This window comes from Streptomyces bugieae, assembly GCF_036352915.1.
GTDB lineage: Bacteria > Actinomycetota > Actinomycetes > Streptomycetales > Streptomycetaceae > Streptomyces > Streptomyces endophytica.
This window is the reverse complement of sequence record NZ_JAZBJP010000002.1, coordinates 395,326-452,762: the sequence shown is the minus strand read 5'-3', so window position 1 is coordinate 452,762 and position 57,437 is coordinate 395,326. Positions and strand designations below refer to the sequence as shown.

Genomic DNA, 57,437 nt, shown 5'->3' with positions numbered 1-57,437 from the left:
CTACACCCGCGATCAGGCGTAGAAGCGGGACAGGCTCTGCAGTACGGCCGCGGGCTTGGTTCCGTTCTCGATCTCGATCGTGCCGTCGACGGTGATCTGCACTCCGCCGGCCACGTCCTCGACCTCGGCCAGCCTCCCGGCCAGCCGGATGCGGGAGCCGACCTTCACCGGTGCGGGGAAACGCACCTTGTTGAGGCCGTAGTTGACCTTCGTCGTGACGCCCTGGACGTCCAGCAGCTCGGTGAACAGCGGGATGAAGAGGGAGAGGGTGAGGTAGCCGTGGGCGATCGGGGTGCCGAAGGGGCCCGCGGCGGCCTTTTCCGGGTCCACATGGATCCACTGGTGGTCGCCGGTGGCGTCGGCGAAGGTGTTGATCCGCTCCTGGGTGACCTCGATCCACTCGCTGGTGCCGAGGTCGCTGCCCGCGAGCTTCTTCAGTTCGTCGATGCCGTTGACGGTGATGCTCATAAGTGGCCTGTTCCTTGAGGGAGTTGGTCAGTTGCCGTAGTGCTCGCGCACCCGGGACTTCAGGAGCTTCCCGGAGGCGGTGCGCGGGAGTTCGTCCGCGACCACCACCGACTTGGGGATCTTGTATTTGGCGAGCCGCCCGGTCAGCGAGGCCAGCGCCTCGTCCGGGTCCAGTGCGACGCCGTCGGCGGGTACGACGACCGCGCGGGGCACCTCGCCCCACCTGTCGTCCGGAACGCCGATCACTGCGCATTCGGCGATGCCGGGATGAGCGAGCAGCAGGTCCTCGATTTCGGCGGGGTAGATGTTCTCCCCACCGGAGATGATCATGTCCTTGATGCGGTCGACGACGTACACGTACCCGTCCTCGTCGACCCGGGCCGCGTCCCCGCTGCGGAACCAGCCGTCCGCGAAGGAACCCGCCGTCTCCTCGGGCAGCCCCCAGTAGCCGGCCATGACGTGTGGCCCACGGACGACGACCTCACCGGTCTCGCCGACGTCGACCGGCGTGAGGTCCGGACGGACCACCCGTACGTCGCTGAAGAAGTGCGGCACACCGGCCGAACCCGCCTTGTCGACCGCGCGCTCGGCGTCCAGGAACAGCGTCCCGGGCGCCGCCTCGGTCATGCCGTAGCCCTGGAGGAAGGTCAGGCCCCGCTCCTGATAGCGGGCGATCAACGGCGTCGGCACCGGGGAGCCGCCGCAGTTGAGGATTCGCACGCTGGACAGATCCGCGTCCGCCCAACGCGGATGCCGCGCCACCTGGTCGAACATGGTCGGCACCCCGAACATGAAGGTGATCCGGTGCCGTTCGATCAGATCGAAGGTGGCCTCCGGGTCGAAGGCCTCGACGAGCACGCAGGTGCCGCCCTTGAGCAGTACCGGAAGGGTGAGCATGTTCAGGCCGGCGGTGTGGAACAACGGGGCCGAGACCAGGGCCCGTTCGTCGGCGGTCAGATCGGTGTCGACCAGGACGTTGAGCGCGTTCCAGGTCAGATTGGCGTGGGTGAGCATCGCGCCTTTGGGGCGGCCGGTGGTCCCCGAGGTGTACATGATGAGGCAGGTGTCGTCGGCGGTGACCGGCTCGTCGATCGGCACCGCGGGGGCCGCGGCGAGCAACTCCTCGTAATCCGTGCCGACTTCGAGGTGGGTGCGCACATCCGTGACTCCCGACAGATCGCCGACGAGCCCGGCGTGCGCGGGGCCGAAGACGAGGGCCTTGGCGCCGGAGTCGGCGAGCTGGTAGGCGAGTTCGGGCCCGGAGAGACGGGTGTTGAGCGGGACGAAGACCGCGCCGAGGATGCCCGCGGCGAACAAGGTCTCCAGGTAGGAGGGGTGGTTGGGGCCGAGATAGGCGATCCGGTCGCCGCGCCGGATGCCGCGGTCGCGCAGCGCGTGCGCGAGGCGGGTGGTGCGCTCGTGCAGTGCGGCGTACGTGGTCGCGGCGCCGCCGTGGATCAAGGCGGTGCGGTGCGGGGTCTTGCGGGCCCGGCGTGCGGGCCACGACCCCAGTCCCTCGTTGCGCATCGATGGCCCCTTACGGCGTGGTCAGCCCGAGCAGGCGGGCGGCGTTCTCCTTGAGGATCTTCGGCCGCACCTCGTCCTTGACCGACAGCTTCGCGAAGTCGGCGAGCCAGCGATCGGGAGTCAGGACGGGGAAGTCGGAACCGAACAGGACCTTGTCCTTGAGCAGGGTGTTCGCGTACTGCACGAGCTGCGGCGGGAAGTACTTCGGCGACCAGCCGGACAGGTCGATGTGTACGCCCGGCTTGTGGGTGGCGACGGCGAGGGCCTCGTCCTGCCAGGGGAAGGACGGGTGGGCCAGGATGATCTTGAGATGGGGGAAGTCGGCGGCGACGTCGTCCACGTGCAGTGGGTTGGAGTACTTGAGGCGGATGCCACCGCCGCCCGGGACGCCCGCGCCGATGCCGGTCTGGCCGGTGTGGAAGAGGGCGATGGTGCCGGTCTCCTCGATGACGTCGTAAAGTCCGTACGCCATACGGTCGTTGGGGAAGAAGCCCTGGATCGACGGGTGGAACTTGAAGCCCTTCACCCCGAACTCCTCGACCAGGCGGCGGGCCTGGCGCACGCCCGCCCGGCCGCGGAACGGGTCGATGGAGGCGAACGGGATCAGGACGTCCGGATGGGCGGCGGCCGCCTCGGCGACCTCCTCGTTGGGGACGGGCTCGGTGCCGGTCGCGGACTCGGCGTCGACGGTGAAGACCACCGCCGCCATCCTCCGTTCACGGTAGTACGCGGCCATCTCCTCCAGGGTCGGCTTCCGCTTGCCCTCGATCTTGAAGTACGTGGCGGAGGCGTCGTGCAGGTCGTCGTCGAGGGAGGAGTGGCCGTGCGAGGACACCTCCGCGTGCGTGTGGACGTCGATGGCTTCCAGTGCGCTGATGTCCATCACGCCTCCGGGATCCGGGGTGCGGGGATGCCGACCGTCTGGAGCTCGGTCCCGACCGAGGTGGGCCAGGCGTCGGCGAGCGCGTCAGCGGTCCAACCGCCGTCCGCATAGGCCGACGTGATCTCCTGTGGATGCGACCAGAGGGTCAGCCGGTCGCCGCCGATACCGATCGCCTGCCCGCTGATGCCGCGTGCCGCCTCCGAGGCGAGGAACGGGACGAGGGCCGCGCAGTCCGCGGGCGTGCCGAAGCCCTCGCCCTTCCGCAGGAAGTCCGGCAGCGGCTCGCCGTTCTTCATGGCCTCGATGTACGGGGCGAACGCCGGGATGGTCTCGGTCATCGCGGTGGCGGCCACCGGCACGATCGCGTTGACGGTGATGTCCGCCCTGGCCAGCTCCATCGACCAGGTACGGGCCATCGCGGCGATACCGGCCTTGGCGGCGGCGTAGTTCGTCTGCCCGAAGTTGCCGCGCTGGCCGGCCGGAGAACCGACCAGGACCAGCGTGCCGCCCTCGCCCTGCTCGCGCATGCGGACGGCGGCGGCGCGGGCGCAGGTGAAGGTGCCCTTGAGGTGAGTGGTGAGCACCGTGTCGAAGTCCTCGTCGGTCATCTTCCACAGGACCTTGTCGCGCAGGATGCCCGCGTTGGTGACCAGGACGTCCAGCCGTCCGAACTCGCTCACGGCGCGCGCCACCAGACGGTCGGCGGCCTCGGCCGTGCCGACCGACACCACCTCGGCGACGGCCGTGCCACCCGCTTCGGCGATGGACTTCACGGCTGCTTGCGCCACGTCCTCGTCCACGTCGTTGACGACGACGCAGGCGCCGTGGGCGGCCAGTGCCCGGGCGTAGGCGAGTCCGAGGCCCCGGCCGCTGCCGGTGATGACGGCGGCCTTGCCGGTGAGATCGATGGTGGGCACGTACGAGTCCCTTCGTAGGGGCGCCTGCACGGCGCTCGAGGTGCGACGTCGAGATCGAAGGTAGGAACAATGATTGTTGACGTCAATAGTTGTTGCCGACCGACGCGATGCGTCACACTGGGACCAGCACCCTCAACCCGCCCCCTGCCCGGGGCCCTGACCAGGGAGTCCGTCATCGCCCGCCAGTCGCGCACCAAGGCCCCCGTCCCGATCGACGCGCACGAACCATGGATGCGCGGACTGCACGCGGATACGGGCTACCTCCTGTACCGGCTGGGGCTGCGTTCCGGGCAGCTCTTCAACGCCTTCCTCCAGGAGTCGGGCGTGCGCCTGCGGCACTACGCGCTGCTGCGTTTCCTCGCCACGACGGAGGGGGCTCTGCAGCGCGAGCTGAGCGCCCGGCTCGGCTATGACCCCAGCGCGATCGTCGGTCTCGTCGACGATCTGGAGAAGCTCGGCTTCGTCGAGCGCCGGCCCGCCCCCGACGACCGCCGCAGCCGGATCGTCGTGCTGACGGAGGAGGGGCGCGCCTTCCTCCGCGACACCGACGCATCGGGACTGCGGGTGACGAACGAGCTGCTGGATCCGCTCAAGCCGGCCGAGCGGAAGACGCTGCACGAGCTGCTGCTGCGGATCGCGGAGGCGGGGTTGGAGTGATCCCCGACAGGCAGCGGCAGCAGCCGAAGCCCGAGCACGAGCGCGACCGCGCCGTCCGGCCGTGCTCGCGCCCGGTGCCCTGCGGCCGGTACCGCACCCCCGCGGCGGTACCGGCCTGACCGGCAGTGGTCGTGCAGGGCAGGTCCCGATCCTCGCCGAGCCCGGCAGCGGACGTCGTTGGTCTCGGACGCACACTCGTTGGCGCGGAACGCACTGTCGGTCCTCGGCGTCCCCGGCGTCCCTGCACACTGTCGGCCGTCTCGAGGCAGCGCCGTCCAGACCTGGGAGCAGGGAGGCATCCAACCGTCATCGACATGTCGAGTTCCCCGTGCACGATCGACCGGAGGCGCACCTTCATCGTCGAGCGCCTCGGCGATCCCGAACTGGGCCCGGAGGTCATCGCCGCCGCCCATCAGATCTCCCTGCGCTACCTGCACCGCGTCTTCCAGCAGCAGGCCACCACCCCCATGGCCTTCATCCGGCAGCAGCGCCTCGACCGCTGCCGCCGTGACCTGGTCAACGCCGCCCTGTCCCACCTGACCATCCACGCCATCGCCACCCGCTGGGGCTATCCCCAAGCCGGACCGCTTCTCCCGCGCCTTCCGGACGGCGGTGGGGATGTCGCCGAGCGAGTACCGGGTGGCCCTGCGGACGGCTCCGGCGGCGGGTGAGGCGGTGGGTGCTCGATGAGTGCCCCATGGGTCCCCCATGAGCGCCGCGTTCAGAGCTGGGGCCGGGCGGCACCGAACCGGGTGTCCTCACCCAGCGCGATCTCCTGCGCGAACGCGGCGTACGAACTCGGGTTCACCAGGGCGTCGGAGGTCGGGATGGTGCTGTAGCGGGGCATGGTGCGGCCGTTGATCACGGCCCGGTCCTGCGGCGCTCCGGCGATCACCTCGCCCGACCACTCCGGTACGTCGATGCCGGCGTCGAAGCGGAAGTGGCTCGCCTCGTGGATCAGCGCCGCCGCCCGGCCGTTGGGCCCGTGCAGGGTCGAGAACTCGTCCCCGATCTCGGTCAGTGTGCCCGGCGTGGTCGTTGCCGCGAACCCCAGGTTCGCGGTCCACTTGAACTGCTCCGGAAGCGCGGTGAGCCGTTCGCGGATCTGCCGGAGCCGGTCGCGGACGGTGTTGACCACGGTCGTGTCCGGGGATCCGGTCATGAAGTGGTGCCCGAACGCCGTCAGGGTGGCGGGATCGAGCGGCGTCGCGGCGGCCGCCGTCTCGGCCGCGCCGATCCAGTCCAGCGCGAGCTCGATGGCGGGTCCGGCGTCGAGCAGCGGGAAGAGACCGTTCCACTGCCCGACGACGTCGGCCGGGTCGGTGACGGTGTTGTCGACGACCTCGCCGTTGAAGTCGTATCGGCAGTAGACCGGCGCATTCACGACGAAACCACCGCTGGAGGTCCGTCGGCCGTCCCGGTTCACCATGGTGGTGACGGTCCGGAACAGGTACGCCTTGGTGCTGAAGGCCCGCAGGCCGGTGATCTCGCCGTCCAGGTCGCGGGTGAAGTCGCCGCTGGTGTGCCAGTTCGGTCCGATCGGCTTCGGGTAGCCGGTCGAGGCGGCGTTGGCCGGCCAGTCGAAGCGCACGTAGTCCGGGCCGTGGAAGAAGTAGGCGAAGCCGCTCTTGACCCCACCGCCGGGGAAGACGGCGTCAAGCGTGGTCCAGTCGGACGGCAGGAACCAGTTGTCCGCCGTCGAGGCGGGGTCGCCGTCCGGCTGCAGCCCGACCAGCTTGATCCGCTGGTAGTTGCCGCCCTGGAAGACGTACTCGAAGTCACTGAAGGCCTGTTGGCCGAGCAGCGCGCCGTCCAGGTCACGGTCGAACGGTGCGGGGAAGAGCGGTTGAACCGGCGCACCCGCGGTGACCACGTGGTCCGCTGCCCAGTCGTAACCCACCGACCAGCCGCCGGCGAAGACGACGCTCAGGCTCGGGTCGGCGTCCGGCGTGGGCAGCGCGCCGGCGATGCGAACGGTGGAGGACATAGCGATCCGCCTGGGGGAGAGGGGCAGGTGGGGGAGAGGGGCAGGGTGGTGGGCCGGGACGTCGTCCGGGTCAGGGGCGGCACGGCGGCTCCCTTTCCACGCTAGACCCCCGGCCGCGGGCCCGCACTCGGTCGCCGCCGGCTGCGCTCGCCGACAACTCGACGGGATGTCACCGTGGTTGGAGAGGTCGCAGTCGGGCTCGGACGCCGCGGGGGTCCGCCGGCACGTCGACGCGGCGGACAGTCAGGCCGATGCCGTGCAGCAGAACGCCGACGCGGCGGCCGCCGCCCAGCAGACCCTCCAGGGCCTGGCCTCCGGTCTCAACGACGCCTGGAGGGACTACACCGCCCAGCACCCGCCGGACTTCGGTTCGGTGACGCTCGATGACTTCAAGCAGTGGTTCCTGGGCAATTGGGGCGACCCGCCCGACAACCCCGCACAGTCCCCCTCGTCGTCGCTCCAGAGCATGATTGCGGCCGTCACCGGTGCGGCTGACGACGTGTTGTCCCCGTTCGACGTCGGGATGTCGCACCCCATCCTGGAGGCCGACGAGGTCCCGGGCGAGACCTCGTCGCTGATCGGGGACGCGTACCCGGCCGCCCTGGCCGATGCGGCGACGGAGCTGTCCGGCCTGGTCGTCGAGGAGGAGTGACGGCTGTCAGCGCCAGGCACCGCCGCGTCGCCGGCCGCCCTCCCGCTCCCCAGTGGCGGGCCTCCACCACCGGAGTGAGCATGGAAGAGAGGTGAAGGCGCCTCTGCCGCACCTCACCGGTCGCACGACCTCTTCACCACTCTTCACCACTCCCATGAGCTCGGGTGAGGCGTTCCCCATGTCATTCCGTACCCGTCGTCCTGTCTCCCTGAGGCTCGGGGAAGAACTGCGCAACCATCCCGATGAGGGGGAGGGCCGGCACGATGACCACGGCGGCGAGCGCGGCGACCGCGCCGGCGGCGGAGGAGGGTTCGGGGGCGGAGGCTTCGGGGGCGGCTTCGGGGGCGGTGGGTTCGGCGGGGGCGGCGGTGGCCCCGGGGGTGGCGGCTTCGGCGGAGGCCCCGGGGGTGGCGGTTTCGGTGGTGGGGGCCCCGGTGGCGGGTTCGGCCCGCCGCACGGCCCGCATCCCGGCCCGCCGCACGGTCCTGGCCCACATCCGGGCCCTGGCCCTGGCCCCGGTCCGCATCCGGGCCCTGGTCCTGGTCCGCATCCCGGGCCCGATGGGCCCCCGGAGCCCCCTCCACCGCACGAGGTGGACGTCGCGGAGGGGCCGTTCCGAGTAGTGCGGCCGGCCGACATGCTCGTCGTCGACATCGCACTGGTCAACCTGCACTTCGTCAGTCACCACCTGGAGCGGCGGGACCGGAATGAGCCCGCGTTCGTCCTCGTGGGGCTGCCGCCGCAGCATGTGCTGGAGGAGGTCCCCGGGCAACTGCCCGCCAGCGCCCTCGGCCCCATGAAGGCATTCACCGCCGGCTCGACCCGCCTGGCCTTCTCGCTGCCGGCCGATACCCCGAGCCTGGAACTGTCCCTGGACGCGCTGCTCGACTGGGCGAGCCTGGTGCCGATGATGGTGCCGGTGGGTCCGCAGAGCCCGGACCCACCAGGATCGACGATCTTCCAGGGCATCCCAGGAAGCGTCATCGAATTCCCCACCCGTTTGCTGCTCACCTACAACGAACCAGTGGACTGGATCGGCCGCACCCAACCCCAACAGGCCGACGGGCGCACTGCGTTGTGGCACGCCCGATTGCAGTCGCACAGTCGACGGGACGGTGACGTCCAGCTGCGGGCCTTCGCGACGACCGGGGGCCAGGGGGTGCTGCCCGGGAACAGCCCGATCCGTCCCGAGAACCTGGCGGACCTCGTCACCCTCACCAGTCAGATCATGCTGGTCCCACCTGGCGACGTGCCCATCAAAGTCCCCAGCGCGCCGTTGCACGCCGAGCAGTTCATCGTCACGCCTCAGGGTTCCTCGGTCCACCTGCACGGTGCATGGGGGAGTCCGCCCGATACCGAGGTGGAGAAAGAACGGTACAAGAAAGTCGGGCGTCACCTCCCCAGCCTGGTGGCGTACGACCACATCACGGGCCTGGGACGGGACCAATACATCCGCGTCGTCGACCACGGATGCTTGTGCACAGGTCATGAAGCCTTGGACGTGACGGAGACCAGGCGCGTATTCATCGCTCGGCCGGACGACGGGATCGTCGCCTACCTGCAGCAGGACGAGTACATCGTCGTCAAGCAGCCGGAGGTCCAGTACGGAGCCGAAACCGGCTTCCCGCACGCAGGACGCGAAATGCCCTTCCGCTCGCTGCGCATCACCGATCGCGTCACCCCTCTGATCGCACCGCACGACGAAAACCCCGACGTCTTCTGGATCCGTCTCCGTGACTCCCTCAAGGACTTCGAGTTCACCCTGATCGGCACAGACAGCGAGGGCCGTAAGGTCAGTTTCACGATGCCGCTGGTGTTCGTGAAGGACGGAACGCTCGACGAACAGAAGCGCTTGGCGGAGGCGTACGACACGCACAAAGAACCCACACTGGGCGACCGGCTGCAACGCTCGATGAACGGCCAAGTGATGGCCATGGCACAGCCGCCCGTCGACGCCCCCGGCAGCACCAGCCACGCGGTCGGGACCCTCACCTTCGGACTCGGCAGCTTCGCGCTCGGCCCCCAGGGTGGCAGTGGCACCCCCGTTGTGGGCCAGCCTTGTGTGCGCGAGGCGGCGGTACGCGTCCCCGCCGTCGAGCAGTTCACCCCGAAGGGCGGTGATCTCCAGGTCGTTTTCAACCCCACGTATCTCCAGCAGACCATGGAGGGACATCCGGCAGGCGCGTACCTGGATCTGCAGACGGCGCTCAACCTCACCTTCGGGGCCGAGCAGGCCGGCGGACTCTCCAGCCCCAACTCCGCGGTGAAGACGATCACCAGCCGGGCGGGCGTCGTCCCGGACGTCTTCGCCACGGACGGCACCGGGGCGGTCGTCGGCGCGAAAGACATCGACACCATCAAGAAGGCCTTCGGCGGGGCCCAAATTCTCGGCATCGACCTCAGTACGTACCTGAAGGGCCTGGTCAAGGACAACTTCGACACATTGCGTCAGCTCGGCGACGAGGAGATCGCGGCCATACTCAAGGACGCGAAGGGCCAGCTGCCGGCCCCCGTGCTGCGCATCCGCGACCTGATCGACGGCCAGGGCAAGGAACTGCGGTATGTGTGGAAGCCTCCGTTGGATCCGCCGAGGGTTCCGCCCGACAACAAGCCGGACCCGGACGCCCTCCTCGATGTGTCCAAGGCCTCACTGGTCCTGGACGCCCGCACCGTCCGCTCCAAGGACGCCGTCGACCAGGCCACCGTGGACGGCAAACTGACCAACTTCGCGATGAACTTCTTCGGTATGGCCCGAGTGGAGTTCGCCGAACTGAAGTTCAGCACCGGCCCGGGTAAGAAACCCGAGGTGTCGGCCTCCGGTGTGGAGCTGAAGTTCAGCAACGAGCTGGAGTTCATCAACACCCTGCGCACCGCCTTGCCCGCCGACGTCTTCGGTCCCGGCGCTTTCCTGGACGTCCAGCCCAGCGGTATCCGCGCGGGCTACACACTCGCCGTGCCCGCCATCCCGCTCGGCGGCTTCATGCTGTCCAACCTCGCGCTGGCGGCGGCGGTGGAGATTCCCTTCGACCGCAGGCCGGTCTCTTTCCGCTTCTCGGTCTCCGAGCAGAAGCACCCCTTCAACGTCACGGTCTCCTTGTTCGGGGGTGGCGGCTACTTCTCCATGCTGGTCGACACCGGCGGCGTGCGGGAGGTCGAGGGTGCCCTTGAGTTCGGCGGCAGCGCAGCACTGGACCTGGGGGTCGCGAGCGGCGGCGTGTCGGTCATGGCGGGCATCCACTTCCTGTTCGCCGACGGTGACGTCACGCTGGGCGGATATCTGCGGTGCAACGGATTCCTGACCGTGCTGGGCATTGTCACGGTGTCCGTGGAGTTCTATCTGGAGCTCAGCTACGAAAAGCACGACGGTCAGTCGGTGGTCCGCGGCCGGGGCACCCTCACGGTCAGCGTGCGGATCGCCTTCTTCAGCAAGTCCGTCAAGCTCGAACTGGAGCGGAGTTTCTCGGGCGCGCCGGGTGACCCGACCTTCGCCCAGTGCATCTCGAAAGAACATGACTGGCGCGAGTACTGCGCGGCGTTCGCCGCGTGAGCCACGGGAGACGACCATGGGCTTCGAACAGCACAGCAGCTGGACCGTTCTCCCCGACGGTCTTTCGAAGGACGGCACTCAGGCCACCGTGTCGGTGTTCATCGCCCCACGATTGGTGACCACCGACGCGACGACGACGCGCACCACGCTGGGACCGCACTTCCCCGATTTCCTTACCTGGACGGAGAGGGTCGCGGCGGCCACCTTCGATTTCGGCACCGGGGAACGTACTTCCGCAACCTCGGCGCCCTTCGTCACCGGTCTGAAGCCGTTGGGCCCGCCTCCCGACACCGACCTGTGGAAGAGCCTCTTCGGCACGAACACGCCGGTGGACCCCTACGTCTTCGAAAGCCACACCGACCCGGACAAATTCCACACCTACTCGGCGAACGAAGTGCGCACGTTCACCAAGGAAAGGTACGTGGCGGCAGCCAAGATGTCGCCCGAGACAGCGCCCTCCACCAGGGCGCTGCTGCGCGCAGAGAGTGACGCCTCAACCGGCATCAGGGACGTGGCCACGGGGACCGGCGACCCCGCCGCGGACGACGAGCCGCCCATGCCTCCGCAGCTGATCGCGCTGCACGACTTCCACACGCTCGACATGCCCCCCGTCGCCACGCTCGCCAATGGAGAGCCGATCCGGCGGCCGCGTCCGCCCAAGCAGGATCCCGACTTCCATCAGATGCTCACCTCGCTCGGTGACCATCCGAAATTGCTCCGGGCCCTCGGCCTCGTCCTTGACTTCGTCCTGCCGACCAGTCTGCTTCCCGTCTCCTCGGGCGAGCGGATCCTGACCGTCACCCCGCACTGGAAGCCCGCACTGGGGGATCGTTCGCACGATGTGGCCCCTCGCACTCGTTACGTCTTCCTCCCGGACCGCCGTGCCTTCGTGGCCGGGGCGAAGGCCCTCACGGACGAGGAGCCGCTGCCGCCGCCGTCCGGCGGCCTGGTGGCGGTGGCAGAGAAGTTTGCGCTCGAGCAGGCCGACATCGACGGCGCCGCGCGCAAGATGCTCTCGCCCGCCAAGGACGCCACCGGACTGTCCCCGGTGCGTACCCACGGGATCTCGTTGGTCAGGGGTGGGCGTCTGGACAGCCTCACGGAGGATTTCACGCGGGCGGTCGAGCATGACGGTGCCTTCGCCCGCGTGGTCGAGCAGCAGAAGAACGGGCAGGGTTCGCCGGGTCCGCAATCTCCGGGGGGCGCCGTCCCACACGAAGGTCAGGAGCCCGAGGCGCCGCCCGAACTGGTCGCCGAGGACCTGATCCGCGGCCACCGGATGGACATCTGGGACGACGAACGACAGAGGTGGTTCTCCCTGCACGAGCGCGTCGTGGAGTACCGGCAGCCACACGGCGGGCCGGTCCTGCTCACGGCTTCGGACGAAGGTTTCTTCCAGGCCCATCTGGCCTCACCGCCGAGCGACGCCAACAACTCCGACCACCTCTACGTGCCCGAGCAGTTGGTCACCTGGGATGGATGGTCGCTGTCCGCGCCCCGGCCGGGCCTGGTACTGGACATCGACGAGGGGTCCGTCAAGGACCACCGCCCTCCCAACCAGCCGAAGCCGCTCAACAACACGGCGCAGACGCAACTGCCGCTGGAGATCACGCCCAAGCCACAGCCGGGCTCGCTGCCCATGCTGCGGATCGGCCACCACTATCGCGTACGGCTGCGCACGGTCGACCTGGCGGGCAACGGCCTGACCAGGGAGGAGGCCGACGCCGTCCTGAAGGCGGAAACCGCCGCCGCACCGAAGGACGCAGCGGCCCTGATGCTCCCCGGCGGGGCCGGACTCCAGCCCTTCCAGAGGTTCGAGCCCGTCCTGGCGCCGGCCATAGTGCCCAGATTTGCCTTCGAGGAAGGCGCCTCGGCCTTCCGGATGGTGATCCGGAGCAGCCCGGGGGCCGACCCGCCCCCGGCCGGCGCCGGAACGGGAGTCACGGTCCACCTGGCCAATGTCCAGTTCGGTAAGAAAAACGACGAGGTGCGCATCGTCCAGCAGGCCCTCGTGGACAACGGACGCTCCCTTCCGCACGGCGCGGACGGAGTCTTCGGCAACGAGACCAAGGCCGCGTACGCCGAAGAACAGCGCGCCCAGGGCTTCACGGGTAGCGACGCCGACGGCGATCCCGGCTGCAAGTCCCTCACCGAACTCGGCCGCAACAGGGGCTTCGCCGTCGACTGTGGCACTGGCGGCACCGGAACCAGCGCTGCGGCCGGCACCGGAGCCGGCAGGACAGCGGAGCAGTATGCCGCGGACTTCAACCGGTCGTCACTGGTCACCGCGGAAGGACACGGTCCATACCGGGGGACCGACGAACGCCATGTGGTGGCGCCGAAGGCGTCGCTGCAGTGCATCGAGCGGCATGGGATGCTGGACGGGGCCATCGGGTCCACGGATCAGAACGCGCAGGACGCGGCCTACGATCTGGCCACACGGGAGAGCGGCTCGTTGAGCGACAGCTCCTCGACCCAGCAGGACGTGCGAGCGGAGCCGATCAAGTCGCCGGCGGCGGACCCCGACAACCCGGTGAACACCGTTCTGCACACGGGTGAGCAGGTCGAACTGCCCTACCTTCCCGACCCGCTGTACAGGGGCGCCGTCTTCCTGGATCTGCCGGGTATGCCCGACGGGGAGCCCTTCCCGGTCCCCTCGGACGGCGAGGTCTGGCACCGCCCCCGATCCCTGCGGCTGCGGCTGGCCGAAGGCACCGCCCCGCCCCGCTTCGACGAGGCGTCCCGGGTGCTGACCGTATCGCTGCCGAAGGGGGTCGTGGCGACCGTCCGGGTGTGCTCCAGGATCGACTTCGACGAGAAGATCATGGGCATGGCCGGGTGGTGCCGGGAGCAGGAGTCGGTACCGAGGCTCGCGTCCGAGACGGAAGGGGACGTGGCGGCGAGGAGAGCGGCGGAGTCACGGAGAACCGATGACACGCTGGCCCTGGCCGCAGCCAGCCGGCACTGGATGTTCACCCCCTGGCACGAACTCACACTGGTCCATGCGGTCCAACAGCCCCTGAAATCACCAGTGTTGACCCTTATGCAGTCGGCGATCCCCCGTGCCTCCGGAGCGACGGCCGAGCACCTCGCCGGCTCCGTCGCGCTGGACGAGGGCACTACGGACCGGATCGACCTGATCGCCGAGTGGACCGAGGTGACGGACGCCGGCGCCGGGGGCCGCAGCGAACGCGAGATGGCCGCCCCGGTGTTCGATCTGCTGACGGCGAGGGCGAGTCGAAACGGCGTCCCCGGTGCCGAACCTTCCCTCCTCCAGAACGGGGTCCTGACCTTCAGCACCCAGGCGGCGGAGGACAAGGCGAAGGCGGACGCCGCAGCCGCCGCCGCGGCCGCGCAACCGGGAAAGCCCCCCGACCCGACCGCCCCGCCCCAACCCGCGAAGCATGAATTCGGCGACACCAAACACCGGACGGTGCGCTACCACCCGGTGGCCGGAAGCAAGTTCGCGGACTACTTCCCACCGCAGTTCGCCACGCCCGGCCAGAACGTGCTGACCGTAGAGGGGAAGGCGCAGGAGCACTCGGTGCCGAGCAGCAAGCCCCCCATGGCGCCACGGCTGCTGTACTGCGTGCCCACGCTCACCCTGGAGCACGTCGGCGGGCCGCCCGGTCCCATCGTCCACCAACGGCGCGGTCGCGGAATCCGGGTGTACCTGGACCGCTCCTGGTTCTCGTCCGGAGACGGCGAACTGCTCGGCGTCGTTATCGGCGAACCGCCGGGAGGCGACCCCGCGTCCGCACGGGACTCCCGGGTGACCCTGATGGGCCGCGACCCCATCCACCGTTCCGCTCCGGTCTTCGCACCGACCCCGGAGATGTTCACCAACGCGGAGCGGCAGTCCGGCCCACTCTCCCTTCCCACGCCGTCGGGCCCCCTCCCGGTCACGGTCGTCGGCTTCACCCCGCAGTTCGAAGCTGCCACTCCCAAGCCCGGCGAGGACGAGAACAAGGTCGGCCGCTGGTTCTGCGACCTGGACCTGGACACCGGGGACGCCTGCTTGCCCTTCGTGCGGCTCGCCCTGGTCCGCTACCAGCCGGAATCGATCCTCGGAGCCGAGATCTCCAAGGTCGTCCTCGCCGACCTGGTGCGCACCCTGCCCGACCGCGAACTGAGGGTCACGCCCGGCGATCCGCTGTCGATCAGCCTCACCGGCCCCTCCTGGGACCCCACCGGCTCCCTGCCGCCGAGTGTCACCGCCACGCTGCAACGCCGGAACAGCCTGGTCGACGACGAGGACCTCGGCTGGGTCACCCTCGAAGACACCACCACCCAGCTCACCTCGATCGACGCGGAGTCCTCCCGAACGCCCTTCTACACGGGTCAGATCCCGATACCGCCCGTACGCCGCGGAGTGCCGCTGCGCCTGATGGTCCTCGAAACCGAGGGCATCCGCCCCGACGGCTCCACCCCGCCCACGACCCCCGGCCCGGTGATCTACTGCGACACCGTCACCCTCCCACGCAGACCGGGCGGCCCGGGCGGCGACCACGACGGGCACGACCATGACGGGCACGACGGGCACGACGGGCACGACGGGCACGACGGGCACGACCATGACGGCCACGACGGGCCGGGCGAACACGGCGGTGGGCCCGGCGGTGGGTTCGGTGGCGGGTTCGGCGGGTTCCCTCACCGCTGACCTGCGGCGAAACCCGCTTGGTGGATCCGGGGCCGGCGGTGATGCTCCCGGGCATGAGCAGAATCGCTGAAGTGATCGTGCTGGCGCAGGACGCGGACGAGGTCATGGAGCCGCTGACGCGGTACGACGACTCACGTAGCTGGAAGGGCATCTTCTACGCGATGTCGCCCGGCGGCAATTACGGGTTCGGCTGGGGTGCCGAGTTCGTGCGGGTGGGCAGTAGAACCGGGTTGCTGAGACATCTGGAGTCCTTGCCGTGGCCCCGGCCGGAGACCGTGCAGGTGCTGATACACGACGAGGAGGACGACTGCTTCGGGTTGTGGATGATCCACGACGGGAAGCTGGTCGAGATCCCCCTGCCGCGTACCCGGCGGGCCTACTGGAGCGGGCCGTACGACGATCCGGGGGACCCGCCGGACCCGGGAGTCCTCTGCCGGACGGACAGCCGCCCCATCGAGTGGCCGGAGGAGAACGAGGGCGGCGACCGGTCCAGGCCGCCTGCCTGGTGAGGACAAGGAGCGCGGGGTACCGGCCGACGGGGCCCCGAGCCGGGGCCGTCCTCAGCCCGCCCAGCGTCCGGTGAGGAAGGTCAGCGCGAAGACCGTGGTCAGCGGGGTGGCGAGGGCGAGATAGAGGGAGTGGAACCGTGGGGTGCGCAGGCTGCGGGCGGCCAGTGCGATCCACAGCGGCCACCACAGGAGGGTGGCGCGGGGGATGGACATGTACCAGTACGAGGTTCCCAGCGCGCACAGGCTGAGGGCGAGGTAGAGGGCCTCGGGCCAACGATGCTGACGGAGCATCAGGCCGAGCAGGAGCAGACCGATGAGCATGGCGGCGATTTCCGCCTGGAACATGAAGCCGTAGCCGGTTGTCTGGGCGTGGCCGAACGCGTGGTGCCAGGTGTGGGACCAGGCTTCCCACGGGGTGTGGAAGACGCGGTACCAGCCGCGTTCTTCGGCGTGCTTCCAGGCCATCCAGTCGCCGGTGTGGGAGTGCAGGTACCAGCTGTAGAGGACGGCCGGCAGGGCGGGCAGGGCGAGCCACGGCAGCGGGCGCAGGTCCCGGCGGGTGCGGACGCACAGGAAGAACTGCAGGGCGAGCGCGGCGGCCAGGAAGAGGCCGCTGATGCGCACCGTCGTGGCCAGCGCGGCCAGTGTGGTGGCGAGCGGCCAACGGCCCTGCCGGGCCGCGAGCCAGGCGGGCAGCGCGAAGGCGAGGAAGAGCGACTCCGTGTAGCCGACGGCCAGGAAGATCGCGCAGGGGGAGACCAGGAGGAACAGTACGGCGCGCCGGCCGGCGTCGGGATCGGGCAGGTGGAGCCGGGTGATGCGGGCCAGGGCCAGCACGGCGACGGCCCCGGAGACCAACGAGATCAGCAGTCCGGCCGCCGTCCAGTCCGGTACGACGACATGGACGGCGCGGACCAGCATCGGGAACCCGGGGAAGAACGCCTCCCGGTTGTCCCACCCGTTCTGCCACGGCCCGCCGCCGTACGGGAAGTAGCCGTCGCGGGCGATATGGAGGAAGTGGTTCCAGTCCCAGCGCTCGAAGGGGGCGAGGACGGGGCCGGGGTCATGGGCGTCGGGGGTGGACGGGAACAGCCAGCGCGCGCAGTAGGCAGTGATCCAGACGGCTATTCGGGACAGCGCGTACAGCCAGAGGATCTCCCGGTCGGCGCCGCTGAGACGCAGTGCCGGTTGTCCGAGGAGACGCCGCCGCACACGGTCCGGCGCCGTGGCCGCGCGCCGACGCCGCGGGTGCGGGGACAGCGGCGCGGGCCGCTTGGGGACGGCGGGCGCGCGCGCAATCCGGGCGGCACAGCGGGCATTTCGGGCTCCTTGGGGTGTGTGGGGGCGCGCGGGATCGCCCGGTGGCGATCCGCCGGGTCACGGGGAATGCGGTGGCTCGGGTCAGGGCGGCGTGGTGGCGGATCCGGTCGCGCTGCCCGTCGCGGTCGCGCTGCTCGTGCTGGACGGCGGAGCCGTACGCTCCGGGTAGGTGTGCTGCCGGGCGGGCGGACCGCCCGTCGGCCCGGTGCTGGGCGTGCCGTTCCGCGTCCCCCGGCCGGGGGTCGGCACGGTCGGAGGCTGGGAGGTGGGCGCAGGCTTCGGCCCGTTCGGCGACGGACTGGTCGCCGGTACGTGCGGCGCCGGCCGGCCGGGCAGCAGCGCGACGGCGCCGGCCGCCCCGCCACCGATCACCAGGCAGACCACCGCGGCCAGTCCGGCGATCCGCCGCTGCCGGCCCCGCCTGGCGCGTTCGGCGATGTGGGCGACCGGTGCCGCGGAGCTGTGGTCCTGCCCGGCCCGGGCCGCTTGCTGGAACAGGGACCGCAACGGGTCCTGGGGCTCAGTCACCGGGGACCTCCTCGATGCGCGGATCCTGCAGGCGGTGAGCGAGGGCCGACCGTCCGCGGGTCAGATGGGTCTTTACGGTGCTCGCGGACAGCCCCGTCTCACCGGCGACCTGCTCGACCGTGAGATCGCACAGGTAGTGCAGCGTCAGGATCCGGCGCTGCTGCGCCGGCAGCTCACGCAGCGACTCCACCAGCGCCACCTGTTCCGGCCCGGGCCCCTCGACGTGCGGTGGGGAACCCCTGCGTTTCCAGGCATCGGCGGACCGACGCCGGAACCGCCACCGGCTGACCGCCAGCCGCCAGGCAACGGTGCGGATCCACGCCTCGGGCTGGCCGTCCCGGTCGAGCTGCCGACGCCGGCTCCAGCCCTTCACGAACGCCTCCTGCACCACGTCCTGCGCCTCGTGCAGGTCGCCGAGCATCACGTACAACTGCCCCGTGAGCCGCGCGACCGTCTGGGCGTAGAACGTTCGAACTCCTCGACGGTCAACAGCCACTCCCGGATCTCTCGCTTCACCGGGCATACGCCCGGCAGCGGGCTCCCGGTCGACACCGAGCCGAAGAAACAAGTGTGAGCGTCCCCACGGCGGTGGACGGAACCGGACGGTGCGCAACTCCCGTCTTCCTATGAATGCGCGGAGGGCTGCGCGAACTGCGCGAAGTAGCCGCGCGACGTAGTGGAGAAGCTCCAATCCAAGATCGTAATCGCTGTGCCCGCCGATGTGACGGTCCGTGTCCGTGCCGGTGGAGACTTGCCCAGGTCCGCAAGGTGCGCCGGCCACAAGGTGGCCCGGTCAGGCCCGGCGCCGCACCTTCACGTCCGAATGACCTAAGGACTGACTCATCGTGACCGAACGCGTCATCACCCCACGTCATCGCGGCTTCCTCTTCCTCGACTCCCACCCGGCCGGCTGCCGGCGCCTGGTCGAGGACATGTGGCAGGCCACGCTCGGCCCCGCGGCGCCGCCGACGGGGGACGGCCCGGTGGCGCTGGTCATCGGTTCATCCGCCGGATACGGGCTCGCCGCCACCCTCGCCGGCCTCCGGCGGGCCGGGATCCGCGGCATCGGCGTCTGCTTCGAGAAGGGCCCGAGCGAACGGCGTACCGCGACGGCCGGCTGGTACCGCACCGCCGCGACCGCCGAACTCGCCGCCCAGGCGGGGCGGGACATGGTCTTCCTGAACGGCGACGCCTTCGCCGACGAGATGAAGGAACAGGTCGCGGACCTCCTCAAGCAGCGGTTCGGCGGCCGGCTGGACCACCTGATCTACTCCGTCGCCGCGCCCCGCCGCACCGACCCCGACACCGGGACCCTCTACGCCTCCGTGCTCAAGCCGATCGGGCAGGCCCACCGCACCAAGACGCTGGTCTTCGACGACCAGGGCGCGGGCGAGGTCAAGGAGGTCGAGACCCAGCCGGCCGCGGGCGACGACATCGAGCAGACCGTGGCGGTGATGGGCGGCGCCGACTGGGAGCGGTGGATCGACCACCTCGCCGACCGCGGCCTGCTCGCGGACGGGTTCACCACCGCGGCCCTGTCCTACATCGGGTCCCCCCTGACGGCCGCGATCTACCGGCACGGCACCATCGGCGCCGCCAAGGCCCATCTGGAAGCCACCGCCCGCACCCTGACCGAGCGCCTGGAAAAGCTCGTCGGCGGTCGTGCGATCACCTCCGTCAACGGCGCCGCCGTCACCCAGTCCTCCACCGCCATCCCCGGCATCGCCCTGTACGTCGGGCTGCTGCGCGGCGTCCTCGGCGAGGGACTGGTGCCGCCGCTCGCCCAGCTGACCGACCTGTGGGACCGGCTCACCGGCGCCCGTCCGCTCGACCTGGACGACGACGGCCGGGTACGCCTCGACACCTGGGAGCTGGCCCCCGACGTCCAGACCGCCGTCGCCGAACGCTGGCAGGCCGCCACCACCGACACCATCGCCCAACTCGCCGACCTCGACTGGTTCCACGGCGAGGTCCAGCGCCTCTACGGCTTCGCCGTGCCGGGCGTCGACTACACCGCGCCCGTCGCCACCGATGTTCCGTGGCCCCGCCACACGCCCTGAACCCCGACCGGCGGCCGGTGGGCCGGGGCACGCGATCACCGATAGGCCGGTGGGGGTGAGGCGGCGGCGATCAGGTGGTCGACGACATCCGGCAAGCTGCGCCGGCGCTGATGGGCGAGGCGTTGACGGTCGGCGCCATTGCCCACGGCCCGCAGCCGTGACCACCCGAACCGCACCAACCCGAGATCGCCGTACGCGCGCAGGGCGGGCCGGATCCACGTCAGGAGCCGGTCCACCCGAGCCCCGGCCGGGACGAGGTGGCTGGTGGGCAGGTCGACGCTCTGCCCGGACAGGCCGTCGCGGGCGGCTCGCCAGCAGGCCGCGCGCAGCAGCTCCGGCCGCGGACGCGGTGCCGGTTCTCCTGCGTCGACGGCCTTCAGTGCGGTCGCGACCATGGCCCTGACGATGGCGGAGAACAGTACGGTCTCGTCAGCGGTGGCAGCCGCGTCGGCCACCCGGACCTCCAGGGTCGGCACATGGCTGGACGGCCGGATGTCCCAGTACAGGCCGCCCCGGTCCATGACCGCTCCCACCTCGATGGCGCGGCCGACGAGGTCGTCGAAATGGGCCGGGGACTCGAAGTACGGCGGAGGACCGGAGATCGGCCAGCGGGCCAGGGTCATCACGCGCCAACTGGCGTAGCCGGTGTCCCTGCCGCTCCAGTACGGCGAGTTGGCCATCAGGGAGATGAGGGTGGGGACCCAGGGCCGCAGGTGGTTGCTGACCTGGAGCGCCCGGCCCAGGTCCGCGATTCCCACGTGGATGTGGCACGCGCAGGCGGTCTGCTCGTCGTCCAGGGCGCGGAACGTCGCGACGCTCTGGGCGTACCGGGGCCCCTCCGTGATGGGTGGCGGAACCGATTGCCCGAGGACGGGCGCACCGCTGGAGACCAGGCGCAGTCCCTGACGTCCGGCGGCATCGGCGACCACGGCCCGCATCGACCGGATCTGCTCCCCGAGTTCCCGTACGACGGTGTGCGGTTCGGTGCGCGCCTCCACCTGATAACACGTCAACTCCGTGCCCACCCGGTCCCCGAGCCCGGCGGAGGACGCCTGCGCCACCACCTTCTGCGCCTGCGGGCTCACTTCCCGGGTCACCGGATCGACCAGTAGGTATTCCTCCTCCACCCCCAGGGTCAGCGGGCTTGCGGCCGCTGCCGCGGTAGGGGGCCGGCCGCGGCCGACGGGGACGGGAAGGTGGCGGTTCGCTTTCGCAGGGCGGTCAGCTTCGCTCTCCACGCGCCCATAGTGCACGAGAAGGGACGGCAACTCCGCCTGGACGGACGCGAGTTAGCCACCCGCCGATATCAAGTGCCGGGTCATGGCGAGGGCTTGTCCGGCTCGTCGACGTCGAGTGCCGCCCTGCGGAGAGCGTTCGCCACGTGGGTGACCTGTTCGGTGGGTGGCTGCGGCAGGCGGGCCAGCAGCAGGCGGCGTTGTTCCTGGGGCCCGCCGCGGACCGGCAGGATGCGTACACCGGGCGGTGCGGCGGGGGCGAGGGAGGCGGGCACGGTGGTGAGCCCGCAACCGGCCGCCACCAGGCCGAGCTTGGCCAGCCAGTCACGTGCGGTGTGGACGATCTCGGGGCGCTCGTCCAGCCCCGGCCACACCCCCATCAGCCGGTCCTCCCCGGAGGAGGAGCTGGCGATCCAGCGCTGCCCGCGCAGGTCGGTGACATCGACGAAGTCGCCGCGGGCGAGTGGATGGGTGGCCGGCACGGCCAGACGCAGTGGGCGTTCGGTGAGGGTCTGCAGTTCCAGCGGGGGAGACTCGGCATCCGGCGGGCGGAACGGCGGCGCCGCCGCCAGCAGGGCCAGGTCCAGGCTGCCGGCGCGCAGGGCGCGCACCAGGGACGGGGTGGTGCCCTCCCGGCTGACGAGGTGGATGCCGGGGGCCGTGCGGCGCAGTGCGGTGAGGGCCCGGGGCAGCAGGACGGCTCCGGCGCTGGGGTACCAGCCGAGCCGGACCGTGCCGGCCTGCCCGGGCAGGCCCGACAACTCGCGCGCGGTCGCGTCGATCTCGTCGAGCACGACCGTCGCCCGACGCATGACGACGCGGCCGGCCGCGGTCAGCCGTACGCCGTCACGCCTCCGCTCCAGCAGCTCCGCGCCCGCCACCCGCTCGATCGCCGCGATCTGCCGGGACACCGCCGACTGGGTGTAGCCCAGCGACGCCGCGGCCGCGGTGAACGTCCCCTGCTCGGCCACCGCGCGAAAGACGCGCAGCGCCGTCAGTGACACATCGGTGAAGTCCATGATGACTACGCATACTAGCCATGCCTAACTTTCGTTGGACTCATGGAGCGGCGGTTCCTACCGTGGCATGCATGAACGCTTCTCGCATCGCCCTCGTCACGGGCGCCAACCAGGGACTCGGCCGCGCCCTCGCCGAAGGGCTGGCGGCCCGCATGAGCCCCGACGACCTGGTTCTGCTCACCGGCCGCAACCGGCAGCGCGTCGCCGATGCCGCCGCCGAGGTGGCCCACCTGCCCGGCACCCGCAGCCGGGTCCAGGGCCGGGTCCTGGACGTCACCGAAACCGACGCCGTCGAAGCCCTGGCCGGCGAGCTCCGCAGGCAGTACGGCGGCGTCGACGTCGTGCTCTCCAATGCGGTGGCGCGGGTGCTGCCCGAGGAATCACAGGCCGCTCGCGCCGATGAGTTCATCGACGTCTCCAACACGGCCACGCATGCGATCCTGCGTTCCTTCGGCCCCGTCCTACGCCCGGGCGGCCGGCTGCTGGTCGTGGCGAGCAGCCTCGGCACCCTCGGCCACCTCGATGCGCGACTGCATCACCTCTTCGACGGCGCGAGCCTGGAGCAGGTCGAGTACGCCGTCGAGTCCTGGCGCAGCGCCGTCCACCACCGGACGGCGGAGGAGGCGGGCTGGCCGCGCTGGCTGAACGTGCCGTCCAAGGTGGCTCAGGTCGCCGCCGTCCGCGCGGTCGCCGCCGAACGCCGCGCAGGCGACCTCGCCGACGGAACCCTGATCGCTTCCGTGTGCCCCGGCATGGTCGACACCGCGACCTCCCGCCCCTGGTTCGGCGACTACAGCCAGGCCCAGTCACCCTCCGAAGCCGCCCGCGCCGTCCTGGACCTGGTGTTCGCCGAGGACGTCGATCCCGCCCTCTACGGCGAGTTGGTCCGCTTCGGCAAGGCCCTGCCCTGGTACGACGGAACGCCCCCGGTGGAGCAGGACCGGATCCTCACACCCTGAGGCGGAGCGAGGATGATGGGCCAGGCGGCAACCCGTGATCCGACTCTCCCGTACCGGAAGGTGGCCCGTTGATGTCCGTACCGAGCCTGCTAGGGGTCTTCGCCCATCCTGACGACGAGTCGTTGTCCGCGGGCGGAGTGCTCGCCCGGCATGCGGCGGCCGGAGCGCGTACCGGAGTCGTCACGGCGACCTGGGCCGCGGGCACGCAGCGTGCCGCGGAGTTGGCCGAGGCGTTGCGGATCCTGGGCGCCGGCGAGCCGCGGATGCTCGGCTTCGCCGATGCGCGCGTCCCGCAGTCGGCGCCGGGCAGCGCGTCTTTCCTTGCGGCACCGCTCGACGACGCCGTGCGGCGGTTGGTGGCGCACCTCCGGGACTTCCGCCCGGAGGTCGTCGTCACGCACGACGCCTACGGTGGGCTGCCCGGCCACCCGGACCATGTGCACACCCACCGGGTGACCGTGCTCGCGGTCCAGGCAGCCGGGCTGGACCAGCTCTACCCGGAGGCCGGTGAACCCTGGCAGCCGAGCGCGCTCTACCTGGCCACCCACCCGCGCTCGGTGGTGCCGGCGTTCAGGGAGGTGGTGGGTGTGCGCAAGGCGGCGTACAGCGTTCCGGACGAACAGATCACCGCGGCCATCGACGTCGGCCCCTGGCTGGAGCAGAAGGTCGCGGCCGTACTGGCCCATCGCAGCGAGGTGGAGCGGGGAGCCATGCCGGGAGTGATCGCCGGGCTCTCGTCGGCCGGCAGGGAGCGGCTGTTGTCCACCGAGTGGTACATCCGCCACAGCCCCGCGTCTGCGGTGGCAGCTCAGGAACAAGGCAGCCCGGGCCCCGCGCAGTGGACGTTCTTGACCACCCACACGGGCCCGCGACACCGCGGTGAGGGTGGGCGTCAGTAGTAACGCCGCATGATGTCGGTGGCCCAGCCAGGTTGGCTCGTCGTGCCCTGGGGGCCGAACTCGGCCATATACGGCTTGATGTCGAGGACGGGCGTGCCGTCGACCGCGTCCAGGCCCTGGACGTGCAGGTCGAGGCCGTCGACGCTGAGGAGCCGGCAGCGGGAGACGCCCAGGCGGTTGGGGCGGTTCTTGCCGCGCTGGGCGAAGATGCCGACCTGGGGCCAGTCCGTGTTGCCGCGGGGGTGGCGGGCTCCGGTCTCGATCTTTTCGACCGGGACCCGATCGAAGTGGTAGACGACTTCCAGATGCGAGAAGGCGTCCAAACCGGCCAGCGCATCCGGGCCGAACTGCGCCTCGTCCAGGCGGACAACGGCGCGGACCCCGCCCCAGTCATCGTCAACGACGGTGTCCCGTCCCCCGATTACCCGCCCTATGGGCCGCGATACCACCTCGGCGAGTGTGCTGTCCTCAAGCATGTGCTGCGCCTTTCGTAGCAAAAAGCAGGTGAAGTAGCCACATGCCACTGGCTACCGTTGGCCGCCGTGCCGTCCCGGTCGGACACGACACCCGAGAAGACACCCGGGAAGACAATAGAGAAGGCTTGAGGCGATGAGGACGCGCACCCTGAGGTTCGGCTTGTACGCGGATGAGCAGGGGCTGGCATGGGTCAGGGGACTCATCGACGAGGCCGTGGGTTCCCGCAGCGCCAGGATCCTCGGCGAGGCCGTCCTCCACACGCTTCCCGGGAGCGGCCTCACGACCGCCGAGACGTACGACCTGCTGGCGGACCAGTGGGCCTGGGAACACCCCGGTCAGAACAGCGGAACGCGGGAAGCGGTCGAGCTGCGCGTCCAGGTGGCGTGCTCCCTGCGGACCTGGCGCGCGATCCGCAAGACGGTACTCACGACCATGTGCCCGGAAGGCACCGAACCGCACGCCTGCCGTGTGCCCTGGTTCGCCGCCTGAGCCGTCCCAGGCGTCTCCGAGGGGTCTCCGAGTCGTGTCCGAGACGTGTCCGAGGCGTGGGTCGGCCTCAATGTCTCGGCGAGTTGCCCGACATCTGACATCGCCCAACTGTGGAAGTAAGCGAAACGCTCACTGCCGAGCCATTCTCACGTCGACTGACTCTGCATCCGTGGGCCGGGGGGCGGTGCCGGCCCGCTGCTGTCCGAATGTTGCCCGAACTCCGTCAGCCTGCCGGAATTTCCTCCACCCAGGCGACCGGCTCGGCCGCTTCAGGACGGTCGATATCGCCGAAGCGGACTTCCACACGGTGTTCCGAATTCGGCATGGTGAACAGCACAGCGCGCCAGTCGGAAGGCACCTCTGGACCGCTGTGGGGGATGCTCTGGACGGCCGCCGTGGCCGGCACGTACAGGAAGTAAGTTCCCTCCCCGGTGCGTGCCGTGGCCGAGGTCAGGCGGAACAGCGCACGCCCGTCCCACGTGTCGGAGAAATTGCGCTCGGCGTTGCACAGCACGAATGGGCCGGCCGTCGACAATGAGCAGGAGAGCGGCTGACGAGCCGGGGCGGCGGCCACGGCGGGTTCGACAGTTGCTGACACGGTCAGCAGGACGGCAAAACCAGCCACTAACAGGGACGCGCTACGGCGAAATGCACTCATGGACGTCTCCTCCCTCAGGATGCGGAACCAAGCATGCGGGCCTCACCCTAGGCGAGCCCCTTTACGCGTCGGCTCATTCGGGCCACCGTTTCCTTCTGCGCCGGGGCAAGAATGGCCGACGCTTTATCACGATCGTGCCGAGCCGTTGATGTCCCGTTCAATTCTCCGGCATAGAGTCGTCGTGCGTGCGTAGGGCACGCAAGGGACTGGTGGGTCCCGCAAGCCGTTCTGGGTGGGGCCCGTGCCCCCGCCCAGAACGGTTCCGGCGCGGGGCAGGGTGCACACCCGCGTCCCAGCGCCGCGCCTCGCGCCTGTCAGGGCCGCTCACCGGCATGCCGGAAGCGATTGCGGTACTCCGTCGGTGTCGTGTTGAGCTTGCGCCGGAATGCGCGGATCAGGGTGTCGGTCGTGTGGAAGCCGCAGGCGGATGCGATGCGTTCGAGGGTGTCATCCGTGGACTCGAGTCGGTTTCGGGCCACTTCGATGCGGGCCGATTCGAGGTAGGCAGCCGGTGTCATGCCGAGTTCGGTTTTGAAGATTCGGGTCAGCTGCCGTTCGCTCACGTGGGCGTGGTCGGCGAGAACGCCGACGGTGAGGGGCTCGGCGAGGTGGCGCGTGACGTAGTGGCGGAGATCGTCCATGCGTCGCGTGGTGGAGACGGGTTCGATCGGGACGCTGAACTGGCTCTGTCCGCTGGGGCGTTTCAGATACATCACGAGCTGGCGGGCGACGCGAAGCGCGATGGCCTCGCCGAAATCCTCGGCGACGAGGGCGAGTGAGAGATCCAGGCAGGCGGTGATGCCGGCGCCGGTCCACACATTCTGCTCGCGGATGAAGATCGGGTCGGCGTCGACCTCGATCGACGGGTGGTCGGCGGCGAGTTGCCGTGCGGTCGACCAATGGGTCGTGGCGCGCTTTCCGTCGAGCAGTCCGGCGGCCGCGAGGATATGCGCTCCCACACAAACAGAGGCGATACGCCGCGTCCGGCCGGCGAGCGCTTTCACCCACTGGACCACTGTGGGGTCGGCGAGGGCCTGAACGCGGCCCTGGTCGTCGACCTCGACCGAACCGGGAACCATCAGGGTGTCGATGCTCCTCGCCGACGCCTCCTGGAAGGTGAGGTCCGGGAGCACGCGCACCCCGGCTGAGGTGGTGACGGGGTCCATGGTTTCCGCGGCCAGCACGACGTGGTACCCCGTCGCGTCGCCCGTCTCCCGTTGCAGCAGCGCGAAGACCTCCGGGGGACCGGTGACGTCCAGCAGGTCAACGCCGTCGAAGAGGAGGACGACGATGAGTCGTTTGATGCTGCTGCTGTCGCTCAAGCTGTTCGAGCTGCTCAAGGGGTCTCCGCCGGGTCGGCAACGGTCAGGTGAGGCGAGGCAATGCGAACGAGGTGAGGTGGTGTCTGTCGATGGGGGATGTCTGAATCTGCAAGTTACATGACATTGCCGCCATGCAGGGCGGATTCGTAGCGTGGACTGTGCCCTCGCGCGGCGGCCCCAATCTTCGACACCCACCCCGAGAAAGTGCGGCAATGTCTACGACAACTCTGCGGGAACTCAACGGATTCGATCAGACACCGGCATCGCTGTCCGGCGCGACGCTGATCCTCATCGACTACCAGAACACCTACACCCGTGGGGTGATGGAGCTGGCCGGATGGCAGGACGCCCTCGACGCCGGGGCCGCACTGCTGGCCCGAGCCCGGAATGCCGGCGCGAAGATCATCCACGTCATCAACGACGGTGGCGAGGGAACTCCGTACGACATTCGGGCTGACATCGGCCAGATCCACCCCCGTGTGGCGCCCGTCGAGGGCGAGCCCGTCGTCGTCAAGCCCACGCCCAACGCGTTCCACGACACCGACCTGGGTGACCATGTGGACGCCGCCGGGAACAAGGACGTCATCATCGCCGGGTTCATGACCCACATGTGCGTGGTCTTCACGGCCGCCGGCGCGTTCCTGCGCGGCAACCGGCCCACCGTCATCGCCGACGCCTGCGCGACGCGGCCCCTGCGGACGGCGGTGGCCGACGTTTCCGCCGAACAGCTCCACAACGGCGCGCTCGCAACGATCGCCGACCTGTACGGCGTCGTCGTCCCGTCCGGCTCGTCGCTGAGCTGAGGACGGACCTGAGCCGAGGAAGGGTCTGAGCTGAGGACGGACCTGAGCCGAGGAAGGACCTGAGCTGAGGGAGAAGGGGCGAGGGCCGGCGTCGCCCCCGTCGGTGGCCCGTCGCCTTCATGGCGGCGGGCCTCTCCACGTCCGCACACATACGGTCAGCGGTGGCAGGTGCGGGGTGAGGGTGAGGGGGCGGATCTATAGGCGCCAGATGATCGCCGGAGCGTGGCGCATGGAGCCGGAACCGGCCGGGCGAGGCGGGTGCGCCGCTCACGGGGAGCAGTGCAACGGGGCATCGCCTCAGGTGAGTTCACCCCCACCGACGTGGACGAGCTCAGCACGCTCGTACTCGCCCTGGGCGACGGCTCATGAGGAGGGGCGTCAGAGGGTGTCCAGCCAGGCGAGCAAGCGGTCGCCTTCCTTCACCATGATCTGCGGGTCCCGCAGTGCGTTGGTCAGCAGGGACATCCCTTGGTACCCGCCCACCAGGGTCAGGGCGAGGCCGTCGGGATCGGGCAGGCCCATCTCCCGGAACTGGCCCGCCACCCAGTCGAGCAGCAGCCGGATGACCTTGCCCGCCTCCCTGTCCAGCCCGCCCTCCGCACGCTTGTCCAGCTCGGTGGCGAGCGTCCCGGTGGGGCACCCGTAGCGTGCCGCGAGGTCACGCTGTCCGACCCAGCCCCGTACGAGGGCCTTGAGCCGCTCGCGCGGATCGGGCAACCGGTCCAGCTCGCCGGTGATGGTCTCCAGCTGACGTGTGTGTTCGGAGAGCGCCGCGGCGACCAGTTCGTCCTTGGTCTTGAAGTAGTAGTAGACGTTGCCCACTTGGACGTCGGCGGCGCGCGCGATGTCGGCGATGGTGGTGCGTTCGGCGCCCTGCTGGTGCACCACTTGGGCGGCGGCAGCCATCAGACGCTGCCGCTTGGCGCCGGCGTTCTTCGCTCTCGCACTCTGTGAGTTGGTCACCCGACTAACTATAGGCCGGGAGGTGTGCTACGTTCTCACCAGTGAGTCAGTCAACTAACTAACTAACGAGCTCGCCGTCGGGCTGACGGCTGAGGCGGAGTGCCTACCTGGCTCGCTTACTCACTTACTCAGTCACTCACTTATGGGGGTCGTCGTGATCGTCGTTACGGGCGCTACGGGCAATGTGGGACGGACGCTGGTGCGGATGCTGGTTGGGGCGGGTGAACGGGTCACCGCCGTGGCCCGCCGCATCACCGACGCCGACGTTCCTCAGGGCGTGCGTGTGGTCGCCGCAGACCTGGGGGACGCCGAGAGCCTGCGGCCCGCGCTTGAGGGTGCGGAGGCGGTGTTCCTGCTGGTGGCCGGGGAGGATCCGCAGGGGATCGTGGGGGCGGCCAAGTCCGCGGGCGCCCGCAGGCTCGTTCTGTTGTCCAGTCAGGGCGCGGGGACCCGGCCGGAGGTCTACGCGCATGCGGGCAGGTTCGAGGCGGCGGTGCGCGGCTCGGGGCTGGAATGGACCATCCTGCGCTCTGGCGGTATGGCGTCCAACGCCCTTGCCTGGGCGGAGCCGGTCCGCCTCCATCGCACCGCCGCCGCTCCCTTCGGGGACGTGGGTCTGCCCTTCATCGACCCGGACGACGTCGCCGCGGTCGGCACCGCCGTTCTGCGTGAGCAGGGGCATGACGGCGCGACGTATTCCCTCACCGGGCCGGCGGCGGTCACCCCGCGGGAGCGCGCGGCGGCACTCGCCGAGGCGCTGGGGGAACCGATCCGCTTCGTGGAGCAGACCCGCGAGGAGGCTCATGCGCAGATGGCGCAATTCATGCCGCTGCCGGTCGTCGAGGGCACACTGGCGATTCTGGGCGAGCCGACCGAGGAGGAGCGGCGCGTCAGTCCCGACGTCGAGCGGATCCTCAGGCGCTCCCCGCAGGGCTTCCCTGAGTGGGCCACGCGGAACGCCGCCGCCTTCCGCTAGCCCCGGTCCACGCCGCCCACGCCATCCACGCCGTCCACGTTCTTCTCTGCTGAGCGTCGTGGCGTTCCTGTCCGGGAGTGCCACGACGCGGCTCTGCTCTGCCTGCTGCGCACCGCGCATCCCTGCACGGCGAGCGGCGCTACGGCTGTCGGAATCCGTGAGCAGCACCAAGCAGTGAGGGTCCGGACAGGCCGTAAGGTGAGCGGATGGTCGAACATGGTGTGAGGGGCACGCAGGCAGCGGTGCCGGCCCAGGCGATGGAGGTCGGGAACGAGCCGCTGGACCGGCCGATGCGGAACTCGGTGGGTGGCTGGCCCTTCCTCGACGACGGCCAGGAGTGGCCCGAGTGCTTCTGCGGGGAGCGGATGGCCCTGTTCTTCCAGTTCGACATCCCCTCCGAGCTGGAGCATTTCGGCGGAGGCCATCTGCTGGTTTTCCACTGCCGCGCGCACAATGACGCGTCCAATCCCCAGCCGGCCGACGGCCGGCTCGTGGCCCGGTACTGGGACGCTCCGCAGCCGCCGTACCCGGGTCCGTTCTGGCGCGTGCTGCTCCAGAGCAATGCTGCCTTGCCGGCCACGGAGGCCGAACCGTCCGTGCGTGCGCTGCCGTTGACGTTCCAGCCCTTCACGGACACCCCCGAAGCGCAGGGGCCCGGAGCCCAGCTCTTCAAGGTGGGTGGTTCGCCCTCCTGGGCCCAGTACCCCGAGTACTACACGTGCGCGTGCGGCGCGGACCTGGCGTACGTCTGCCAGGTGCCGGAAGGGTGGGAATTCGACGTCCATCCCGGGCAACCGGAGCAGCCGTACAGTGTGGGAGCCGACACCTACAATCTCTTCCTCGGGAACGAGGTCTACCTGCTGGCTTGCCCGGCCCACTGCGACCCGGCGGCGGTCTGGCCGGTGAACCAGCACTGAACCCCGTCGCCGATTGGCGTTGACCTGCCTGGGCGCGTTCCGCGCAGCCGGTCAGATGGGATTCCGCAGCGTCTGCCGAAGCCTCTCGAAAGCGGTGGGCCGCAGTCGCCCTGGCAGGAAGTCACGGATGCGACGGGCGCATTCCTCGGGGGAGAGGAGGCCACTGTCCAGGTCGAGGTCGTGCAGTTCGTGGGAGTGCACCTGGTCGTACTGCATGGCGGCCAGTCCCAGCTGTCGGTCGCCGCGTGCGCGCTCGCGGCGCTCCAACTCGGGCAGCGGACAACGCACCGCGATCAGGAGGGTGTCTTCGGGCACCAGCACATCGAGGAGGTCCAGCAGCCGCCAGCGGCGGCTGAGCGGATAGTCGACGACGAGGTTGTTGCCGCCCGCAGCCATGCCGGCGACGGCACGGTGAAAGCCCTTGCAGGTGCGGTCGATCTCGGCCTGGAGGTCCTCGTCGGATATCGGGCCTTTGCAGCGCATCGCGTGAAAGGCGTCAACGGGCATGTGGAACCACGAGCCGTCGAGCATGTCGAGAAGTGCCTGGGCGATGCTCGACTTGCCGGAGCTGGACGTGCCGTTGAGCAGGATGACCTTGCCGCGGGTCGGGGTGTCCGGAATGCGCGCGTGGGCCGGGTCGGCCGTGCCTGGAGTCGCTGACTCGCGGTCGGCCGTGCCTGGAGTCGCTGCCTTCCGAGCGGCGGTTGTCACGTTGTCGTCTGCCATGTCGTCGTCCTTCGTGCGGAGGTGACCTCAGCTGGTTCGCGCCTGCGGGTGATGGGGTGCGGGGGGGGGGTGTCTGGTGTGTCTGGTGCGCCTGCACGCGATCATGGCACGTGTCCCATGCCACCGAGATGGCGTCGCCGATCCTGACGCGGGGTGCGCGGTCCTCGGCGAGCGGTTCGTACCGGCGACTCGTGCGCGTGTTCCCGGGGCGAGTCCCCGGGCGCCGTGGCCGGATCCGGCGGGCGCTCTGGCATATCTGCGGCCGACCCGGGATCGTTGTGACATGAACGATGAATGCCCCGATACGGACGAGCTGCGTGACGCGGTCCGCGAACTGGCCGAGGCCTTGGAGACGATGCTGAATCTCCTCAAGGCCGACGCGGTGCCCAGGACTCCCGAGGCGCAGCGTCTGATCAGGCAGGCCCTCCCCAGGCGCGAATCCGACGACCTGCTCACGAATCCGCCGCCGGCCGGTGAGCTGCTCGCCCAGGCCATCGCCATCAACAAGATGACCGCCGCTGCGCGGGAGCAGATCCTTGACGACGAGGTCGCTGCCTCGCCCGTGCCGGATCACCCTCCGCTGTGACGGAGGTGGTGCCCGTCGGGCCGCCCTCGGCCGGCCCCGCGGCGCACCCGGTGCACCCGGCGCAGCTCGGTGAGCCACGAGCGACGAGCGCCGCACCCCCGAGCGCCTGAGCGGAACGACGACGCTACCGCCAGACGCCCGCCCTCACTTCAGAAGCACCTCGACGCCCCGCTCTTCGAAGATTTCCAAGAGAAGTGCGAACAGGCTGGGGGTGTCATCCTGCACCGCGGGATGATTCACCAACCGTGTCCGGGCGACGCTGGAATGCTGCCACTCCAGGGTGAACGGAGAGGTGGCGCCCCAACGTCCTCTGAGGCAGTCATCCACGGCGTCGAGGTTCCAGCCGAAGTATCCACCTGGGCCGTTGACCGCCTCACCGAGCGCACAGTAGAAACTGTCCTCGTCCACGATGTGCCGGCCGTCCAACGTGAATACCGTCCCTGCCGGGGCATCCGGCCTTCCGCGGCGTTGGTAGCGGTGCGACCACAGAGCAACTGACAGCCAGGCACGTCGACCGGCGGCATCGCGTTCCTGCCACCGGCCCGTACGGGTCAGCCGACCCGCACGGATCAGTTCCCAGACCTCACCCGAACCAGGCATGGCTTGGTCGCACCACATGCGCACGGTGACGTCGACCAGGTCCGTCCCCAATGGTGAAGGCCGGACGGCAAGCACGGTGACGTCGTTCACGAAGTAGGACCCCATGCTGACGCCTTCGGCATCCAGCACATCCAGATACGCGTTGCCCGCTACCGCCCGACGCCCGCCGATGTGATCCAGGGAAGCCAATAGCCCACCCTCCGGCGCGCTCCCCACCCACTCGACCTGGCGCCAGCCCTCCTCCTCCAAGGGAGAGAACAGTCCCCGGGCCCCCTGCGCACAACCCCAGAAGTCGTTCTCGTCTTCCTCGCTGGTGAGGGCGTAATTCCGCACGTGCACCAACTGGCTTGCTCCCCCGCTGAATCCGTCACAACCGGCCGATCCTACAGATCAGGCGATGTGACCGGCGAGCTGGGCTGACCCATTGCCCTCAGTGCGCCGAGGGCGAGAGGGGCGTCACGCCGGGCAAGGGCGATGAGGACGGCGTGGTCACCGTCCCGGCATTCGATGACGGCCGCGTCGTACTTGAACCTCTGCTTCCAGGCCTGGGGGTCATCGGGCCGAAGTGCTCGGACGTGCCGCACGACCAGTGTCTCCGGAACCGTCTTCCGGGCGACGCGCCCATCGGGATCCGGTGTGGTCGCCGGCCATCCGTCTCCCAGCACCAGGTGGTCGAAGCCGTCCACCCGGTAGGGAACGTCTCCGAGTACGGCCGCGCGTACGCACTGCTTGTCCGTCGGCGGAACCGGAACGATGCTGCTGACGGATGCGGCGGCGCGGTTGATACGACGTTGTTGCCCCCAGGCACACAGCGCGCCCAGGCCTGCGGCGGGCAGCACTGCGGCCGCGGTGATCAGGAGTGCCTCCGGCACGTCGCGGCCGACCATGCTCCCGAGACTGCCGGCGCAACTCACGACGGTCCCGGTCACCAGACCGACGGTGAGCTGCCGGAGGCTGCGGTGCGTCGGGGAGGGTGAGTGGTGGCGGTGCCACCAGGTGAGCCACCACACCATCAGCCCGAAGGGCAGCAGAAAGAGACCGGCGCCCAGCGGGTAGCGCCAGTTGCCGTCCGGAGACTCCCAGGTCTCCTGAGCGGCGGCACGGAACCGCACGGTGCGGATCTCACCCCGCCAGTACGTCAACTTCACCTCGTCACCGGCGCGCACGGTGTCGTAGACCGGTTCCGACCCGGCCATCCGCACACGCCGCACGGTGTCTGTGCCCCGTTCGGTCACGCGGAGCCAGTAGCGGACGCTCTTTCCGCTCGGCTCGTCCTCCGTGCCCTTGACGGTCGCCGGAACCGTCGTCGTGCACGTATCCGACCGGGAGCCAGCCGGGCAGGCGGGCGCCGCGGCGTACGCGTCCCACTTCGCCAACTCGACCGGCACGGTGGCCAACAGCCCTGCCGACAACAAGAGGAGCACCAGCCCGAAGCCGACGGCCAGCAGGAACCGCCACCCGCGCTGCGCCCCCGATGATTCCCGGGCTGTCTGATCTGCCATCCCCGCTGCCCCCTTCTTACCGCCCCCGCGCGCCCTCAACGGCCGCCCTTCCGCCACATTGTGCGCCTGCAGCCTTCACCTGGATGTTCCGGGTGGGCTCGCGACGTGGGGAGTCGCATGGGGCCGCAGCAGGCCGTGACTGCACTGCACCTCACGGCACCGCACTGACTGCACCGCACTGCCTGCACGGCACGGCATTGCCGCGGGCTGGTCTACGAAAGGAGCGCGGCCAGTCGGTGCAGGCGGGCGTAATACCGGTGGTCGTCCTCATCGGTGAGCAGGGGCAGGATCGTGTTGAGGTCCGCGATGCAGCGGCGCAGGATCCGGTGCCGCTCCGCGTCGAGAGAACCGTCGCCATTGCGCCAGGCGGAGACGCACCCTGCGATGTCCGCGTCCAGCAACACCATGTCGATGCCCGCCAGCTCCACACCGCGCAGCCGGACGGGGAAATCCGCGGCCACATGCTCCTGCCACAAACGGGCGACTGAAGGGTTCACTTCTTACGCCTCGGGCTCCACTCGTAGGTCATGGGAGCCGTCTCGACGACCTCGCTCGGCCAGGCCTGCCGCACTCGGTCCAGTCGGGCTCGGTGGTCCTGGATCCAGTCGTCCTGTGGCCGGATCCAGAAGAACGTGGAGAGCCGGTCGGGGTCGTTGATGGTCACTCCGACGGACGCGTCGTCGTTGAGTTGAATGCCCAGCTCAAGGCCCCGGCCGCCGCCCAGTCCGGCGTTGCCACGTGGCACCAGCCGTTCGAGCTCCTCTTCCCAAGCGGACAGATCCCGCTGGAAGAGGTAGAGCTCAAGGCGTGCGTCGAGGAAGCCGGTGGACACCAGGACTTCGGCACGCAGGGTGTCGTGGCCCGTCAGAACGCCGGGCTGATCGCGTCCAGTGACACGAACGATGCACCGGTTGCCGTTGCCGTTGCCGTTGCCGTTGCCGTCGCCGTTGCTGTTGGCGTCGGCGTCTGCCAGGTGTATCAGATCGACGGGTTCGGGCTCTCCCATAGTGCGCCTCCGCAGGGCCTTGACTGGTGTGCGTAGCCTGCATCCTCTCCCACGGGGCGCGTACGAGCAGAGGCGCCCCACCAACGACCGTTCGAGGCGATCGGAGCGCCGGCTGCGGCGGGGGTGGTGGGCCGGGTACGGGGATAACGCCTGGTCTGGTTGCGGGCCGAGGTCGCTTCCACGATGGCGTGGTGCCACGTCAGGTGGCTTCTTCGAGGATGCGAGGGAAGCGAGGCCGTGATGCGAGCCGCAGTTCTGAAGGAGTTCGGGTCGCCGTTGACGATCGAGACCGTGCCCGATCCCGTGGTGGGGACGGGGGAGGTCGTGGTTGATGTGGTGGCGGCCGGTGTGTTGCCCTACGCCGCGGAGGTGTTCCGTGGGGAACGCCGGTATCTGCTCACGCTGCCGGTGATACCCGGAAGCGGGGCGGTGGGCCGGGTGCGCGCCGTGGGTCCGGACTCGACGCGGCTGCGCGTCGGAGACTGGGTGCTGTGTGATCCCACCATTCGCGCACGGGACGACGCGTTGACCCCGGACATCACACTCCAGGGCCTGAGTGCCCGCGGGGAGGGCGGCCTGCGCCTGCAGCAACACTTCGGGCAGGGCTCGTTCGCCGAACAGCTGCTGGTCCCGACCGAGAACGTCTTTCCCCTCGGCGCGACCGGCACGACCGATGCGACCGGCACGACTGGTGCGAGCGATGTGATCGATGCGATCGATGCGGCGGACGCGGGCCGGTGGTGTGCACTACCGGTCCTTCTCGTGCCGTACGGCGGGCTGCTCGCCGCCGGACTGCAGGCCGGCCAGACCGTACTGATCAGCGGTGCCACCGGAAATTTCGGAAGCGCCGCCGTTGCGGTCGCGCTGGCCATGGGCGCGGGTTGCGTTGTCGCTCCGGGGCGGAACGAGAAAATGCTCGGCGAGCTGGAGCGCCGCTTCGGGTCCCGCATCAGGACGGTGCGGTTGTCGGGTGATGAGGCGGCGGACCGCGAGCGGATGCGGGCGGCGGCGCCCGCACCGATCGACGTCGTACTGGATCTGCTGCCGCCCTCGGCCGCAATGACCGCGGTACGGGCTGCGGTGATGACTGTCCGCGAGCACGGGACGGTGATGCTCATGGGAGGCGTCGGCATGCTGGGAGGTGACGACCTCGCCCTGCCGTATCCGTGGCTCATGAGGAACAACATCACCGTCCGCGGCCAGTGGCTGTGCCCCCGCCACGCCAACCCCCAACTCATCCGACTGGCCAACTCGGGGCAACTGGACCTCCGGCAGTTCGACGTCACCGCTTTTGACCTTGCCGATGCCAACACGGCCTTGCGGCACGCGGCCGCGGAGGGGGGACGCTTCAGCCTGACGGTCATTCGACCGGTCAGGGAAGGGTGAGTGCGTCCGCGGTCAGTCATCCTGTGCACCGCAGACTCTGACAACACGCAGGCACCGGGACGGGCATGGCGCTGGCTGGCCCGCCCGGAGGTCCGCTTGCCCCGTAGTCCTCTGGCGGGGGGCCTTTGGTGGGGCCTTCTTTTACCAGCGGACGGCGGTGAAGTCGATGGGCTGGGGTCGGAGTAGGCGGGTGCGTTCTGTCAGTGATTCCAGGCGCCGGGACATCTCGTCGGCGGGTAGGTGGTGGCGGTTGCCGTGGCCGGGGAGGACCCATTCGAAGCGCAGTTGTGGGGCGGTCCTGGCAAGGGAGTTGGCCAGTTCCTCGATGGAGTACCAGGTCACGTTCTCGGCGACCTCCAGATCGCCCGTGGTGCGGGACCAGTAGAAGCTGTCTCCGCTGAAGCAGTACCGGTCGTCGGCGAGGTAGAGCACGCTGCCCCGGGTGTGGCCGGGCAGGGGGTGAGCGGTGACTCCCTCGCCGATGTCGACGGGTTCGAGTCCGCGGATCACCTGGTCCGCGTCCGGCGCTGCGTCGAGGTCGCCCTCGTGGATCCACAGCCGGGCGCCGAAGTGGTCCGCGTAGCGGCGGCCGTGGGCGACGTGGTCGCGGTGGGTGAGCAGGACGTCGGTGACGGGTCCCAACGCGGTGTAGCGAGCTGCCAGTTCACGGCTCCAGCGCGGGGTGTCGATCATCATGACCGAGCCGGAGGGCCGCAGGAGGAGGTAGGAGTTGGCGCCGGCGGTGTCCCGGGAGTTGTGGCCGCAGACCAGGACGCCGTCGTCCAGGGCCATCGGGAAGGGGTCGAGGGTGCGGTCGGCCAGCCCGGACGCCGGGCGGATCGAGCGGGTGGGGCAGGCGAAGACGGCGGCGTGAAGGCGCCGGTTCTCCGCCTCGTCGCGGGGCTGGCGCAGGATCTGCGACTTGCCGTCGGCTTCGGTGATCAGGTCGGGTGCGAACTGTCGGGCGACGTCGCAGTTGGTGCAGCGGTCGTCGACGTACCAGTTCTCCATGGAGGGGCTCCTTCGGGGGGAACGGACCCGGACCGGGGCCGCCCTTTCAGGATTACCCGCGTGCGGCCGATATCGGTAGACCTCGCCGATCTTGTACTTCTGGGCCCGAATCGCTCTCACGGCTCGGTCGGCGGGGAGGGTTTTGGTGGGGTTTGCGGCTTCTGTGCATCCCGCAACAGGACGGCGTCGCCCCCCCCGATTGGTCTCGGCATCGGAGAGCCGCGTCGTGAGACGGAGGCGGGGTACCTCGGAGAAGGTGGCGACGGATGCGTCCTGCGGGTACTCACGCGAGGACTCGATGGTCGGGAGGCGACGGGCTGGATGGATGCAGGCCGTGTGGCGAGGCAGGGCGCGCGTAGGTGGGCGAGGGCGGGGCGGATCCGGCTGATCGACACCCATGTCAGTGAATTTCCGGAGTGTGGCGCAGTTTTTGGGAACCCGGCTCCGTCGGCGCGCCTCCTCTCCCTCAGAGACGCATAGCTGGTGCGTCCACGTTCGATGTGGGGGCGAGACATGACAGCACGTACAGCGCCACGGCCCGTAGGGGCGCGGCGGGCGGTGGCCGGTACGACGGTGGCGGCCGCGGCCGGACTGGTTTTGGTGGTCGGGGTGGCGGCTCCCGGGCAGGCCGCGCCCGTTCAGGCGGCCGCCGGAACACAGTCCACGTCCGTGGCGAGCTGCGGCGGTGCGGTGACGGCAGTCGAGAGCGGCCACGCAACGCGGATGACGTCCACAGCGGCACGGACGGCTTCCCCGGGGCGGGGAGCTTCCGCGGGGCGAGTGGCTTCCGCGGGGCGGACGGAGACAGCTCCCCCGGTTGCGGGCGCCACCGGGAGAGCGGCCGAGAAGTTCTCGTACAGTCTCGCCTCGGAGGCGCCGGTCGGGCTGTGGACGTCCTCCGGGGTGACCCTGCGGACGCCGGTCTCCAAGGGCACCGTCCGCCTGGACGTCACCACCCGCGGCTTCAGCGCCGCCTCCCTCATGATCCAGCGCTACGTCCCCAAGACCCACCGGTGGGTGGATCTGGATCAGCGGCCGGTCGGTAGCGAACATCCGGAGAAGGGGACGTTCACCTTCCCCGTCTCGGTGGCCGCGAGCGCCGGTCACCCCGCCACGGTGGCCCTGCGCGTGCAGGACATCGACCGGCCCGGCCGCCTGACGGTGGCCGCCTCGGTCAGGGACGGGCACGGCCACACGTACCGCGCGCCGGCCAGGAGTGCCGTCGTCGACCGGCCGACGACCACGATCACGGGCTGGTCGCGCGGCACCGCACTGGTCCCCGGTGGCGCGGCGAAGGAGTTCACCCTCGCGGTCAAGAACACCACCAAGCGGGCCTACCCGGCACTGAACGCCGGCTACTTCGCCTACGGCCAGGGCAGCGGGCGTGCCGTGGAGCCGAAGGACCTGGTGCTCCAGCAGTACGTGCCCGGTCACGGCTGGCAGCGCGTCTCGCTGCTGCCCGGTGGCTGCGACCCCGGTATGGCCGCCCAGCTGATCCCGACCGCCAAGACGCCGCTGGCGCCGGGCGCCACGGCCGTCTACCGCCTGCGCCTGGCGGTCGCGGACTCCGCTCCCGTGGCCGATGTCGACGCGGGTGTGTCGGTGGGCACCGGTGACACGTCGTTCTTCTACCGGACCCTGCCGTTCGAGATTCGCGCCAAGTAGCGTCCGCGGGAACGGCCGTAGGCGTTCCACGTAGCGTCCGCGGTAGGTGACTTCTGGGCGTCAGCTCGACCGGGTGGCCGTCGGTATCGTGCCGGCGGCCTGCCGGGCGAGGGCGGTGCGGATCAGGGCGTTGACGGCGGCGGGCTGCTCCTGGTGCGGCATGTGGCCCGCCTGCTCGATCGCGTGGAACTCCCCGTACGGAGCCAGCGCGGCCAGGGTCCGGGACACGTCCAGCGGGACCTCGGTGTCGAGTCGGCCGTGTATGAAGAGGGCCGGGACCGTCAGCCGGCCGATGTCCGCGCGCGGGTCGTGGAGGTTGCTCTCCGCGAACAGCTCGTCGATGAACACGCCGGATCGCAGGATCTGCCGCCTGGTCTGTTCTGCCAGGGCCGGGTCGGCCGTCGGGGCGAACCATTGCGGGACCCAGTCGGCGAGAGCCGCCGGGCGATCGGCGGCCAGCGCCGCGCGCAGGGCGCGGAGCGGGGCCGCCATGCCCTGGCTGGGCCAGTAGCCGGGGCCGCTGATCGACACCACACCGCCCACCCGCTCCGGTGCCCCGAGTGCCGCCTCCAGGGCGAAGGTGGCACCGAGCGAGCTGCCCACCAACAAGGGCCGATCCAAGGCCAGTCGATCCATCAGGGCCAGGATGTCGGCGGCGTTGGTGGCGGTGGTGTTCCCGGTGGCCGGGTGGTCGCTCCGGCCGCAGCCGCGCCAGTCCACGGTCACCACCCGGTGGTCGGCGGCCAGATCGGCGACCTGGGCGCCCCACACCCGTCCGCTGGTTCCCCAGCCGTGCAGGAACAGCACCGGTATGCCGGTCCCGCTGTCCGTGTAGAACAACCGGGTTCCGTTCGCCGTGGCGTACGGCATCGTCACTCACGCTCCTCGTCGATGTGTCGCGGCTCGGCTCATCGCGTTTCGTCGCGTTGTGTCCGCTTCGCCCGCCCGTGGGCGGCGGTGATGAGCGGGACCAGTTCACCGTGGGGGGCGGGCGCGACCAAGGGGCATTCGGCTTCCACACTCATCAAGAAACGTGATGAATCCGGGAGGGCTTGTCGCCGAGCGTCCGCTGCGCATCGTTCCCCGCGAGACCCACATTGCGGGTGTCTGTCCCCGCGGTAGCAGTCGGATAACTTCTGCGTTCAGCGGTGTACCGGGGCAGAAGGCCCAGGTAGGTTCAGCGCCCATGACAGAGGACGTCGTGGACATCGACCGGCAGCAGCTGATGGTGGAGGCGCTCCAGGAATTCGCGGCGCGCAGTGACGAGCAGTTGGACTGGACCCTGGGTCTGGTCCGGCACCGGCTCGGGGCTGCCCGCCGATTGGGGGTTCCGGTGCCGGAAGACCTGGCCAGCAGGGTGGCACGGCTCTGCGAGAAGCGGAACTTGCCGCTCTACGAGCCGGAGCAGCGGGACTGAGGCCGATGTCCGTTGCCCTTCGCGCGGCGGGTGAGGGGAAGGCCGGCCCCGCCGCCACCCGACCCGACGGTGCTGCCCGCGCAGCGACCGGGGGGTTTGCCGGTGGGCGTCCGGGGCGGTTACGGCGATTTCGGTGCGGGTCGTGGTGAGGTGAGGGCTGGCCCCGGCCACGCCCCCGTGGCGCGTCCAGGGGCGTAGGCGGGGCTGTGACGTGCCGGAACGCGGTGCGGCTGCCCCTTGGCCGGCGAGACCGTGAGGAGGTGCGATGCGCCGTAGTGGCGGGACCGCACCCTGCGCCCCACTCTGTGCTGCGCGGGCTGACAGCGTTGACAGTGACGGTGACGGTGAGGGCGATGGCGGAGGCGGAGTCCGGTGAGGACGCTTCCAGGGCCCACCGATCACGTCGTGGTGGTCGGGGCCGGGCTCTCCGGATTGTCCGCCGCGCTCCATCTGCTCGGGGCGGGCCGCCGGGTGACCGTCGTCGAGCGGGCCGAGCTGCCGGGCGGACGGGCCGGGCGGGTCGACCGCGGCGGCTACCGCATCGACACCGGACCGACCGTGCTGACCATGCCGGACCTGATCGAGGAGGCGTTCGCCGCCGTCGGTGAGCGGCTGTCGGACCGGGTGGTGCTGGACCAGCTGCACCCGGCGTACCGCGCCCGGTTCGCCGACGGCAGTGAGCTGGACGTGCACACCGACCCCCGGGCCATGGAGGCCGAGGTGGAGCGGTTCGCCGGACCCCGCGCGGCGCACGGCTACCGGCGGCTCAGGCGGTGGCTGGAGCAGGTGTACCGGGCCCAGCACCGCCGTTTCATCGACAGCAACTTCGACTCGCCGCTGCAACTGCTGCACCCGGACCTGGCGCGGCTGGCCGCGCTCGGCGGGTTCGGCCGGCTCGACGACCGCATCGGCCGGTTCGTGCCCGACCCGCGGCTGCGCAGGGTCTTCTCGTTCCAGGCGCTGTACGCGGGGGTGCCGCCCGCCCGGGCCCTGGCCGCGTACGCCGTCATCGCCTACATGGACACGGTCGCCGGGGTGTACTTCCCGCGCGGCGGCATGCATGCGCTGCCGCGGGCGATGGCGGACGCCGCCGCTGCCGCCGGGGCCGCATTCCGCTACGGCACGCCCGTCACCCGGCTGGAACGCACCGGCGGCCGGATCACCGCGGTGGTCACCGAGCACGAGCGGATCGCCTGCGACGCGGTGGTGCTCACTCCGGACCTCCCGGTCACCTACCGGCTGCTCGGCCGGCGGCCCCGGCGTCCGGTCCGGCTGCGCCACGCGCCGTCCGCCGTGGTCCTGCACGCGGGCGGCGCACGGACCTGGCCGGGCACCGCGCACCACACGCTCTCCTTCGGCGCGGCCTGGGAGCGCACCTTCGACGAACTCACCCGCCGCGGACGGCTGATGAGCGATCCCTCGCTGCTGGTGACCCGCCCCACCGCCTCCGACCCGGCACTCGCACCGCCGGGCCGCCATCTGCACTACGTGCTGGCGCCGTGCCCCAACACCGAGACCGGACCGGGCGCCGAGGCCTGGCCCGCGCTCGCCCCCCGGTACCGCGACAGTCTGCTGTCGCTGCTGGAGCAGCGCGGGTTCAGCGGAATCGCCGACGCCGAGGACCTGGGCACGGTGACGCCGGCCGACTGGGCGGCGCAGGGCCTGGCGGCCGGCACGCCGTTCTCCGCCGCGCACACCTTCGCGCAGACCGGCCCGTTCCGCCCGCGCAACCTCGTACGCGGCACCGAGAACGCCGTACTGGCGGGGTGCGGCACCACCCCCGGCGTGGGTGTCCCCACCGTGCTGATCTCGGGCAAGCTGGCCGCCGCCCGGGTGACGGGCCTCCGTCCGCCGCGTTCCCGCGCCGGCGCGCCGCGGCCGGGCGACAGGACGGTACCGGCATGACGGAGCGCGAACTGACCGCGGCGGGCATCACCGATCCCCGCCTGCGCGCCGACTACGCCCACTGCCGCCGGCTCAACGCCCGGCACGGCCGGACGTACTTCCTGGCCACCCGGCTGCTGCCCGCGGACCGGCGGCCGGCCGTGCACGCCCTGTACGGATTCGCCCGCCACGCCGATGACCTCGTCGACCACCCGGCCACCGGCAGCAGTACCGCCGACCGCGCGCGGGCGCTCTCCGCGCTGCACCGGAACCTGCAGAACGGTCTGCGCGGCGATCCGAGCCCGGAGCCGGTCGTCCGGGCGGTGGCGCACACCGTCGCCGCGTACGACATCGACCACGCCCACTTCGCCGACTTCCTCACGGCGATGCGGATGGACCTGGTCGTCACGGACTATCCGACCTACGCGGACCTGCGGTCCTACATGCACGGTTCGGCGGCGGTGATCGGCCTGCAGATACTGCCCGTGCTGGGCACCGTCGTCCCGCGCCACGAAGCCGCCCCGCACGCCGCCGCGCTCGGCGTCGCCTTCCAGCTGACCAACTTCGTGCGGGACGTCGGGGAGGACCTCGACCGGGGGCGCGTCTATCTGCCCGCGGATCTGCTGGCGGCGCACGGTGTCGACCGGGCGCTGCTGCGGTGGAGCCGGGACACCGGACGCCCGGACACCCGTATTTCCCAGGCCCTGGCGGCCGCGGCCGAACTCACCCGCGGCGTCTACCGGGAGGCCGCCCCCGGCCTCGCCATGCTCGACCCGGTGGCGCGCCCGTGCATGCGCACCGCCTTCGTGCTCTACGGCGCCATCCTCGACGCGGTGCGCGAGGACGGGTACGCCGTGCTGCACCGGCGCGCGGTGGTCTCCCGCCGGCGCCGCGCGGCCACCGCACTGGGCGGGCTGGCCCGATCCGTCGCGGCCCGTCTGACCGCCCGGCCGCCGGCCGCGCCGCGGGAACGGACGCCGCAGCCGGCGCAGAAGGAGAGCGCATGAGCCCGGACGGCCGTCACCGCCCACGCGTCCCGCTGCGGCTGCGGCGCGGGCCCGAACGGTGGGAGCGGCAGCGGTCCACCTGGCGGGAGGCCCGGCCCGCCGTCATCGACGGGGCGCTGAAACGGGCGCTCGCCCGACGGGCGGGCAACTGGTTCGTGCTCGGCGCGGCCCGTGACGTGGCGCCCCGGAAGCCGTTCGGCCGGACGGTGGCCGGCGTCGAGGTGGTCGCCTGGCGCGATGCCGCCGGGCGCCTGGTGGCCGGGCCGGGGGCGTGCCCGCACCTCGGGGCGCCGCTGGCGGAGGGTGCCGTGCACTGCGGCACGCTCCGCTGCCGCTGGCACGGCCTCGCCCTGGACGGTGCCGCGTTCGCCGGCTGGGAACCGTTCCCCGCCCACGACGACGGAGTGCTGGCCTGGGTCCGGCTGGACGCGGCCGGCGGCGAACGGCCCCTGCCGCGGCCGGTGCTCCCGCCCCGGCCCGGACCGGCCGGCACGCTCGTCGCCGTGCACACGGCCGTCGGGGCGTGCGAACCGGAGGACGTCGTGGCCAACCGGCTGGACCCCTGGCACGGGGCGTGGTTCCACCCGTACGCGTTCGTGGACCTCAGGGTGGTCGGCGCACCGACGGAGGCCGGCACCGAGGGCCCGGACGAGTTCCTGGTCGAGGTCTCCTTCAAGGTCGCCGGGCGTGCGGTCGTTCCGGTGACGGCACGCTTCACGGCGCCGGAGCCGCGCACGGTGGTGATGCACCTCGTCGACGGCGAGGGGAAGGGGTCGGTGGTCGAGACCCATGCCACGCCCCTGGCCCCGGACGACCGCGGCCGGCCGCGCACCGCGGTGGTCGAAGCGGTCCTGGCCACCTCCGACCGGCCCGGGTTCGCGTTGGCCCGCGCCGCGGCTCCGCTCGTGCGCCCGTTGATGCGGGCGGCCGCCGGCCGGCTGTGGCGGGACGATCTCGCGTACGCCGAGCGCCGTTGGCAGCTGCGCCGGAGCGGCCGCTATCCGGGCTGACGGCCGCTGTTCGGGCTGACCGGGCCGAGGCACGACGAACGAGGTGCGACGGGCCGGGGCGGTCAGTGTCCGGTGCGTCCGGCCGCCCACCGCAGCGGCGCCACCCGCCCCTTGTCCGGCACGGTCCACAGGGGGTGACCGCGCACGCCCCAGCGGGCCAACAGGGCGTTGGCCGCCAGGAACCCGGTGGTCGCCGCGCGTTCCATCAGCGCCACCGGCAGTGCCGTGCGCACCAGGTCGCCGGCGACCACCACCCGGGGGTCGGGGGTGTGGACGGTGGGCCGGTCGGCGTGGCCGCCCACCGCGAACAGCGGACAGTCCGCCCGCCACTCGTGGCGCTGGTCGACGATCCGCGCCCCGCGGGTCTCCGGGTAGACGGCGTGCAACTGCTCGACCAGACGCCGCTGTTCGTGCGCCCGGTCGGCGTCCGGCCGCACCGCGTAGGCATGCAGTTCGAGGACCGAACCGCCGGTGCGGCCGGACCAGCGGGCGGCCTCCCCCTCCCAGCGTTCCAGCACGCTGATGTTGTCCAGCGAACCGAAGCCGCTGGTGCCCAGGAAGCCGGCGCGGTCGGGGGACACCGGCCGCGCCAGCCACAGCCGGGACACCAGGAAGGGCGGTGCGGTGCGCAGCCGTCCGATGCGCGCCCGCCACGCGGGGTCCCCCAGGCCGTCGGATGCGGCCACGATCCGCCGCAGACCGGCGGTGTCGACCGCGAGCACCACGGCGTCGTACGGGTGCGACCCGCTGTCCGTCGCCACGTGCACCCCACCGCCCGCCTGCGGCTCGACGCGGTCCACCGGCGTGCCGGTGCGCAGCCGTACGCCGTGCCCTTCCAGGTACCGGGCGAGCGGCGCCCACAGCGCCTCGGGGTACGGCTCCGCGGGCACGTCGAACAGCAGCCCCTCGCTCGACCCGAGGAAGTAGATGTGGAACATCAACGCCATTTCCGCCGCGGACAGTTGGCGAGGGTCGGCGAAGAAGCTGCGGGAGAACACCTCGAACGCGAGGTGGCGCGCGGCCTCGGGGAAGCCGATGCGGTCCAGCAGGTCCCAGGCGCTGGTGTCGTCGAGCCGCTGGTAGATCTGCGGCACCCGTACGTCGAGCAGCGGCAGGGCCGCGGCGGGGCGCATCCGGGCCAGGTCCCGCCAGGCGAAGGTCGGGCTGAGGGCCATGAAGCCCAGGGCGCTCCAGGGCGGTGTGCGCGGTACGCGGGCGAAGCTGTCGCGGGTGCCCGAGCGGTGCTGCAGCGGATAGTCCGGGAGCCGTCGCAGCACCCGGAGTCCGGGGTCGATGCGCCGCAGCAGCCCCCGCAGGTTGTAGTACTGGGGGAAGAAGGCGTGGAATCCCCGGCTCATGGTCGCCGCCGAGCCGTCGGCGAGCCGCACCGGCCACCCCGCCAGCCGGCCCCCGAGGACGCCTTCGCGCTCGTACAGCGTCACCCGCACTCCGCGCTCGGCCAGAGCGGTCGCGGCCGCCAGACCGGCGATGCCGCCGCCGATCACCGCTACCGCGGGCCGGCCGTCGGCCGCCGCCCGGTCGTTCCCCGGTGGCCCCGGCAGCACCCGCGCGCGGCGGTCGCGGCCGCGCCGTGCGCTCACGGCCCCTCCCGGGCCGGCCGCCCCGGTCACCACGGGGCCGTCTTCCGGGGCAGCAGCGGGAGTTCGGCGACGGTGCGGAGCATGGGGAGCACGGGGGTGCGCAGCCCGATGGTCAGGTCCTCCCAGAGCCGGGAGCGTCCGTCGAGGAACCGCAGCAGACGCTCGGTGGGCACCGCGCCGAACAGGTCGGTGAAGACCGCCGCGCCGTCCACCCGTCCACTGTCCAGCCCGCGCAGCAGCACGGCGTCCAGCGCCCGGGCCCAGCGGCTGTGCACCGGCGGTGGCGGGGGCGACCCGGGTTGCCGGAGCGCGGCGGCGAGGCCCGCGGTCTGGCGCTGCACCGCGGCGAAGGTGTATCCGGTCGACGGGCGGGTGGCGCCGCCGGCGGTCCCGATGCGGAACACCGAACGCCCCGCCCGGTGCGGAAACCGGCCGTCGGTCATCGGGATGACGCCCTGTTCCGTGCCCGTGATCTCGAACGGGCCGAGCTTGCGCACCTCGTCGGTGTAATGGCGCAACGCCCTTTCGTAGCCGGCGACATCCAGCGGCCGCCGGGAGAACCGGGTGTATTCGACCAGCGCCGTGTGCGGGTCCAGCGGCAGGACGTACCCGAAGGCCAGGCCGTGGGCCGGCTGCGGAACGCGGAAGTCCATCCAGTCCGCCACGGCCGGGTCGAACACCGCTCTCCGCGTACGGACGAACCAGCCCCGGAAGTGCTGCCGCAGCGTGGTCCGGGCGGGCGGGAGCAGGGATCCGGGGCGGGAGTCGAAGACCCAGCGGGACCGCAGCGCCACCGGGCGCCCGGCACCATCACACCCCCGCACCTCGGCGCCGTCGGCGGTGTCGCGCACCGCCGCCACCGTCGCCTCGACGCGCCGCACGGCGGGGTCCCCGGCCAGCCGGGCCTCGACGACGGCGGCGAAATCGCCCGATCGCAGCATCTTGTACCGCAGCGGCGCGGGCCATCCCACCGTCTCCGTGCCGTCGGGACCGTACACCCGCAAGGCGTCCCACACGGCGGTGAGCGCCGGGTCGAACTCGCCGCCGGGCGGCTCCCAGAAGCACCAGGTCCGTTCCGGCGGTGTACGCGGCCCCCGCGGCGCCTCCACCAGCACCACGGTCGGCCGACGTGCCCCGGCACCCGGTGCGCACAGGCGGTAGGCCAGCGACAGCCCCGCCGCTCCCGCCCCGACGATGACCACATCCGCGTCCCGCACACCCGTCCTTCCCTGCCCGGCTGCCGAGCGCCCCACGACGGCGCTCGCCACCGGCGACCGCTGACGCTCACGACGATCCTTCCGCAGCCGGGACCCGGACGACGGCCGCCACGCGCGGCGAGGCGGGGGAATGCTGGGGGTGGGGCCTAGAAGGGGTGCTGACCCATCGGACAGGGCCTAGCGTCCTCGCGGCGGCACGAGCTTGACTCCGAAGCAGTAGAGGGCCGAGGCGACGGCGATGCCGACGGGGAGGGCGAGGTTGATGCCGTGCAGGGCGCGGGCGACGGGGCCGGTGTAGAGGGTGTTCATGCAGAGGGCGGCGCAGGCGGTGCCGCCGATGAGGGCGGTGGCACCCGCCGCGTTCACGCCGCCGGTGTACCAGAAGGGGCTGCCGGGGGTCTCGTCCGTGAGCGCGGGGCCGTCGTAGCGGTTGCGGCGCAGCAGGATGTCGGTGGCGTAGACGGCCATGGTGGGGCCGAGGAGGCCGACGGTCAGCTGGAGGACGTTGCTGACGGTGTCGAGGAAGTTGGAGACCAGCAGCGCGTACAGGGTGAGGGAGACGGAGACGGTGCCGTCGGCGAGCACGCTGACGGAGCGTCGGATGCGCAGGCCGACGGCCTGGAGGGCGAGTCCGGCGCTGTACGCGGTCAGCGCGTTGAGGGCGACGGTGCCGAGGACCAGGGCGAGGAGGAAGAGCGGCACGAACCAGCCGGGGAGGATCTTCTCCAGCGCGTGCTGCGGATCGGTCATGTCGACCGCGGTCGCGGCGAACGCCCCGAGCGAGCAGACGACCACGCTGGGCAGGAAGCCGCCGAAGGCCGTCCACCCCACGATCGCCTTCGGGGACGCGGTGCGCGGCAGATAGCGGGAGAAGTCCGCGCTGGTGGTGTACGACAGCGGGCCCGAGGCGATGAGCGTGACGCCGCCGAGGAGGGCGGCCCACCGGCTCGTGCCGGCGAGCGGCTCGGTGGGGGAGTACGAGAAATCGGTGTGCCGGAGCACGTAGCAGGCGAGGACCGCGAAGACCGCGGTGAGGGCCAGGGTGATCGGGAGGTACAGCTTCATGATCAGGGCGTGGCCGTAGACGCTGATGGTGAGGGTGAGGGCGGCGACGGCGATCACCACGGCGATCTTGACGCCGGTGGTGGTCGGGATGCCGGCCCGTTCGACGAGGGAGAAGGCGGCCGTCGCGGCGGCGGCCAGGTTGAGGGCGAAGTAGCAGACGGAGACCAGCCATCCGGTCACCGCGTTGTTCACCCGGTTTCCGCGGATGCCGTACATCGCCCGCGTGATCACTTCGCTCGGGGCGCCGGCGGCCGGGCCGGACACGGCGAGCAGCCCGGTCAGCAGCCAGAAGAGGACCCGGCCGCCCGGCGCGCGGAGATCGTCGCCGCGGCGGCAGCCGTCGCCCTGACCGAGGGGCTGGAGTGCGTCACCCTCCGCAGAATCGGCGAGGAACTGGACGTCCGGCCCGGCCTGATCAGCCACTACTTCCCGTCGGCCGAGGACCTGGTGGCGGAGGCCTTCGGCCACGCCGCCACCGGCGAGCTGGACAGCCTCGTGCCCGTCGAGCGTCCCGAGGGCAGCCCGCTGCGGCATCTGGCCCGGTTCTTCGCGCAGACGACGGGGGAGCGGTACGACGCCATCAGCCGCCTCTGGCTCAACGCACGCCACCTCAGCCGCAACCGCCCGGTGCTCCGCGACCGGGTCGCCGTGCAGGAGGCCGGATGGCGCGGCCGGCTCTCCGGCCTCCTCCAGGAGGGCGTCGAGCAGGGTGAATTCCACACCGACGACCCGCAATTGACGGCCATTCAGATCCTGGTGGTGCTCGACGGACTCGGAGCCCACGCCAACACCGAAACCGGCAGCCACCCCGAGGCCGTGACCCGCATGGCCATCACCACGGCCGAACGGGAACTCGGCCTGGCCGACGGCGCCCTCACCCGCCCCACCGATGCGTCCGGCGCGTGAGCCCCCGAAAACGCACCGCTCCGCCACCGCACGCCCGGTAGCCCCTGCCCGTACCCTCCCCGCCCTCCCCGTTTTGAGGAGCCGCTGTGCGCACCCCGCTCGTCCTGCTCTCCGCCCGTCTGCTCGACCCGGTCAGCGGTGCCTTCCTGCCGGACACCGCGCTGGCCGTGTCCGACGGGCGGATCGCCTCCCTGGGCGACGACCGCGACATCCGGGCACTCGCCGGCCCCTCGACGACCGTGATCGACCTCAAGGGCGCCGTGGTGACCCCCGGCCTCGTCGACGGGCACCTCCACCCCGTGTCCGGCGCCGAACTCACCCACGGACTGGACCTGTCGGGCTGTACCGACCTGGAGTCGGTACGCGAGGCGCTGGCGCGCGAGGTGCGCCGCCTCGCCCCCGGCGCCTGGCTGCACGGCTGGGGCCTGGACCCCAACGCCTTCGGGGACCGGCCGGTGGAATCCGCCGCCCTCGCCCCCGTGCTCGACGGCGTACCGGCCTTCCTCCTGCTCTTCGACGCCCACTCCGCGCTGGCCAGCGAGCGGGCCCTCGAACTCGCCGGGGTCGACGGCCCGCGGCGCTTCGACCAGGCCGCCGAGGTCGTCTGCGACGACGCGGGCCGGCCCACCGGCCTGCTGCTGGAGGACGCCGCCTGCGAGCTCGTGGAACGCGTCGCCCCGCAGCCCACCCGCGAGGAACGGCGCGCCCGCCTCGCCACCACCCTGCGCGCCATGGCCGCGGCCGGCCTCACCGGCGGCCACGCCATGGACGCGAACGGCGACAGCCTCGCCTTCTACGCCGAACTCGACGCGGCCGGCGAACTGCCGCTGCGCCTGCGGGTCGCGCCGTGGTGCCAGCCCGGTACCGACGCCGCCGGGCTGCGCGCGCTCATCGACGGGCAGGGCGCCGGCGGCACGCTGTGGCGGACCGCGGGTGTCAAGCTCTTCATGGACGGCACCATCGACAACGGCACCGCCTGGCTGGAACGCCCCGACTGCCACGGCGAGTCCACCCACGCCTTCTGGCCGGACCCCGACGCCTACACCCGCGTCATCGGCGAGCTCCACGCGGCCGGAGTGCCCACCGCCACCCACGCCATCGGCGACGCGGCCGTCCGGCACGCCCTCGACGCCGTCGAGAAGGCCCAGGCCGACGGCCGCCGCGGGGTGCGGCACCGGATCGAGCACATCGAGACCGTCCCCGACGACACCCTGCGCCGCTTCGCCCAGCTCGGCGTCATCGCGTCCATGCAGCCCACCCACTGCTGCGACTTCACCCGGGCGCCGACCACACCGACAACTGGTCACGCCGCCTGGGCGAGGAGCGTGCCTCCCGTGCCTGGCGCTGCCGGGACCTGACCGACGCCGGAGCCACCGTCGTCCTCGGCTCGGACTGGCCCATCGCCCCCTACCCGCCACTGGGCGTCCTGGCGGGCGCCCGCCACCGCCGCCCCAGCCGCGACCTCACCCGGCCCCCGCACGGCCCCGACCAGGCACTCACGCCCCTGGAGGCCCTCCAGGGAATGACCGTCAACGCCGCCCGCGCCGCGGGCGAGGAGCACGAGGCCGGGCGGCTCGCCGTCGGCCACCGCGCCGACCTCACCGTCCTCGCCGACGACCCGCTCACCACCCCCGCCACCGACCTGCCCGACCTCCCCGTGCTGCTCACCGTCCTGGACGGCCGCCCGACCCACCGCGACACCAGCCTGTGAGGGCACGTGCGGGCGGTCGCCGCGTTCAGCGAGCCAACGCGACCTCGACCAGCTGAGACCAGCCGGTCCGCGTCCCCTCCCGCGCCGCCTCGGCGAACCCCGCGTCGCCGAGGCGGTGGCGCGCGGTCTGCTCGATCCGGGCCACGTCCGGGTGGGAGCGGTCCGGCAGCCCCCGCATGCCCGCGCTCGCCGCGAGCAGCCGCGCGGCCTGCTCGGGCTCGTCGCGGCGCAGCGCCAGGTCCGCGACCCCGACGAGCACATGCGCGATCACCAGGGGGTATCCCGCCTCGGACGCCGCCTCGCAGGCCGCCGCACGGTGCGTCCGGGCCGTGCCGAGGTCGTCGGCGAGATAGCCGAGCAGATCGTGCCGCACCGCGCGGAAGTCCGGCCGCTCCGCTCCGTCGCCCAATACGGCCGTCACGACGCCGAGTTGCCTGTGCGCCTCCCCGGCGTCGCCGTCCCATCGGGCGAGTTCGGCCTTCGCGAGGGCCAGCTCGGCCAGCGCGTCCGGCCAGGTGACCCGCTCCGCGTAGCGCCGCGCCTCGGCCATGGCGCCCGCGCAGGCGTCCTCGTCGCCCAGCAGGCGGTACAGCCGTGCCTGCTGCGACCGCATGCGGATGACGTCTTCGGCGGCACCGACCTCGGTGACGACCGCGATCGCCTCCTCGAAGTACGCGCACGCACCGGCGAATTCGCCGCGCACGGCGATCCGGCCCGCCAACTCGCTCAGCGCGAACGAGATCCCGAACCGCTCCCCGAGCGCCCGGAACTCGGCCAGCGCCCCCTCCAGGTACGCATCCGCGTCGCGACCGCCCTGGCCGAGCACGATCCGCATCTTGCCCAGCTGCAGCCGGGCCAGCGCGCGCACCCAGGGATCCTCGTTGTCCAGCAGCGGTTCGAACGCCGGCAGGAACGCACCGGGCTCCCGCAGCAGGCGTTCCAGCGCGTCGACGAGCCCCAGCAGCGGGGAGCGACGCCGACTGCGCCGGCCGAACCGGTGCGCCTCGCGGATCCACGCCTCCGCCGCACGCTCGTCGCCCCGCCCATCGCTCACGAACAACACGGCCAGGGCGTACGCCATGGCCCGGACCTCGTCGGTCACCTCGCCGGGCGTCCTGGTGGCCGCGGTGATCAGCTCGATGCCCTCGGCCCGGTGCCCGCCGAGCCACCAGTACCAGCCCGCGCCCGCCGCGAGCCGCATCGCCGCCTGGGCCTCGCCCGCCGTGAGCGCTCCGCGCATCGCCGCACCGATGTTGTCGTGCTCGGCCTCGAGCACGGCCAGCCACTCCAGTTGCTCGGCGCGGCGCAGATGCGGCTCCGCGGTCTCGGTGAGCTCGGTGAAGTAGGCGAGATGCGCCTGGCGCGCCGGGTCCGATTCCCCCGCCTCCGCGAGCCGGTGCCCGGCGTACTCCTTGATCGTGCCGAGCATGCGGTAGCGCGGGGCACGGTCGCCCTCGGCGACCAGCAGCGACTTCTCGGTCAGCGCGGTGAGCAGTTCGAGCACCTGCTCCTGCGCCACCGCGTCGCCCGCGCAGACCCGTTCGGCCGCTTCCAGACTCGCCCCGCCAGAGAACACCGAGAGCCTGCGCAGGACCATCCGCTCGGCGTCGGTGAGCAGCTCCCAGCTCCAGTCGACCACCGCGCGCAGCGTCTTGTGCCGCGGCAACGCGGTGCGGCTGCCGCCGGTCAGCAGGCGGAACCGGTCGTCGAGCCGGTGGGCCAGCTGGTCGAGGGACATGGTGCGCAACCGGGCCGCGGCCAGTTCGATCGCCAGCGGCATCCCGTCCAGCGCCCGGCAGACGCGCACCATCGTCCCCAGTGTGCCGGCGTCGACCGCGCGGTCCCGGCGCACCGCCCCGGCCCGGTCCCGCAGCAGCTGGACGGCGGGTGAGGAGGCGATCTCACCGGGGCCCGCGTCCCCCTCCGGGAGGGCCAGCGGCTCGACCGGCCACAGTGCTTCCCCGGTGATGCCGAGCGGTTCCCGGCTCGTCGCCACGATCCGCAGCCGCCGGCACTCCCCGAGCACCCGGTGGGCGAACACCGCCGCGGACTCGATGACGTGCTCGCAGTTGTCCAGGATCAGCAGCGCCTCCCGCTCGCGGATCGCGGCGATGAGCCGGTCGGTCAACTCCGCGGTCGGGGCCCCGCCGAGCAGGGCGTCCCGGAGGCCGAGCCCGGCGAGCGCCGACTGTGCCACGTCGGCCACGTCCCCGTCCGCGCCGTTGGCGGCGAGCTCCACCAGCCAGGCCCCGTCCGGCAGATCGCCGAGCAGTGTGCGTGCGGTCTCCGTGGCCAGCCTGGTCTTCCCCGAGCCGCCCGGCCCGATCACGGTGGTGAGCCGGTGCTCGCCGATGAGCCCCCGGACCGCGGCGACATCGGCGCCCCTGCCGACGAAGGTGGTCAGCTCGGCGCGCAGATTGGTCTTCGGGGTCTCCGCACACCGCCCCAACTCGCCCCGCAGCAGCGCGACATGCAACGCGGACAGCTCCGGCGAGGGGTCGACGCCCAGCGCGTCGGCCAGGTCGTCCCGCGCGCGCTGGTACACCAGCAGCGCCTCGCTGTCGCGACCGGCCGCGACGAGGGCCCGCATCAGCGCGGCGACCAGCCGTTCCCGCAGCGGGTGCGCGGCCACCAGGTCGGTCAGCTCGGTGACCAGCTCCGCACCGCGCCCGAGGGCCACCTCCGTGTCGACCCGCTCCTCAGTGGCGGTCAGGCGCAACCCCGACAGCCGGCCGACCGCCGCCTCGAACGCGGCGCTGTCCTGCAGACCGACGTCCTGCAGGGCCGCCCCGCGCCACAGTTCGAGGGCCTCCCGCAGCAGTCGCACCCGCTGCGAACTGTCCTCGGTGCGGGCCTGGCCCGCGAGGACGAGGCGTTCGAACCGCACGGCGTCGACGGCGTCGGGCTCCACCCTCAACCGGTAACCGTCCGGCTGCCCCTCGACCACCCCGTCCGGCAGCACCTTCCGCAGCCGGGAAACCAGGCGCTGCAGGGCGTTCGTCGCCTCGGCGGGCGGGTGCTCCCCCCAGATCCAGTCGACGAGCGACGCCTTCGGGACCACGTGACCCGGCGTGAGCGCGAGGGCGATCAGCAGTCCGCGCAACCGCGCGCCCGGCACGTCGACCGAGCCGCCGTCGTCCGTGCGCACCTCCAAGGGCCCCAGCATCCCGATCTGCACCCGCTGATTTTGCCACGGGCCTTGCGGGGGCCTTCAGTTGCTGACGGGCTGAGGGACATCGGTGCCCCTGGCCGACCGCGCCTCCCGCATGATCGGTGTCAGAGCCGTGTCAGTCGGATGTCAGGACCGTCGGCGATCGTGGCCGGAACAACCGCCACGAAAGGAAAACCGATGAGCGAGCCGGTTCCCGTCCCGCACGGCCTCCCCATGGAGCGCGACGCGGGCCCCTTCGACCCGCCCCGTCAGATCACCCGGCTGCGCGAGGCCCGCCCGGTCAGTCCCCTGATTTTCCCCGACGGGCACCAGGGCTGGCTCGTCACCGGCTACGAAGCGGTCCGCCAGCTCATGGCCGACACCCGGTTCAGCTCCCGCCAGGACCTCGGCGTCCTCCACGTGCCGTACGAGACCCCCGGCATGCCCGTCGCGACCGAACCGTCCCCGCAGGTGCCGGGCCTGTTCGTCGCCATGGACCCGCCGGACCACACCCGGCTGCGGCGCAAGCTCACCGGCGCCTTCACCGTCAAGCGCATGAAGCAGCTCGAAGAGCACATCGTCGACATCACCGAGCGGCAACTGGACGAGATGGCGCGCCTCGCCCCGCCGGTCGACCTGGTCAAGGAGTTCGCGCTGCCGGTGCCCTCGCTGGTGATCTGCGAACTGCTCGGTGTCCCCTACGCGGACCGGGAGACCTTCCAGGTCAACACCGCCACGTTCATGGAAAAGGAGGTGCCGCTCGACGAGAAGATGGCCGCGTACGGCGCGATCACCACGTACCTGGCCGAACTCGTCACGGGTAAACGCGCCGAGCCCGGCGAGGACATCCTGTCCGACCTGGCCCGCGATGACGACCTCAGCATCGAGGAGCTGACCGGCATCGCCTTCCTGCTGCTGCTCGCGGGCCACGAGACGACCGCCAACATGCTGTCACTGGGCACCTTCGCGCTCCTGCAACACCCCGAGCAGAGGGCCGAACTGCGCGCCGACCCGGACCTGATGCCCGGCGCCGTCGAGGAACTCATGCGCTACCTGTCCGTCGCCGACATCTTCTACCGCTACGCCACGGAGGACCTCGAACTCGGCGGTGAAACGATCGGCAAGGGGTCGACCGTCGTCGTCTCGCTGCTGGCCGCCAACCACGACCCCGAGCGCTTCGAGAACCCCGACACCCTGGACGTCCACCGCAAGGCCCGCGGTCATCTGTCCTTCGGCCACGGCGTCCACCAGTGCCTCGGTCAGCAACTGGCCCGCATCGAGATGCGCGCCGGTTTCGACGGACTGCTGCGCCGCTTCCCGACCCTCGAACTCGCCATCCCGGCCGACGAGGTGAAACTCAGGACCGACATGAACATCTACGGCGTCCACGAACTGCCGGTCACCTGGACGGAATCGCCGCGGTAGGGCCGGCGGGCGGCGGCACGCGTGGCGACGGCCGCCGCACCCCTGTCATTCCGTTTCCGTCACCGTCCGGTGTGCTTGATGGCGTACGTCAGGGTGCGGATGCCTGCGCAGGAAGCGCAGGAGGGTCCGCCATTCCTCGGGCCAGCCGAGCCTGCCGCCGGTTCCGGTTGCCAGTTCGGCCGCCAGCAGGCCGGGGATGGCGCCGCCGTCGCGGGCCAGCTCATCGGCCGCGGCCAGCAGAGCGCTGATGCGCTGCGGGTCTGCGCCGGCTGTCCGGGAGGCGTGGAGCCGGCCGGCGGTGTGCAGGGTGACGCCGACGCCGGCGTCCTGAAGGGCGGCCGCCAGGTCCCGCAGGCGGGGGAGGAGCGCGGCCGGTTCGGTGGTGCGGTCGACCAGTCTGTGGAGCAGATCGGCGCGTTCGGCCACGAGCAGGGGTTCCGACGCCAGTTGCCCGGCGAGCGCCGCGAGCATCTCGGGCCGCTCGGACTGGTTCGAGCTCGGGGTCACCAGGGTGCGGAGCCGCTGCAGGGCCGGCAGGTCGCGGTCCGGCAGGGCGTCGCAGCCGCCGTCGGGCGTGTGCATCGCGGCGAGCAGCTTCGCCACCGCGCCGTGGAGCACGCTGCCCGGATCCGCACCGCCCACGGGGTGCGGAAGTTCCGATGCGGCCACCTCGCGCAGGACCCAGGCCGCGTATCGCCAGTGGGCCCGGTTGCCCAGATCGCAGACCGTTCCGGAGAGCCGGCCGGCGACCTCGGGGGCGTAGCGGGACCACGCGCCCAGGGCGTGCAGTGTGCCGTAGGTCGCGTAGCCGTCGACGGCCGCCAGACACGCGTCGTACGCGGCGCCGACCACGGCGGCGTACCCCGTGCGATGGCTGTGGGCCAGCTCCCAGGGAGTGACCCGTAGGAGGGCGTCGAGCACGGGCGGGGCGTCGTCGCGTGCGGCGTCGTGGAGGACGCGCCAGGCGGCGGGCACGTCGAGCAGCGGCGGCAGGGCGCGGACGACGGCGGCCCGTACGTCAGGGTGGCGGTCGGGGGCGTCGAAGGCCCGTGCCAGCAGGGACACCGCTTGTCGCGGTGGCAGGAAACGGGCCGCGAGCCGTACCGCCTCCTTGCGGGAGGTCACCTTCGCCACCCGCTCCCCGTCCAGCAACTCGCCCAGCTCCAGGGCGAGTTCGGAAGGGGTGGCGAAGCGGGCGGCGCGGGTCGCCGCGTGGACCGCGACCCGTGCCCGGTCACTGCCGGCCTGCTCCAGCAGCACCGGCAGGACCTCGTGGGGCCGGTCGGTCCAGGGCAGCGCGCCGAGCGCCGCCTCGGCGACGACCACGTCCCCGTCGTCGGCGTGCCGCATCGCCAGCGCACGTCCCAGTTCGGGGATCCGCGCGGCGGCCCGGACCGCGGCGGCGCGCTCGTCCAGCGGCAGGGAGCGGTCCGCGGCGGCCTGCCCGGCGAGCCGTGCCGCGGCCCGCTGCTGGCGGGGCAGCCAGCGGTCGCTGTCGCCGAGATCCGGCAGCGGGCGCCGGGCACCGCGCACCAGGAAGCGGCCGCAGGGCGGGGCGTCGTCGAGCAGTGCGTCGAGCAGGTCCGTACGCCGTCGGGCCAGGACCCGTCGTACGGGTGGGAGGACGACCGCCGAGGGTTCGAGCGCGACGATCCGGGCCACCCGCTCGTCGCGGGTGGCCGGTGCGGCAAGCCACCGCTCCGCGGCCGCCGCGAACGTCTCGTCGTCGCCCCGTTCCAGGGCCGTGACCAGCATGTCCTGCAGCCCGGGCAGCCGCCGGGCCCGCGGTCCCAGCGCATCGGCCAGCGCCAACAGCAGCCGGAAGTCCGCGCGTTGGGCGGCCGCCGCCAGCCACGGGCGCAGTGCGTCGAACAGCTGGTGCTCCTGGCCGCGGCGCAGGACCCGGTGCAGCGGGCCGAAGTCGGGGACGCCGACCCGGCCCACCAGGCCCTCCAGGGTGCGCAGCGCCCAATCGGGCAGGGCCGAGTCGGCGTCGGTGGCGTGCTCGACCAGCAGGCGTGCGGCGAGCGCCCGCACCGCCGCCCGGCTGTAGGCGGAACTGTCCCGCGCCTCCAGGGCGTCGACGGCGATCGAGTCCAGCAGCGCGGCGTCATCGGAGTGGAACAGCC

Annotated in this window: 48 protein-coding genes and 2 pseudogenes (1 of these 50 running past the window's edge); 23 read left to right on the top strand and 27 right to left on the bottom strand. The window is 71.4% G+C overall.

Translation table 11 applies throughout. The features are described 5' to 3' along the window. Positions 1-12: 12 nt before the first annotated feature. Genes V2J85_RS07205 through V2J85_RS07190 form a run of 4 tightly spaced genes read right to left on the bottom strand, consistent with a single transcriptional unit; the run spans position 13 to position 3,795 of the window. On the bottom strand, positions 13-468 hold the full coding sequence (locus tag V2J85_RS07205) for a MaoC family dehydratase (RefSeq protein WP_261957711.1): 456 nt from the start codon (positions 466-468) through the stop codon (positions 13-15). A gap of 27 nt (positions 469-495) precedes the next feature. After that, on the bottom strand, positions 496-1,995 hold the full coding sequence (gene menE, locus V2J85_RS07200; protein WP_330820964.1) for an o-succinylbenzoate--CoA ligase: 1,500 nt from the start codon (positions 1,993-1,995) through the stop codon (positions 496-498). A gap of 10 nt (positions 1,996-2,005) precedes the next feature. Continuing rightward, positions 2,006-2,878 carry an amidohydrolase family protein gene (locus V2J85_RS07195; RefSeq protein WP_330820963.1) on the bottom strand — a complete coding sequence of 291 codons (873 nt, stop codon included), beginning with the start codon at positions 2,876-2,878 and terminating at the stop codon, positions 2,006-2,008. Continuing rightward, positions 2,878-3,795 (bottom strand): SDR family NAD(P)-dependent oxidoreductase, encoded by a 918-nt coding sequence (locus V2J85_RS07190; RefSeq protein ID WP_330820962.1) that lies wholly within the window; start codon positions 3,793-3,795, stop codon positions 2,878-2,880. Before V2J85_RS07190 ends, V2J85_RS07195 begins: the two co-directional genes overlap by 1 nt. Positions 3,796-4,026: 231 nt before the next feature. Here V2J85_RS07190 and V2J85_RS07185 point away from each other — a divergent pair, with 231 nt between their 5' ends. Together V2J85_RS07185 and V2J85_RS07180 are read left to right on the top strand one after the other, a co-directional pair. Then, positions 4,027-4,452 carry a MarR family winged helix-turn-helix transcriptional regulator gene (locus V2J85_RS07185; protein ID WP_261957714.1) on the top strand — a complete coding sequence of 142 codons (426 nt, stop codon included), beginning with the start codon at positions 4,027-4,029 and terminating at the stop codon, positions 4,450-4,452. Between the two features lie 314 nt (positions 4,453-4,766). Continuing rightward, complete coding sequence (locus tag V2J85_RS07180) at positions 4,767-5,123, top strand: helix-turn-helix domain-containing protein (RefSeq protein WP_261957715.1); 357 nt, start codon at positions 4,767-4,769, stop codon at positions 5,121-5,123. 50 nt (positions 5,124-5,173) lie between these two features. Here V2J85_RS07180 and V2J85_RS07175 read toward each other — a convergent pair whose 3' ends face one another. Continuing rightward, the gene (locus V2J85_RS07175) at positions 5,174-6,439 is read right to left on the bottom strand and encodes a hypothetical protein (RefSeq protein ID WP_330820961.1); all 1,266 of its coding nucleotides are present in this window, start codon (positions 6,437-6,439) and stop codon (positions 5,174-5,176) included. Between the two features lie 178 nt (positions 6,440-6,617). On the opposite strand from V2J85_RS07175, the gene V2J85_RS07170 reads away from it, so the two are divergent. Continuing rightward, positions 6,618-7,091: a hypothetical protein gene (locus tag V2J85_RS07170; RefSeq protein WP_330820960.1), complete on the top strand. Its 474-nt coding sequence runs from the start codon at positions 6,618-6,620 to the stop codon at positions 7,089-7,091. Between the two features lie 181 nt (positions 7,092-7,272). Here V2J85_RS07170 and V2J85_RS07165 read toward each other — a convergent pair whose 3' ends face one another. Beyond that, positions 7,273-7,617: a hypothetical protein gene (locus tag V2J85_RS07165; RefSeq protein ID WP_261957718.1), complete on the bottom strand. Its 345-nt coding sequence runs from the start codon at positions 7,615-7,617 to the stop codon at positions 7,273-7,275. Positions 7,618-7,683: 66 nt separating this feature from the next. Between V2J85_RS07165 and V2J85_RS07160 the strand changes: the two genes are divergently transcribed. The 3 genes from V2J85_RS07160 to V2J85_RS07150 are packed head-to-tail and all read left to right on the top strand — an operon-like array spanning position 7,684 to position 15,807. After that, positions 7,684-10,638: a hypothetical protein gene (locus tag V2J85_RS07160; RefSeq protein ID WP_330820959.1), complete on the top strand. Its 2,955-nt coding sequence runs from the start codon at positions 7,684-7,686 to the stop codon at positions 10,636-10,638. Positions 10,639-10,654: 16 nt separating this feature from the next. Continuing rightward, on the top strand, positions 10,655-15,298 hold the full coding sequence (locus tag V2J85_RS07155; RefSeq protein ID WP_330820958.1) for a hypothetical protein: 4,644 nt from the start codon (positions 10,655-10,657) through the stop codon (positions 15,296-15,298). Positions 15,299-15,351: 53 nt separating this feature from the next. After that, positions 15,352-15,807: a hypothetical protein gene (locus V2J85_RS07150; protein WP_330820957.1), complete on the top strand. Its 456-nt coding sequence runs from the start codon at positions 15,352-15,354 to the stop codon at positions 15,805-15,807. 51 nt (positions 15,808-15,858) lie between these two features. On the opposite strand, the gene V2J85_RS07145 is transcribed toward V2J85_RS07150, so the two are convergent. The 3 genes and pseudogenes from V2J85_RS07145 to V2J85_RS07135 form a co-directional block, all read right to left on the bottom strand. Next, positions 15,859-17,019 carry a mannosyltransferase family protein gene (locus V2J85_RS07145; RefSeq protein ID WP_330820956.1) on the bottom strand — a complete coding sequence of 387 codons (1,161 nt, stop codon included), beginning with the start codon at positions 17,017-17,019 and terminating at the stop codon, positions 15,859-15,861. 189 nt (positions 17,020-17,208) lie between these two features. Continuing rightward, complete coding sequence (locus V2J85_RS07140) at positions 17,209-17,655, bottom strand: hypothetical protein (protein WP_330820955.1); 447 nt, start codon at positions 17,653-17,655, stop codon at positions 17,209-17,211. Next, a pseudogene (locus V2J85_RS07135) lies at positions 17,648-18,144 on the bottom strand (SigE family RNA polymerase sigma factor). The gene V2J85_RS07140 and the pseudogene V2J85_RS07135 overlap by 8 nt, the downstream one beginning before the upstream one ends. A 356-nt stretch (positions 18,145-18,500) precedes the next feature. Between V2J85_RS07135 and fabV the strand changes: the two are divergent. Next, a complete protein-coding gene (fabV, locus tag V2J85_RS07130) occupies positions 18,501-19,715 on the top strand; it encodes an enoyl-[acyl-carrier-protein] reductase FabV (RefSeq protein WP_330820954.1) in 1,215 nt (404 codons plus the stop codon). Positions 19,716-19,750: 35 nt separating this feature from the next. Here fabV and V2J85_RS07125 read toward each other — a convergent pair whose 3' ends face one another. Together V2J85_RS07125 and V2J85_RS07120 are read right to left on the bottom strand one after the other, a co-directional pair. Beyond that, positions 19,751-20,953, bottom strand: a complete 1,203-nt coding sequence (locus tag V2J85_RS07125; protein ID WP_315975512.1) for a carboxylate-amine ligase — start codon at positions 20,951-20,953, stop codon at positions 19,751-19,753. Between the two features lie 80 nt (positions 20,954-21,033). Continuing rightward, positions 21,034-21,969: a LysR family transcriptional regulator gene (locus V2J85_RS07120; protein ID WP_330820953.1), complete on the bottom strand. Its 936-nt coding sequence runs from the start codon at positions 21,967-21,969 to the stop codon at positions 21,034-21,036. Between the two features lie 71 nt (positions 21,970-22,040). Between V2J85_RS07120 and V2J85_RS07115 the strand changes: the two genes are divergently transcribed. Both V2J85_RS07115 and V2J85_RS07110 read left to right on the top strand, forming a co-directional pair. Next, positions 22,041-22,928, top strand: coding sequence for an SDR family NAD(P)-dependent oxidoreductase (locus V2J85_RS07115; RefSeq protein ID WP_261957724.1), 888 nt, complete (start codon positions 22,041-22,043; stop codon positions 22,926-22,928). Positions 22,929-22,999: 71 nt separating this feature from the next. Then, positions 23,000-23,827 carry a PIG-L deacetylase family protein gene (locus V2J85_RS07110; protein ID WP_330820951.1) on the top strand — a complete coding sequence of 276 codons (828 nt, stop codon included), beginning with the start codon at positions 23,000-23,002 and terminating at the stop codon, positions 23,825-23,827. On the opposite strand, the gene V2J85_RS07105 is transcribed toward V2J85_RS07110, so the two are convergent. Next, complete coding sequence (locus tag V2J85_RS07105) at positions 23,821-24,303, bottom strand: SAM-dependent methyltransferase (RefSeq protein WP_261957726.1); 483 nt, start codon at positions 24,301-24,303, stop codon at positions 23,821-23,823. The two genes, V2J85_RS07110 and V2J85_RS07105, sit on opposite strands and share 7 nt — an antisense overlap. Positions 24,304-24,436: 133 nt before the next feature. Between V2J85_RS07105 and V2J85_RS07100 the strand changes: the two genes are divergently transcribed. Beyond that, positions 24,437-24,793 (top strand): hypothetical protein, encoded by a 357-nt coding sequence (locus V2J85_RS07100; RefSeq protein WP_261957727.1) that lies wholly within the window; start codon positions 24,437-24,439, stop codon positions 24,791-24,793. Positions 24,794-25,016: 223 nt separating this feature from the next. Here V2J85_RS07100 and V2J85_RS07095 read toward each other — a convergent pair whose 3' ends face one another. Beyond that, positions 25,017-25,451 (bottom strand): hypothetical protein, encoded by a 435-nt coding sequence (locus V2J85_RS07095; RefSeq protein WP_261957728.1) that lies wholly within the window; start codon positions 25,449-25,451, stop codon positions 25,017-25,019. A gap of 314 nt (positions 25,452-25,765) precedes the next feature. Beyond that, positions 25,766-26,791, bottom strand: coding sequence for a GlxA family transcriptional regulator (locus V2J85_RS07090; RefSeq protein ID WP_330820949.1), 1,026 nt, complete (start codon positions 26,789-26,791; stop codon positions 25,766-25,768). A gap of 194 nt (positions 26,792-26,985) precedes the next feature. Between V2J85_RS07090 and V2J85_RS07085 the strand changes: the two genes are divergently transcribed. Next, a complete protein-coding gene (locus V2J85_RS07085; protein ID WP_330820948.1) occupies positions 26,986-27,576 on the top strand; it encodes an isochorismatase family protein in 591 nt (196 codons plus the stop codon). Between the two features lie 378 nt (positions 27,577-27,954). Here the strand turns inward: V2J85_RS07085 and V2J85_RS07080 are convergent, their stop codons facing one another. Next, complete coding sequence (locus V2J85_RS07080; protein ID WP_330821421.1) at positions 27,955-28,482, bottom strand: TetR/AcrR family transcriptional regulator; 528 nt, start codon at positions 28,480-28,482, stop codon at positions 27,955-27,957. 211 nt (positions 28,483-28,693) lie between these two features. On the opposite strand from V2J85_RS07080, the gene V2J85_RS07075 reads away from it, so the two are divergent. Both V2J85_RS07075 and V2J85_RS07070 read left to right on the top strand, forming a co-directional pair. Then, positions 28,694-29,515: an SDR family oxidoreductase gene (locus V2J85_RS07075; RefSeq protein WP_330820946.1), complete on the top strand. Its 822-nt coding sequence runs from the start codon at positions 28,694-28,696 to the stop codon at positions 29,513-29,515. A gap of 206 nt (positions 29,516-29,721) precedes the next feature. After that, on the top strand, positions 29,722-30,432 hold the full coding sequence (locus tag V2J85_RS07070; protein ID WP_330820944.1) for a hypothetical protein: 711 nt from the start codon (positions 29,722-29,724) through the stop codon (positions 30,430-30,432). Between the two features lie 51 nt (positions 30,433-30,483). On the opposite strand, the gene V2J85_RS07065 is transcribed toward V2J85_RS07070, so the two are convergent. After that, positions 30,484-31,158, bottom strand: a complete 675-nt coding sequence (locus V2J85_RS07065) for a phosphotransferase-like protein (RefSeq protein WP_261957734.1) — start codon at positions 31,156-31,158, stop codon at positions 30,484-30,486. Between the two features lie 283 nt (positions 31,159-31,441). Here V2J85_RS07065 and V2J85_RS07060 point away from each other — a divergent pair, with 283 nt between their 5' ends. Further along, positions 31,442-31,744, top strand: a complete 303-nt coding sequence (locus tag V2J85_RS07060) for a hypothetical protein (protein ID WP_261957735.1) — start codon at positions 31,442-31,444, stop codon at positions 31,742-31,744. A gap of 144 nt (positions 31,745-31,888) precedes the next feature. On the opposite strand, the gene V2J85_RS07055 is transcribed toward V2J85_RS07060, so the two are convergent. The 4 genes from V2J85_RS07055 to V2J85_RS07040 all read right to left on the bottom strand — a co-directional run bounded on the left by V2J85_RS07055 (position 31,889) and on the right by V2J85_RS07040 (position 34,852). Next, a complete protein-coding gene (locus V2J85_RS07055; RefSeq protein ID WP_330821420.1) occupies positions 31,889-32,683 on the bottom strand; it encodes a barstar family protein in 795 nt (264 codons plus the stop codon). A 44-nt stretch (positions 32,684-32,727) separates the two neighbouring features. Continuing rightward, positions 32,728-33,846 (bottom strand): hypothetical protein, encoded by a 1,119-nt coding sequence (locus tag V2J85_RS07050; protein ID WP_330820943.1) that lies wholly within the window; start codon positions 33,844-33,846, stop codon positions 32,728-32,730. Between the two features lie 212 nt (positions 33,847-34,058). After that, on the bottom strand, positions 34,059-34,343 hold the full coding sequence (locus tag V2J85_RS07045) for a hypothetical protein (RefSeq protein ID WP_261957737.1): 285 nt from the start codon (positions 34,341-34,343) through the stop codon (positions 34,059-34,061). Then, entirely contained in the window at positions 34,340-34,852 is a 513-nt protein-coding gene (locus V2J85_RS07040) for a DUF5959 family protein (protein ID WP_330820942.1), read from the bottom strand. The genes V2J85_RS07045 and V2J85_RS07040 overlap by 4 nt, the downstream gene beginning before the upstream one ends. A 276-nt stretch (positions 34,853-35,128) precedes the next feature. On the opposite strand from V2J85_RS07040, the gene V2J85_RS07035 reads away from it, so the two are divergent. After that, positions 35,129-36,238, top strand: coding sequence for an MDR/zinc-dependent alcohol dehydrogenase-like family protein (locus V2J85_RS07035; RefSeq protein WP_330820941.1), 1,110 nt, complete (start codon positions 35,129-35,131; stop codon positions 36,236-36,238). A gap of 141 nt (positions 36,239-36,379) precedes the next feature. Here V2J85_RS07035 and V2J85_RS07030 read toward each other — a convergent pair whose 3' ends face one another. Further along, positions 36,380-37,249, bottom strand: a complete 870-nt coding sequence (locus tag V2J85_RS07030) for an MBL fold metallo-hydrolase (protein ID WP_330820940.1) — start codon at positions 37,247-37,249, stop codon at positions 36,380-36,382. A gap of 780 nt (positions 37,250-38,029) precedes the next feature. Here V2J85_RS07030 and V2J85_RS07025 point away from each other — a divergent pair. Next, positions 38,030-38,914 carry a hypothetical protein gene (locus tag V2J85_RS07025; protein ID WP_330820939.1) on the top strand — a complete coding sequence of 295 codons (885 nt, stop codon included), beginning with the start codon at positions 38,030-38,032 and terminating at the stop codon, positions 38,912-38,914. A 60-nt stretch (positions 38,915-38,974) separates the two neighbouring features. Here the strand turns inward: V2J85_RS07025 and V2J85_RS07020 are convergent, their stop codons facing one another. Further along, a complete protein-coding gene (locus V2J85_RS07020; RefSeq protein ID WP_330821419.1) occupies positions 38,975-39,784 on the bottom strand; it encodes an alpha/beta fold hydrolase in 810 nt (269 codons plus the stop codon). A 316-nt stretch (positions 39,785-40,100) separates the two neighbouring features. On the opposite strand from V2J85_RS07020, the gene V2J85_RS07015 reads away from it, so the two are divergent. The 4 genes from V2J85_RS07015 (at position 40,101) to V2J85_RS07000 (ending at position 44,232) form a co-directional block, all read left to right on the top strand. Continuing rightward, a complete protein-coding gene (locus V2J85_RS07015) occupies positions 40,101-40,331 on the top strand; it encodes a hypothetical protein (RefSeq protein WP_261957742.1) in 231 nt (76 codons plus the stop codon). A gap of 372 nt (positions 40,332-40,703) precedes the next feature. Next, a complete protein-coding gene (gene crtI, locus V2J85_RS07010; protein WP_330820938.1) occupies positions 40,704-42,236 on the top strand; it encodes a phytoene desaturase family protein in 1,533 nt (510 codons plus the stop codon). Further along, complete coding sequence (locus V2J85_RS07005) at positions 42,233-43,222, top strand: phytoene/squalene synthase family protein (protein ID WP_261957744.1); 990 nt, start codon at positions 42,233-42,235, stop codon at positions 43,220-43,222. Before crtI ends, V2J85_RS07005 begins: the two co-directional genes overlap by 4 nt. Continuing rightward, entirely contained in the window at positions 43,219-44,232 is a 1,014-nt protein-coding gene (locus V2J85_RS07000) for a Rieske (2Fe-2S) protein (RefSeq protein ID WP_330820937.1), read from the top strand. The genes V2J85_RS07005 and V2J85_RS07000 overlap by 4 nt, the downstream gene beginning before the upstream one ends. A 62-nt stretch (positions 44,233-44,294) precedes the next feature. Here V2J85_RS07000 and V2J85_RS06995 read toward each other — a convergent pair whose 3' ends face one another. The 3 genes from V2J85_RS06995 to V2J85_RS06985 form a co-directional block, all read right to left on the bottom strand. Further along, entirely contained in the window at positions 44,295-45,833 is a 1,539-nt protein-coding gene (locus V2J85_RS06995) for an FAD-dependent oxidoreductase (protein WP_330820935.1), read from the bottom strand. Positions 45,834-45,859: 26 nt separating this feature from the next. Further along, entirely contained in the window at positions 45,860-47,050 is a 1,191-nt protein-coding gene (locus V2J85_RS06990) for a lycopene cyclase family protein (protein WP_261957747.1), read from the bottom strand. Between the two features lie 177 nt (positions 47,051-47,227). Next, positions 47,228-48,538, bottom strand: a complete 1,311-nt coding sequence (locus V2J85_RS06985) for a purine-cytosine permease family protein (protein WP_261958414.1) — start codon at positions 48,536-48,538, stop codon at positions 47,228-47,230. Between V2J85_RS06985 and V2J85_RS06980 the strand changes: the two genes are divergently transcribed. Then, positions 48,434-49,021 (top strand): TetR/AcrR family transcriptional regulator, encoded by a 588-nt coding sequence (locus V2J85_RS06980; RefSeq protein ID WP_419836759.1) that lies wholly within the window; start codon positions 48,434-48,436, stop codon positions 49,019-49,021. The genes V2J85_RS06985 and V2J85_RS06980 overlap by 105 nt on opposite strands. 86 nt (positions 49,022-49,107) lie before the next feature. Continuing rightward, a pseudogene (locus V2J85_RS06975) lies at positions 49,108-50,732 on the top strand (amidohydrolase). Positions 50,733-50,757: 25 nt separating this feature from the next. Here the strand turns inward: V2J85_RS06975 and V2J85_RS06965 are convergent. Beyond that, on the bottom strand, positions 50,758-53,910 hold the full coding sequence (locus V2J85_RS06965; protein ID WP_330820933.1) for an AfsR/SARP family transcriptional regulator: 3,153 nt from the start codon (positions 53,908-53,910) through the stop codon (positions 50,758-50,760). A 171-nt stretch (positions 53,911-54,081) separates the two neighbouring features. On the opposite strand from V2J85_RS06965, the gene V2J85_RS06960 reads away from it, so the two are divergent. Beyond that, positions 54,082-55,308: a cytochrome P450 gene (locus tag V2J85_RS06960; RefSeq protein WP_261957750.1), complete on the top strand. Its 1,227-nt coding sequence runs from the start codon at positions 54,082-54,084 to the stop codon at positions 55,306-55,308. Positions 55,309-55,353: 45 nt separating this feature from the next. Here V2J85_RS06960 and V2J85_RS06955 read toward each other — a convergent pair whose 3' ends face one another. After that, a protein-coding gene (locus tag V2J85_RS06955; protein WP_330820932.1) for a hypothetical protein crosses the window boundary here: on the bottom strand, positions 55,354-57,437 show its 3' portion. It continues 1,306 nt past the right edge of the window; the window shows 2,084 of its 3,390 coding nt (coding positions 1,307-3,390); its start codon lies beyond the right edge, outside the window; its stop codon occupies positions 55,354-55,356.

Coding starts and splice junctions, on each gene's coding strand:
- V2J85_RS07205 (WP_261957711.1), bottom strand. CDS start 468: ATGAGCATCACCGTCAACGGCATCGACGAACTGAAGAAGCTCGCGGGC.
- menE (WP_330820964.1), bottom strand. CDS start 1,995: ATGCGCAACGAGGGACTGGGGTCGTGGCCCGCACGCCGGGCCCGCAAG.
- V2J85_RS07195 (WP_330820963.1), bottom strand. CDS start 2,878: ATGGACATCAGCGCACTGGAAGCCATCGACGTCCACACGCACGCGGAG.
- V2J85_RS07185 (WP_261957714.1), top strand. CDS start 4,027: ATGCGCGGACTGCACGCGGATACGGGCTACCTCCTGTACCGGCTGGGG.
- V2J85_RS07180 (WP_261957715.1), top strand. CDS start 4,767: ATGTCGAGTTCCCCGTGCACGATCGACCGGAGGCGCACCTTCATCGTC.
- V2J85_RS07175 (WP_330820961.1), bottom strand. CDS start 6,439: ATGTCCTCCACCGTTCGCATCGCCGGCGCGCTGCCCACGCCGGACGCC.
- V2J85_RS07165 (WP_261957718.1), bottom strand. CDS start 7,617: ATGCGGACCGGGGCCAGGGCCAGGGCCCGGATGTGGGCCAGGACCGTG.
- V2J85_RS07155 (WP_330820958.1), top strand. CDS start 10,655: ATGGGCTTCGAACAGCACAGCAGCTGGACCGTTCTCCCCGACGGTCTT.
- V2J85_RS07150 (WP_330820957.1), top strand. CDS start 15,352: ATGAGCAGAATCGCTGAAGTGATCGTGCTGGCGCAGGACGCGGACGAG.
- V2J85_RS07120 (WP_330820953.1), bottom strand. CDS start 21,969: ATGGACTTCACCGATGTGTCACTGACGGCGCTGCGCGTCTTTCGCGCG.
- V2J85_RS07115 (WP_261957724.1), top strand. CDS start 22,041: ATGAACGCTTCTCGCATCGCCCTCGTCACGGGCGCCAACCAGGGACTC.
- V2J85_RS07110 (WP_330820951.1), top strand. CDS start 23,000: ATGTCCGTACCGAGCCTGCTAGGGGTCTTCGCCCATCCTGACGACGAG.
- V2J85_RS07105 (WP_261957726.1), bottom strand. CDS start 24,303: ATGCTTGAGGACAGCACACTCGCCGAGGTGGTATCGCGGCCCATAGGG.
- V2J85_RS07100 (WP_261957727.1), top strand. CDS start 24,437: ATGAGGACGCGCACCCTGAGGTTCGGCTTGTACGCGGATGAGCAGGGG.
- V2J85_RS07095 (WP_261957728.1), bottom strand. CDS start 25,451: ATGAGTGCATTTCGCCGTAGCGCGTCCCTGTTAGTGGCTGGTTTTGCC.
- V2J85_RS07085 (WP_330820948.1), top strand. CDS start 26,986: ATGTCTACGACAACTCTGCGGGAACTCAACGGATTCGATCAGACACCG.
- V2J85_RS07080 (WP_330821421.1), bottom strand. CDS start 28,482: ATGGCTGCCGCCGCCCAAGTGGTGCACCAGCAGGGCGCCGAACGCACC.
- V2J85_RS07070 (WP_330820944.1), top strand. CDS start 29,722: ATGGTCGAACATGGTGTGAGGGGCACGCAGGCAGCGGTGCCGGCCCAG.
- V2J85_RS07065 (WP_261957734.1), bottom strand. CDS start 31,158: ATGGCAGACGACAACGTGACAACCGCCGCTCGGAAGGCAGCGACTCCA.
- V2J85_RS07060 (WP_261957735.1), top strand. CDS start 31,442: ATGAACGATGAATGCCCCGATACGGACGAGCTGCGTGACGCGGTCCGC.
- V2J85_RS07050 (WP_330820943.1), bottom strand. CDS start 33,846: ATGGCAGATCAGACAGCCCGGGAATCATCGGGGGCGCAGCGCGGGTGG.
- V2J85_RS07040 (WP_330820942.1), bottom strand. CDS start 34,852: ATGGGAGAGCCCGAACCCGTCGATCTGATACACCTGGCAGACGCCGAC.
- V2J85_RS07030 (WP_330820940.1), bottom strand. CDS start 37,249: ATGGAGAACTGGTACGTCGACGACCGCTGCACCAACTGCGACGTCGCC.
- V2J85_RS07020 (WP_330821419.1), bottom strand. CDS start 39,784: ATGCCGTACGCCACGGCGAACGGAACCCGGTTGTTCTACACGGACAGC.
- V2J85_RS07015 (WP_261957742.1), top strand. CDS start 40,101: ATGACAGAGGACGTCGTGGACATCGACCGGCAGCAGCTGATGGTGGAG.
- V2J85_RS07005 (WP_261957744.1), top strand. CDS start 42,233: ATGACGGAGCGCGAACTGACCGCGGCGGGCATCACCGATCCCCGCCTG.
- V2J85_RS07000 (WP_330820937.1), top strand. CDS start 43,219: ATGAGCCCGGACGGCCGTCACCGCCCACGCGTCCCGCTGCGGCTGCGG.
- V2J85_RS06960 (WP_261957750.1), top strand. CDS start 54,082: ATGAGCGAGCCGGTTCCCGTCCCGCACGGCCTCCCCATGGAGCGCGAC.